The sequence below is a fragment of the Myxococcota bacterium genome (genome assembly GCA_040387835.1).
Classification (GTDB): Bacteria; Myxococcota; UBA727; order UBA727; family JABDBI01; genus JAZKCZ01.
Window position 1 is genome coordinate 115,344 of record JAZKCZ010000001.1, and the last position, 57,671, is coordinate 173,014.

General features: G+C 48.1%; 51 protein-coding genes, 3 tRNA genes and 1 other RNA gene (1 of these 55 only partly in view). 38 read left to right on the forward strand and 17 right to left on the reverse strand.

Annotated elements, in window-relative coordinates; genetic code table 11:
• The 4 genes from V4534_00565 to V4534_00580 form a co-directional block, all read left to right on the forward strand.
• Positions 1-165 carry the 3' portion of a hypothetical protein gene (locus V4534_00565; GenBank protein MES2503352.1) on the forward strand. 396 nt of this gene lie to the left of the window's left edge, so 165 of the gene's 561 nt are visible here — the last part of the coding sequence; its start codon lies beyond the left edge, outside the window; it ends in the stop codon at positions 163-165.
• Between the two features lie 11 nt (positions 166-176).
• Positions 177-2,492, forward strand: a complete 2,316-nt coding sequence (locus tag V4534_00570; GenBank protein MES2503353.1) for a DNA polymerase I — start codon at positions 177-179, stop codon at positions 2,490-2,492.
• Between the two features lie 74 nt (positions 2,493-2,566).
• Complete coding sequence (locus tag V4534_00575; GenBank protein ID MES2503354.1) at positions 2,567-2,821, forward strand: hypothetical protein; 255 nt, start codon at positions 2,567-2,569, stop codon at positions 2,819-2,821.
• Positions 2,822-2,935: 114 nt separating this feature from the next.
• Positions 2,936-3,163 (forward strand): hypothetical protein, encoded by a 228-nt coding sequence (locus tag V4534_00580; GenBank protein MES2503355.1) that lies wholly within the window; start codon positions 2,936-2,938, stop codon positions 3,161-3,163.
• A 48-nt stretch (positions 3,164-3,211) separates the two neighbouring features.
• On the opposite strand, the gene V4534_00585 is transcribed toward V4534_00580, so the two are convergent.
• From V4534_00585 to V4534_00595, 3 genes are read right to left on the reverse strand one after another with little or no spacing between them, the layout of a single operon-like run.
• Positions 3,212-4,015 carry a hypothetical protein gene (locus V4534_00585; GenBank protein ID MES2503356.1) on the reverse strand — a complete coding sequence of 268 codons (804 nt, stop codon included), beginning with the start codon at positions 4,013-4,015 and terminating at the stop codon, positions 3,212-3,214.
• Positions 4,008-4,460 (reverse strand): NADH-quinone oxidoreductase subunit C, encoded by a 453-nt coding sequence (locus V4534_00590; GenBank protein ID MES2503357.1) that lies wholly within the window; start codon positions 4,458-4,460, stop codon positions 4,008-4,010. The genes V4534_00585 and V4534_00590 overlap by 8 nt, the downstream gene beginning before the upstream one ends.
• A complete protein-coding gene (locus tag V4534_00595; GenBank protein MES2503358.1) occupies positions 4,420-4,569 on the reverse strand; it encodes a hypothetical protein in 150 nt (49 codons plus the stop codon). Before V4534_00595 ends, V4534_00590 begins: the two co-directional genes overlap by 41 nt.
• 255 nt (positions 4,570-4,824) lie before the next feature.
• Between V4534_00595 and V4534_00600 the strand changes: the two genes are divergently transcribed.
• The 4 genes from V4534_00600 (at position 4,825) to V4534_00615 (ending at position 12,978) form a co-directional block, all read left to right on the forward strand.
• A complete protein-coding gene (locus V4534_00600; GenBank protein MES2503359.1) occupies positions 4,825-6,615 on the forward strand; it encodes a diguanylate cyclase in 1,791 nt (596 codons plus the stop codon).
• A gap of 3,196 nt (positions 6,616-9,811) precedes the next feature.
• The gene (locus V4534_00605; GenBank protein ID MES2503360.1) at positions 9,812-11,566 is read left to right on the forward strand and encodes a hypothetical protein; all 1,755 of its coding nucleotides are present in this window, start codon (positions 9,812-9,814) and stop codon (positions 11,564-11,566) included.
• 435 nt (positions 11,567-12,001) lie between these two features.
• On the forward strand, positions 12,002-12,715 hold the full coding sequence (locus V4534_00610) for a hypothetical protein (protein ID MES2503361.1): 714 nt from the start codon (positions 12,002-12,004) through the stop codon (positions 12,713-12,715).
• A gap of 86 nt (positions 12,716-12,801) precedes the next feature.
• On the forward strand, positions 12,802-12,978 hold the full coding sequence (locus V4534_00615; protein ID MES2503362.1) for a hypothetical protein: 177 nt from the start codon (positions 12,802-12,804) through the stop codon (positions 12,976-12,978).
• An 18-nt stretch (positions 12,979-12,996) separates the two neighbouring features.
• On the opposite strand, the gene V4534_00620 is transcribed toward V4534_00615, so the two are convergent.
• Complete coding sequence (locus V4534_00620) at positions 12,997-13,959, reverse strand: cysteine synthase family protein (GenBank protein ID MES2503363.1); 963 nt, start codon at positions 13,957-13,959, stop codon at positions 12,997-12,999.
• A gap of 33 nt (positions 13,960-13,992) precedes the next feature.
• On the opposite strand from V4534_00620, the gene V4534_00625 reads away from it, so the two are divergent.
• Genes V4534_00625 through V4534_00640 form a run of 4 tightly spaced genes read left to right on the forward strand, consistent with a single transcriptional unit; the run spans position 13,993 to position 18,283 of the window.
• A complete protein-coding gene (locus V4534_00625) occupies positions 13,993-14,895 on the forward strand; it encodes a DNA-processing protein DprA (GenBank protein MES2503364.1) in 903 nt (300 codons plus the stop codon).
• On the forward strand, positions 14,871-17,132 hold the full coding sequence (topA, locus tag V4534_00630) for a type I DNA topoisomerase (protein ID MES2503365.1): 2,262 nt from the start codon (positions 14,871-14,873) through the stop codon (positions 17,130-17,132). Before V4534_00625 ends, topA begins: the two co-directional genes overlap by 25 nt.
• Positions 17,104-17,502: a GNAT family N-acetyltransferase gene (locus V4534_00635; GenBank protein MES2503366.1), complete on the forward strand. Its 399-nt coding sequence runs from the start codon at positions 17,104-17,106 to the stop codon at positions 17,500-17,502. Before topA ends, V4534_00635 begins: the two co-directional genes overlap by 29 nt.
• On the forward strand, positions 17,495-18,283 hold the full coding sequence (locus V4534_00640; GenBank protein MES2503367.1) for a class I SAM-dependent methyltransferase: 789 nt from the start codon (positions 17,495-17,497) through the stop codon (positions 18,281-18,283). The genes V4534_00635 and V4534_00640 overlap by 8 nt, the downstream gene beginning before the upstream one ends.
• A 65-nt stretch (positions 18,284-18,348) precedes the next feature.
• Here the strand turns inward: V4534_00640 and rpsT are convergent, their stop codons facing one another.
• From rpsT to V4534_00655, 3 genes are read right to left on the reverse strand one after another with little or no spacing between them, the layout of a single operon-like run.
• The gene (rpsT, locus tag V4534_00645; protein MES2503368.1) at positions 18,349-18,585 is read right to left on the reverse strand and encodes a 30S ribosomal protein S20; all 237 of its coding nucleotides are present in this window, start codon (positions 18,583-18,585) and stop codon (positions 18,349-18,351) included.
• Between the two features lie 33 nt (positions 18,586-18,618).
• Positions 18,619-19,104, reverse strand: a complete 486-nt coding sequence (coaD, locus tag V4534_00650) for a pantetheine-phosphate adenylyltransferase (protein ID MES2503369.1) — start codon at positions 19,102-19,104, stop codon at positions 18,619-18,621.
• Positions 19,104-19,490 carry an SET domain-containing protein gene (locus tag V4534_00655; GenBank protein MES2503370.1) on the reverse strand — a complete coding sequence of 129 codons (387 nt, stop codon included), beginning with the start codon at positions 19,488-19,490 and terminating at the stop codon, positions 19,104-19,106. The genes coaD and V4534_00655 overlap by 1 nt, the downstream gene beginning before the upstream one ends.
• A 37-nt stretch (positions 19,491-19,527) precedes the next feature.
• Here V4534_00655 and V4534_00660 point away from each other — a divergent pair, with 37 nt between their 5' ends.
• Genes V4534_00660 through V4534_00680 form a run of 5 tightly spaced genes read left to right on the forward strand, consistent with a single transcriptional unit; the run spans position 19,528 to position 22,791 of the window.
• On the forward strand, positions 19,528-20,331 hold the full coding sequence (locus V4534_00660; protein ID MES2503371.1) for a lysophospholipid acyltransferase family protein: 804 nt from the start codon (positions 19,528-19,530) through the stop codon (positions 20,329-20,331).
• Positions 20,332-20,378: 47 nt separating this feature from the next.
• Positions 20,379-20,645 (forward strand): hypothetical protein, encoded by a 267-nt coding sequence (locus V4534_00665; GenBank protein ID MES2503372.1) that lies wholly within the window; start codon positions 20,379-20,381, stop codon positions 20,643-20,645.
• 60 nt (positions 20,646-20,705) lie between these two features.
• Positions 20,706-21,239, forward strand: a complete 534-nt coding sequence (locus V4534_00670; protein MES2503373.1) for a hypothetical protein — start codon at positions 20,706-20,708, stop codon at positions 21,237-21,239.
• Positions 21,240-21,257: 18 nt separating this feature from the next.
• Positions 21,258-22,433 (forward strand): folylpolyglutamate synthase/dihydrofolate synthase family protein, encoded by a 1,176-nt coding sequence (locus V4534_00675; GenBank protein MES2503374.1) that lies wholly within the window; start codon positions 21,258-21,260, stop codon positions 22,431-22,433.
• Between the two features lie 55 nt (positions 22,434-22,488).
• Complete coding sequence (locus tag V4534_00680; protein ID MES2503375.1) at positions 22,489-22,791, forward strand: hypothetical protein; 303 nt, start codon at positions 22,489-22,491, stop codon at positions 22,789-22,791.
• 5 nt (positions 22,792-22,796) lie between these two features.
• On the opposite strand, the gene V4534_00685 is transcribed toward V4534_00680, so the two are convergent.
• Entirely contained in the window at positions 22,797-23,627 is an 831-nt protein-coding gene (locus V4534_00685; GenBank protein ID MES2503376.1) for a hypothetical protein, read from the reverse strand.
• A gap of 98 nt (positions 23,628-23,725) precedes the next feature.
• Here V4534_00685 and V4534_00690 point away from each other — a divergent pair, with 98 nt between their 5' ends.
• Positions 23,726-24,931 carry a hypothetical protein gene (locus tag V4534_00690; GenBank protein MES2503377.1) on the forward strand — a complete coding sequence of 402 codons (1,206 nt, stop codon included), beginning with the start codon at positions 23,726-23,728 and terminating at the stop codon, positions 24,929-24,931.
• Complete coding sequence (locus V4534_00695; GenBank protein MES2503378.1) at positions 24,928-25,227, forward strand: Dabb family protein; 300 nt, start codon at positions 24,928-24,930, stop codon at positions 25,225-25,227. Before V4534_00690 ends, V4534_00695 begins: the two co-directional genes overlap by 4 nt.
• A 17-nt stretch (positions 25,228-25,244) precedes the next feature.
• On the opposite strand, the gene V4534_00700 is transcribed toward V4534_00695, so the two are convergent.
• Together V4534_00700 and V4534_00705 are read right to left on the reverse strand one after the other, a co-directional pair.
• Positions 25,245-25,508, reverse strand: a complete 264-nt coding sequence (locus tag V4534_00700) for a GIY-YIG nuclease family protein (GenBank protein ID MES2503379.1) — start codon at positions 25,506-25,508, stop codon at positions 25,245-25,247.
• Between the two features lie 173 nt (positions 25,509-25,681).
• A tRNA-Phe gene (locus V4534_00705) sits at positions 25,682-25,757 on the reverse strand.
• Between the two features lie 95 nt (positions 25,758-25,852).
• On the opposite strand from V4534_00705, the gene V4534_00710 reads away from it, so the two are divergent.
• From V4534_00710 to dnaX, 4 genes are all read left to right on the forward strand, one after another.
• Positions 25,853-25,942, forward strand: a tRNA-Ser gene (locus tag V4534_00710).
• 6 nt (positions 25,943-25,948) lie between these two features.
• A tRNA-Ser gene (locus V4534_00715) sits at positions 25,949-26,039 on the forward strand.
• An RNA gene (gene ffs, locus V4534_00720) (signal recognition particle sRNA small type) lies at positions 26,037-26,133 on the forward strand. Before V4534_00715 ends, ffs begins: the two co-directional genes overlap by 3 nt.
• An 11-nt stretch (positions 26,134-26,144) precedes the next feature.
• The gene (dnaX, locus tag V4534_00725; GenBank protein ID MES2503380.1) at positions 26,145-27,740 is read left to right on the forward strand and encodes a DNA polymerase III subunit gamma/tau; all 1,596 of its coding nucleotides are present in this window, start codon (positions 26,145-26,147) and stop codon (positions 27,738-27,740) included.
• Here dnaX and V4534_00730 read toward each other — a convergent pair.
• Entirely contained in the window at positions 27,737-28,348 is a 612-nt protein-coding gene (locus V4534_00730; protein ID MES2503381.1) for a DUF3788 family protein, read from the reverse strand. The two genes, dnaX and V4534_00730, sit on opposite strands and share 4 nt — an antisense overlap.
• 78 nt (positions 28,349-28,426) lie before the next feature.
• Between V4534_00730 and V4534_00735 the strand changes: the two genes are divergently transcribed.
• Entirely contained in the window at positions 28,427-29,182 is a 756-nt protein-coding gene (locus V4534_00735; GenBank protein MES2503382.1) for an FKBP-type peptidyl-prolyl cis-trans isomerase, read from the forward strand.
• Positions 29,183-29,319: 137 nt separating this feature from the next.
• Here the strand turns inward: V4534_00735 and V4534_00740 are convergent, their stop codons facing one another.
• The gene (locus V4534_00740) at positions 29,320-30,267 is read right to left on the reverse strand and encodes an NAD-dependent epimerase/dehydratase family protein (GenBank protein MES2503383.1); all 948 of its coding nucleotides are present in this window, start codon (positions 30,265-30,267) and stop codon (positions 29,320-29,322) included.
• A 75-nt stretch (positions 30,268-30,342) separates the two neighbouring features.
• Positions 30,343-32,388, reverse strand: coding sequence for a DUF4215 domain-containing protein (locus tag V4534_00745; GenBank protein MES2503384.1), 2,046 nt, complete (start codon positions 32,386-32,388; stop codon positions 30,343-30,345).
• A gap of 35 nt (positions 32,389-32,423) precedes the next feature.
• Between V4534_00745 and V4534_00750 the strand changes: the two genes are divergently transcribed.
• The 7 genes from V4534_00750 (at position 32,424) to V4534_00780 (ending at position 39,720) form a co-directional block, all read left to right on the forward strand.
• Positions 32,424-33,056 (forward strand): LysE family transporter, encoded by a 633-nt coding sequence (locus V4534_00750; GenBank protein ID MES2503385.1) that lies wholly within the window; start codon positions 32,424-32,426, stop codon positions 33,054-33,056.
• On the forward strand, positions 33,053-35,107 hold the full coding sequence (gene scpA / locus V4534_00755) for a methylmalonyl-CoA mutase (GenBank protein ID MES2503386.1): 2,055 nt from the start codon (positions 33,053-33,055) through the stop codon (positions 35,105-35,107). Before V4534_00750 ends, scpA begins: the two co-directional genes overlap by 4 nt.
• Positions 35,064-35,408: a ribosome silencing factor gene (rsfS, locus tag V4534_00760; GenBank protein ID MES2503387.1), complete on the forward strand. Its 345-nt coding sequence runs from the start codon at positions 35,064-35,066 to the stop codon at positions 35,406-35,408. Before scpA ends, rsfS begins: the two co-directional genes overlap by 44 nt.
• A gap of 166 nt (positions 35,409-35,574) precedes the next feature.
• Positions 35,575-36,354 (forward strand): protein kinase family protein, encoded by a 780-nt coding sequence (locus V4534_00765; protein ID MES2503388.1) that lies wholly within the window; start codon positions 35,575-35,577, stop codon positions 36,352-36,354.
• Between the two features lie 45 nt (positions 36,355-36,399).
• A complete protein-coding gene (locus V4534_00770; GenBank protein ID MES2503389.1) occupies positions 36,400-36,879 on the forward strand; it encodes a hypothetical protein in 480 nt (159 codons plus the stop codon).
• 32 nt (positions 36,880-36,911) lie between these two features.
• On the forward strand, positions 36,912-38,498 hold the full coding sequence (locus V4534_00775; protein ID MES2503390.1) for a dual specificity protein phosphatase family protein: 1,587 nt from the start codon (positions 36,912-36,914) through the stop codon (positions 38,496-38,498).
• Positions 38,491-39,720: an HAD family hydrolase gene (locus V4534_00780; GenBank protein ID MES2503391.1), complete on the forward strand. Its 1,230-nt coding sequence runs from the start codon at positions 38,491-38,493 to the stop codon at positions 39,718-39,720. Before V4534_00775 ends, V4534_00780 begins: the two co-directional genes overlap by 8 nt.
• Here V4534_00780 and V4534_00785 read toward each other — a convergent pair.
• From V4534_00785 to V4534_00795, 3 genes are all read right to left on the reverse strand, one after another.
• Positions 39,671-40,936 carry a 7-dehydrocholesterol reductase gene (locus tag V4534_00785; GenBank protein MES2503392.1) on the reverse strand — a complete coding sequence of 422 codons (1,266 nt, stop codon included), beginning with the start codon at positions 40,934-40,936 and terminating at the stop codon, positions 39,671-39,673. The genes V4534_00780 and V4534_00785 overlap by 50 nt on opposite strands.
• Before the next feature lie 323 nt (positions 40,937-41,259).
• Complete coding sequence (locus tag V4534_00790) at positions 41,260-43,311, reverse strand: urocanate hydratase (protein ID MES2503393.1); 2,052 nt, start codon at positions 43,309-43,311, stop codon at positions 41,260-41,262.
• 38 nt (positions 43,312-43,349) lie between these two features.
• Positions 43,350-44,819 carry a hypothetical protein gene (locus tag V4534_00795; GenBank protein ID MES2503394.1) on the reverse strand — a complete coding sequence of 490 codons (1,470 nt, stop codon included), beginning with the start codon at positions 44,817-44,819 and terminating at the stop codon, positions 43,350-43,352.
• Positions 44,820-44,924: 105 nt separating this feature from the next.
• Here V4534_00795 and V4534_00800 point away from each other — a divergent pair, with 105 nt between their 5' ends.
• Both V4534_00800 and V4534_00805 read left to right on the forward strand, forming a co-directional pair.
• Positions 44,925-46,001, forward strand: a complete 1,077-nt coding sequence (locus V4534_00800; GenBank protein ID MES2503395.1) for a hypothetical protein — start codon at positions 44,925-44,927, stop codon at positions 45,999-46,001.
• Positions 46,002-46,047: 46 nt separating this feature from the next.
• Complete coding sequence (locus tag V4534_00805) at positions 46,048-48,681, forward strand: ankyrin repeat domain-containing protein (protein MES2503396.1); 2,634 nt, start codon at positions 46,048-46,050, stop codon at positions 48,679-48,681.
• On the opposite strand, the gene V4534_00810 is transcribed toward V4534_00805, so the two are convergent.
• Positions 48,678-49,475, reverse strand: a complete 798-nt coding sequence (locus V4534_00810) for a hypothetical protein (GenBank protein ID MES2503397.1) — start codon at positions 49,473-49,475, stop codon at positions 48,678-48,680. The two genes, V4534_00805 and V4534_00810, sit on opposite strands and share 4 nt — an antisense overlap.
• A gap of 94 nt (positions 49,476-49,569) precedes the next feature.
• On the opposite strand from V4534_00810, the gene V4534_00815 reads away from it, so the two are divergent.
• The 5 genes from V4534_00815 (at position 49,570) to V4534_00835 (ending at position 55,409) form a co-directional block, all read left to right on the forward strand.
• The gene (locus V4534_00815) at positions 49,570-50,352 is read left to right on the forward strand and encodes a hypothetical protein (GenBank protein MES2503398.1); all 783 of its coding nucleotides are present in this window, start codon (positions 49,570-49,572) and stop codon (positions 50,350-50,352) included.
• A gap of 40 nt (positions 50,353-50,392) precedes the next feature.
• A complete protein-coding gene (locus V4534_00820; protein MES2503399.1) occupies positions 50,393-52,072 on the forward strand; it encodes a bifunctional UDP-sugar hydrolase/5'-nucleotidase in 1,680 nt (559 codons plus the stop codon).
• 89 nt (positions 52,073-52,161) lie between these two features.
• Entirely contained in the window at positions 52,162-53,031 is an 870-nt protein-coding gene (locus V4534_00825) for a hypothetical protein (GenBank protein ID MES2503400.1), read from the forward strand.
• An 81-nt stretch (positions 53,032-53,112) separates the two neighbouring features.
• Positions 53,113-54,951: a hypothetical protein gene (locus V4534_00830; GenBank protein MES2503401.1), complete on the forward strand. Its 1,839-nt coding sequence runs from the start codon at positions 53,113-53,115 to the stop codon at positions 54,949-54,951.
• A 41-nt stretch (positions 54,952-54,992) separates the two neighbouring features.
• Positions 54,993-55,409, forward strand: coding sequence for a 23S rRNA (pseudouridine(1915)-N(3))-methyltransferase RlmH (locus V4534_00835; GenBank protein ID MES2503402.1), 417 nt, complete (start codon positions 54,993-54,995; stop codon positions 55,407-55,409).
• Positions 55,410-57,671 lie beyond the last annotated feature (2,262 nt).

The following is a 57,671-nucleotide window of genomic DNA, read 5'->3' on the forward strand; positions in this document are numbered from 1 at the left end:
GAACGGGGCTCAACCGCATCTCGAGACAAAGCCGTTGTATTTGGAAACAGCATTGCTAACATAGCGCTGCACAGTTTACCCTATCTGGCTATATTAGGTGCTGGTGCACACGCATTGGTTTCTAAAAGCCTGGCCTCCCTTTCCCTAAGACGGCAGGCGTACTAGGTTTTTGGCTTATGAAAGAACCTGTGTATATCATTGACGGCTCTGGGTATGTTTTTAGAGCTTACTATGCCATCCGATCTTTGAGTACCAGCAAGGGCGTGCCGACGAATGCCGTTTATGGTTTTTGCACCATGTTGCAAAAGCTCATTAAAGATCATCAGCCTAAGTATTTAGCGATCGCCTTCGATACCGGTCGCAAGACTTTTCGAAGCGACATGTACCCTGAATACAAGGCGCATAGGCCGCCACCACCGCCTGATTTACCGCCTCAATTTGATCTGATTAAGCGGCTCGTGGACTGCTTTGAAATCGCTCAGTTTGCTGAAATTGGCTTTGAAGCGGATGACGTGATTGGAACACTCACCCGCCTCGCGCGTGAAGCTGGTCATCCTGTGGTAATCGTCACGGGCGATAAAGACATGATGCAGCTGGTATCTCCAGAAGTATCCCTTCTAGATGAGCTCAGGGCTGCAAAAACAGGCACAGAACTCATGGTCACGCCTGCTGAAGTCAAAGCCAAATTCGGCGTTATGCCCGATAAGGTCATCGATGTATTGGCCCTCATGGGAGATGCGTCCGATAACGTGCCCGGCGTGAAAGGCATCGGCGAAAAAACCGCCATTGAACTTATCCAAGAATACGGCTCACTCGAATCGGTGCTCAATTGCGCCCCGATGATGAAACAAAAATCAAGGCGCGAGAAAATCCTTCAAGACAGCGATTTAGCGAGGCTGAGTAAACAGCTTGTGAGCATTGACTGCCATGTGGATATCGAATTCGATTTGGCCAATTTGGAAAACAATGGCCCTAATCTACTCAAACTCAAAGCATTCTACGAAGAACTGGAGTTTAGCCGCTTATTAACCGATTTGAATAAGCCAGTAGCGATAGCTGCCCAAGTTTTAGATCCAGTCGGCTTAAACGGTGTTGCCCATGACGCCAAGCGATATCTTAAACCTGGCGAAATCACTGGCGATCCGATGCTCGCCAGCTATATGCTAAACCCCGATGCCAAGCACGATTTAAGCGCTTTAGCTGAGCAGTACGGCATTGACAACGTAAACGAGCTTACCCAGCTCCTAGAAGACAAAGTTCGCGAACAAGGCTTTTGGGAGCTGTACAAGAATCTCGAAATCCCCGTCGAAAATATCCTAGCCGGCATGGAGCAAACGGGCGTTTTAATCGACACCAATTTGCTTGCGCAAATGAGCGAAGAATTTGGAACGCGGCTCAAAGAGTTAGAGGGTCAAGCCTATGATATGGCTGGTGTAGAATTTAATCTGGCGAGTCCAAAGCAAGTCGGTGAGGTTTTGTTTGGCCGTCTCGGCCTAGTGAGCGCCAAAAACTCCAAAACTAGCCAGTCAACCGGCGCTGATATTTTGGAAGATTTAGCCAAAGTACATCCACTGCCTAAATTGCTCCTAGAACACCGCATGTTGTCCAAGTTGAAGGGTACTTATGTGGATGCCCTCCCCAAGCTGGTAAAGCCAGCCACGGGCCGGGTGCACACCAGCTTTAACCAAGCGGTGGCAGCGACTGGCCGTCTATCTTCCAGCGATCCGAACTTGCAAAACATCCCGATCAAAACCGAAGCGGGAAGGCGCATTCGTCAGGCTTTTATCGCAGATCCGGGCTGTGTTTTAATAGCACTTGATTATTCGCAAATTGAGCTGCGGATTTTAGCGCACGTTACCAATGATCCGCTCATGCGCGATTCTTTCGTTCACGAGCAAGATGTTCACCAAAGGACAGCCAGCGAGATTTTTGGAGTCCCATTTGAAAGCGTGAGTGCAGCGCAAAGGCGCGTGGCCAAAACCATCAACTTTGGCCTTCTATATGGTATGGGCGTCTACAAGCTTAGCGAAACCCTCGGTATCTCCAGAAGCGAAGCGAATGTCTATCTGTCCCGCTATCATGAAAGATACGCCGGCATTTTCAAATGGCGCGATGATTTGATGAACAGCGCGCGCGAGTTGGGTGAAGTTCGAACGCTGCTAGGACGCAGGCGCTTTTTGCACGATATTAAATCCCATAATCGAATGCTGGTAGCACGCGCTGAACGCATTGCGACCAACACGCCCATCCAAGGCACAGCCGCCGACATGGTAAAGAAAGCCATGATCGATGTCGATGCCTTTTTAAAAGTGAATTACCCAGCGGTAAAAATCTTACTTCAAGTGCACGACGAACTGGTTTTAGAAGCCCCCGAAGGGATCGCCGAAGCGGTAGCGCTTAAAGTTCAGCAAGTGATGGAGAATGCTTACGCGCTGAATGTACCGGTCAAGGTTCAGTTCGGGATCGGAAAAAATTGGGCATTGGCGCACTGACGATTTGAATACTGGAAAAGGCCTGTGGTACTAAATTGATGATCGTCACTTTAAAGGCGATTTAAGGAGATACCATGCGTCAATTATCAGTAATCGGCTTAATGCTAACTTTTGCTCTTTCAAGCTTTGCTTTCGAAGGTGAAAAACATGAGTCCGAAAGAACTCAAGTCAAAATCAAAAGAGATCGTCGCGGTAATGAAGTTCGCCGTGAAGAAAGCAAAGAATTCCACAAAGAAGGACGTCCAGCTCCAAGAGACGTCAGAGAAGATGCACGTATGAACGACGATGCTCGTTTGAACGATGCACCACGTACAGACATGAACCGATAGTCTCGGTTTTATTTTTCCCTCTTTTCGCAAGAGGGAAAAATTGGTTGAATTATTGAAATCCGATGTGCTAGTACCTCGAGTGTCGTCGTTAATGGCGATTCTAGGAGATATCACATGCGTCAATTATCAATCGTTGGTTTGCTTTTAACTTTTGCTCTTTCAAGCTTTGCAAACGAAGCTGCTAAGCCAACTGCAGACATGCCTAAAGTAGAAGAAATGCAAAAACCAGCTGCAGGTCATCCCAAGAAAAAGAACTCAAAGAAAGAAGAAGCAGCTCCAGGTGCTCAAGCTCCAAGAGCAGAAGCAGCTAAGCCAGAACTCAAAATGCCAGCTAGCAACTAGTCTTACGGCTAAAACTTCATGGCGATGGCATCCGTCGCCATGATTGGGCTACCGGTCGATCTCTGTGCCAACCAGCCCCAAACTCAGCAGAATTAAAGTTAAATCGTCTAGGTCAGCATTTTTCAAAAAAACCGGCAATGCGGATGCATGTGCAAACGCTGGTGTCTTGATTCTCACCCTGCCGGGCAAATTTGAAAAGATGAGATCACCTTCCGGAGCGCAATCAACGGGTGGATCTCTGGTTTCTTCAAGTTTCACCACCAGCCTGGACCAAATATCTCCAGTGTATGGGGCGTAGCATGCTTTGAGGCTTGGACCGGTCAAACCGTAGGATAGCGCTTCGGCCAAACTGATCGCCCCGATGCCTGAGAGCTTTGTTTTGAGGCGTTTGGACCTCAAAAAGCTGGTTCTAAAATGCTCAAGATTGGTGTTTAGGAGCACTAACAGATAGTCCTCTCTGAGAAATTTCAATATCTGCCTAATGAAGTGAAGATGGTAAGCGATTTTTTCGGCTTTTAAGGTATCGGCTTCGACCGGATCGAGCCCTGCGGAAATTCTAAAAAAATGCTCGATAATATTGGGGCAGATGGGGTTAATACGCCTAACGATCTCAATGCTTTCGGTGGCGCTTGAGTCTTCTAGCAGCTTCTCGATGCCTTGGTGCAGCCAGCCAATTTCTACGTGGGTTTTAAGAATCTTTCTCTCGCTAAGAGTGAAGCGAAAAAAAATGGGGAAGGGTAGGCTTTCGTTAATCGGCCCCAGAGGGTAATCGATTTGCCCAGGCAAAAGGCCTCTAAAATGCGATTTGGCTAAGTCTTCTTCGGTCGGCGATAGAATAAACTCTTCATGCATAAATAGGAATCAGTGGTTGAGCTTTATCGATGGGGTAATGTTTTCTTAAGGGATGCCCAGCAAACTCTGGGTATAAAAGAAGCCTTTTCAACCGCGGATGGCTTTCAAAATGCACGCCAAACATGTCGTAGCATTCTCTTTCCAGCCAGTCAGCGCTGGTGTAAATTCTAGCCAAACTTGGTGCATATAGGGGCTCTCCCGGTTTAACGATCAGCCGTAGCGTATGTCCCAGCTGGCTACTTTTGAAAAAGTAGAAAAGCTGGATGCCATTTTCATCTTCATAGGCGAATAAATCGAGCAACTGATCCAGTTGTCCTTCAAGATCATCGCGCAGCATCACAGCCATAGCCGGCAAATGTGCGGGCGTTTCCATGCCGTAGAACGAGCCCTCCATGGCTGTAATTTTAAACCGGTCGGTGAACCGCTTTTGGGTCAAAAGTTGCATATCCTGCCGTCTTGTGAGGAATATTAATGTTTTTGGGTAGCTGATCTTTCACCCACAAAAAAGGCGCGAGCTTATGAGAAACGAGATAGACTTCTTTGCTTTTTTTCATAAAACTCCACGGCGATAGGCCCACCAAACAGTAGGCACTGCAATGATGAAAAAGGGGAAGACTAAAAAGCTGAACCCAAGGGCCAGGCTTAAAAAAGCAAGTAGACAAATCCGTTCAAAATGCTTTATCGAATATCTGGGGTCGCCAGATTGTTTTGAATAAGCTGCCAGTTGATGAAGAGTAGATGAGGCCATGGTCTTTAGAATTGAATAACATAAATCTTTCCCGTAATGTATTGTTAGGACTTGAACACTGATGTTTAAAGGGAATTTGTCTGTTTCAAAGCAGATTAGCTATAGGATTGTCTTTTTTGGGCTGGCGATTTCTGCTTTTGCCTTCTCATTTCTAATTCCCATTCAAGTACGCATCGATCGAAAGCACGCCATTGAACATGCGTACCTTTTAGCAGATGCCATCTCGTCCGTTTATCATGCGGTGGATCGCAGAGAAGAAGTCGAAGCCGCTAGTCAGACATTGCTTGGCATCGCTGGCTCGGCTGAAGTTGCCTTTGTCCGGATCGTAGGTTCTAAAAATAAGATTCTTTACAGCACTGATCCAGACAAGATGACGCGCAGCGAGTCTTACGAACAGGGCGAAAAGCAAGTTGGTAATTTGTTATATGTGACCCGCAAGGTCAGTCTGCCAGACTCACCCATCCGCGCGGTTGAAGTGGTCATGGACCTACGCACGCTGCAAAACGAAGCGAAGTTTTTTTTAGCGAAGATGGCCTTCGCTTTTTTAGTGGTGATTTTCGTTTTGGCTCTGCTCATTGGGTGGATGACTCACGGCATCGTTGGCATCAGATTAGAGCGTTTAATTAAAGCCATGGGAAATGCACAAAAAGGCTCGTTTTTGGTTCGCGCACAAGTTGATTATCTGGATGAAGTCGGTGTTTTAGCCAAAGCTTTTAATAGCTTGTTAGCCGCGCTTACCCGAATGCAGGTTAAAGAAATTGAATTTGAGCAAGATCTCGAACAGGCTCACAAGCAGCTGTCGGTGAAGGACCAGCTGGAGCTTGCTAATATTAGTCTGAACAGGCGCATACAGGCCCAGAATCTTTTGATGGAAGCAGCGCACGTGTTGGGCGGGGTGTTGAGCAAAAAGGTGCTGGTAACTCGTTTGGTCGCTTTGTTAAGGGATAAGCTGGGCTGGCCGGATTTCGGTGTGTTTCTGGTCTCACCAGACTCTAGGTTGGTTATGCAAGTGGCGTCAGGTTTCTTGGAAACTCCTTTTTTTGAAAATCTCAACTTTGCTTTTGGCGAAGGGGTTACCGGTACCGCCGCAAGCACTGCTAGGTCAATATTGGTATCGGACATTAATTTGGATGAGCGCGTGAGATTTAGGGACCATCCGGACATGCCGAGGGGATCTGCCTTGTCAGTTCCGATGATGTATCAAGACAGAGTCATCGGCGTGATGACCTTCTTTCATTATAAAACCAATGCTTTTGATCAGCAAGATATTAGCATGTTGGATACATTGGGCGCGCTGGTATCGATTGCGCTTAAAAATGCCGAACTCTACGAGGAAACACTAGAGCTTGCTACGACCGATCCGTTAACGGGCGTCATGAACCGCCGTGCTATGGAGCGGATGCTCGAGAACGAAATCATTCGGGCGCAGCGCTTTTCTTCACCACTTGCCATTTTGTTGATCGATGTGGATCATTTTAAGCTCTATAACGATCGCATGGGCCATTTGCTCGGGGATATTGCCCTGAAAGAGATAGCCAGTTGTTTGCTAAACTCTGTTCGGAAAGTGGATGGTGTCGCTAGGTTCGGTGGCGAGGAATTCTGCGTGGTTCTACCGCAAACTAGTGAAGAGGCGGCGATAGAAGTTGCTCAGAAACTGGTTGAAGCGGTCCGGCAACTGGATGTGAAAGGCGCGAGTGAACAACCCCTAGGATACCTGTCAGTCTCCATAGGTATTTCTTGGTTTCCTAATATTTCAGAAAAGGACTTAGTAGATACAGCCGACAGAGCGTTATATGCTGCCAAGCACCAAGGCCGCGACCGGGCGCTGCTATTCCAGGTGATAACCTTGTAAAATTTCGTTAAAGCTAAGGAAACATACGACAGATTCAAGCAAGCAGAAGCCAGGGAGTAAGAGTTGCAGAAGCGTAGAGATGATCTGACAAGTGAAGTAAGAGCTGCAATTCTTAAGTTTTCTGAAGCAGCTTTTGATTCGAATGCGCTGACGCAGTCGCTAAATCAATATCGAGTTCTATAGAGAATATCAAAACTTTAGGACGAGCGCTTCTGGTTAAGCGAGATCAAATTAAAACGCAGTTAAGCAATTTACAGTCTACTATGTCAACCGCCAAATCGGCTTTTGTCCACCAGCCCGATTGCTAAGAAGTGGCGACCAAGTTGATGGCATCTATACAAGACGACATTAGAACCAGTCTCAAAAACATAAAATTAAAATATAGCACTTCAGCTTGCAAGCCGGGAGACTTGCTTCTTACAGTCTCAATAATATGATTTCGCTCATAAATCGGATTTGTTGTTTGGCTCTCCTGTTAGCTAGTGTGTCTTGCAGCAAGTCGGTGACGTCCCCAGGCGGCGCAGGGAATGGTGGAGGCCCTTCAACCCCCTGCAATCAGCAGTCAGATTGTTCTTCTGAGGAAGTGTGCGATTTTCACTTTCCACCTACGAATACTCAAAAAGCAGGAACCTGTTTCCCTAAATGTAGCGATAGTAATAGCTGCGCTGACAACAGAATTTGCAACCCAATTTCCGGCGCATGTGAGCCGAACTGCCTGAGTAGTTCTGATGTATGCAATCTAATGCCTACCGGTAGCAGTGGTGCGACTGCAGTATGTACTACGGGTGGTTATTGCGCCATGGTCCTGCTCGAAGGCTCTGGTCAATGCCCTACTAATTTCAGCGCATCTGGAGGCTTTTGTAAGTTCCCAGCTACGATCAATTTGCCTTGTGCTGGAATATATAATGGCCAACCACTGCAACCAGATCCGATTACAAATACTTGCGCAGTTGAGTGCTCTACCAACGTCAGTAACTGCCCTAACGTTACTTATACGCCAACTTCTACCGGACAACCTGTTACCGCTGCATTTGCATGTAGCCCAGTTTCCTCTACTTGTGTTTCTCTGTGCACACTAGGAAGTTCAAGCTCAGGATGTACAGACCCCATACGCGACCAATGCTATGCCCTGGGTTATATAAATGGGCCGGGAACCTGTGAGAAAAAATGCACATCAACCAATGATTGTAACAGTAATTCCTTAATATGTGCCGAAGGCGTATGTCAGTTACCCTGCAGCAAAGACGCAGATTGTCCGACGGCTGGTCGCACCAGATGTGATCGTATTAATAATGCATGTGGAATTCCCTGCGATCCTTCCATACCTTGCGCTAACGGGCTTGCTTGTAGCCCTACAAGTGCCACTTGTGTAGCAAGCTGCTCCTCCACTAACTCGTGCCCGAGCCAGGATTCGATTCGAAATGGATGCTTAAATTATGTTGGCGTTGAGGGTTTTTCGAGTTTCAGCTGCGAAATTCCCTGTAACGGTTACGCCATAGGAGATTCGCCGCCAAAATCCGGCGGGTGTCCCACCTCTTCGGGACCATACTATTGTGCTTACAATCCCAACAAAATCCCCGGATTTATTGCCGGCTTCTGTGGTTTGCAATGTATGGGACCGGAAACAGCATATAACCCGCAAGGGACTAATACTTGTTCGGTTCAGACCAAGCAACAATGTATTTCTTCCAGCGTATGTGGCTTTAATTGAGGAGATGGTATGATTTATCCGGTTTTATTGCTTGTCGTGTACTTGTTCGGTGCCTGCTCGAGTGAGAATGGTTCAGCTTCTTTGAAACACCTACAGAGACAAACCCAATCCGGCATTTCTTTGGGGGGCGCGTGCCTAACACCGGGCGCTGTAGGCAATTGCGAAAGTGGTCTAATTTGCAGCCCCATAACTTCGCTCTGCGAATACACATGCAATTCACCTAGCGAATGCAACACTCGCTATAATACCGCAAGCAACATCTGCACTCAGGCACATTATTGCCAACAGAGTTGTCAGAGTCAAACAGACTGCAACAACTCTAACCCGACTTGTGTTCAGGAAATTTGTTATACGGCTTGCAAAACTTCTTCACAGTGCCCTGAAGGTCAACAATGTCTAGGTGGTTATTGCCAATATCAAACTTGCAAGTCTGTCGGCGCCTGTAACCCAGGCTATCAAAATTGCTATAATAATAGTTATTGTACGCCTGTTGAATGCGGTGGAACAGTATGCGGATTAAACGAAAGTTGCAGCAATGAAAACTGCCAGTGTGGTAGTGGACCTGCTTGTAGCGCTAACTTAAACTGTTCAGCATTGGGCCCTGCAGGCGTCTGTCAATGCGGAAGCACCAACAAAGGATGTAACCCCGGTGAAACTTGTCAGGGAAGCGGGACTGCAGCAGTGTGTCAGTGCGGTAGCAACCCATCCTGTGGAGATAACGGAATCTGCAGCAACGGTAATTGCACTTGTAACGGGCAACGATGTGCCGCTGGCCAGTCCTGTCTCCAGGGAAAATGCGCTACACCCATTCAATGCGGTGGAGCTCCTTGCGTAGGCGCCTGTATCGACAATCAATGCGTCCCTGGTTTCAGCGATAACACTTGTGGCCCCGGCGGGTGCCTAGAAGGGCAAGCTTGCTTTAGTGGACACTGCTTGACGCCATGCGGAAGCACCGGAAATTACTGTTTAGCCAGTGAAACATGTGGCGCTGATGGTCAGTGCCATTGCGGCTCATCGGCAGGAGCAGTATGCTCGTCTGGAACAATTTGTGCCAATACTCAATGCATTACCAAACAGTGTGGTGATGGATATCTGACAACCGGTGAAGTATGCGATGAAGGAGACAGCAGTAAATATCTTTCTGCTGCTTCGGGATGCCCATCGGATTGGTCCGCATCGCCACAAGGTAACTGCCAGCCCAACAAGGATGGCGCGGGCAATGGAAATAACGGCCATTGTGCCAAAGACTGCTCTACGCAATGCGTTTTGTTAACCTCAACCGGATCAAAATATTGGCCACCTTCGCAGCTAGCTACGGCACTCAATAACCTCACAACCACAGCTTGTGACTCCGGAAACTCCTGCGCCTCGTGTTCTTCATCCCAGCTATGCCCCGTTGGTCAAAGTTGCAACAACGGAACATGTCAAATCGCGAGTTGGCCTACAGCGTCATCTCCGGTAACGCAACAGCAGTGTCCAAACGGTTTGGGTATTTGGGTTAAGAATAGTTCAGCTGGAACGACGCAACTTAGTTCTCCGCTCTTGGTTAACACCTCGGTGGCAATCTATGGTGGTTTTGCTGGTACTGAAAACACAGTTTATGATCGAACAGATCCTGCGCTTGCAACCCCTTTGCCTGCTCAGGCAAATCCTGCTCCTTTAGGAAGGCATGGTTTTAGCGGAACGATTCTAGATAGTAACGGGCAATCTCCAATTTTGTATCTGGGAGATGGGAGTTCCGGCAAAAATTTTAGTCTCGTCATAGATGGGTTTCAGTTAAAGGATGGCAGTTCTACCACTCTCAACCCGGCCTGTACAAAGTCTAGCGCAACACCTGCCTCTCAAGCAGCAGGTGGGGTTACAGTTTGCAGCAACATTAATGCCACGCTGCAAAATTTGCGCATTGTTGAAAATAGTACGACTGCCGATGGAGGCGGCATTAAGAATTTAGGCGGGATAACGCTCAGAGATTCGATAGTCTCTCTCAACACCGCGCAAACAAGCGGCGGTGCAATCAGCCATAATTCTTCTTCGACCTTTGCAAGCACGATTGAAAGGGTAACTATTTACGGCAACGGTTTCTACGCTGTTTCAACTTTGTCGCCTTTATGCACGATTGCAGGCAATCAAGGCGTATGCCCAACGGGCAGTTGCACGGGTGGTTCATGTCCGAACGCTGTATATCAGGGTAGCGGTGGGGGCGTAGCCGCTGCTGGTACTGCACCGTTACAAGTATATGCGTCTAAGTTTAACCTAAATCAGGCTTATTATAATGGTGGCGGCATCTATTCTACTTCACCGTTAACTGTCGCCAGCTCCGTGTTTACAGGAAATTGGGCGAGTTTCGCGGGTGGAGGGTTATATTTGGGCGGTGCTGTAAGCGCCAACTTATCCAATTTAACTGTTATTGAGAACGCAGCTTACAATGCCGGCGGTGGAGGTATTTATGATGTTACTACTGGAGCTTCTGCATCGCAGATAGTGAACAGCTTATTCCGAAACAATAAGGGACTACGTCCCTTTAATGATACGAGTTTTCTAGAGTGGGCTGGAAATAGAAATCTTTCTGTCAAATCTCAATTTTGGCCTACTCAGATTAATTCGATTTTGAGCAATTTAGGCTTTCCTCAGCCTAATATTGTGAATAGTTCTAATCTGATAGAGGCTTCATATGTCGATATGTGCCCGGCTATCGCATACAATTATGGCAACGGGCAATGTGACGGCACGTCACTTTGTGGCACCTTACCTGCAATGAATGATGCCAATCACAAAATTACTTTTAATACATATACATCTGCGACAAATGTGTGTGATGCCACCGAATTTTCGGACTGTATTGCACCCACGTATCGCAATTGCTCTCCTGTCCTTTCAGGAAAAACCATTCCAGCAAGCAGCCAATCGATAGTCTATTCTAAAGATTATTTTGGAAATCCCAATACAGGTGCTTACGGAGGAGCGTACCAATCCGAATGTGAAAGGCCTAGGGATTGTCCACCTCAGCTTAATTTATGTATAAATGGAAGCTGTGGTCAGTGCAGCAGCGATGCTGATTGCTCAGGACGCACGCCGTTCTGTGTAAAATTAAGCTGTGTTGAATGTCGAGATTCTAACGCCTGCAGTAATGGAGCGACGTGTACACAAGGCGCTTGTCCGAATACTTGCGGTCCCAACTTCGGAGTCTGCCCTCCCGGTCAGGCGTGTCTGTTCAATGTTGGCAGCTACAGCTGCGTGTGACTCATTAAAAAACAAAACTCCCACAAGATTGCGGCTCGTTTGCTATGATACATTAATCTTATGCGTATTCTTTTGGTTGCCCTCTCAGTGTTGGTGATAAGTACCTGCGGCAGAGAAAAAAGTCTCGGCTCTGGTGATTTAGCGAATTGTAACGGAAATACAGCTGATGATAAGGGGCATATTTGTCTAAACGGCCAATGGAGGATTACAGAAGACGGAGAGTGTGGTGTCCTAGCTGATGGTACTAAGGTTTCCGGGTGCCCTTCGAACTATACCTGCCAAGCTAACGTATGTATCCCGTCTCCCACTAACCCCCTAATTTGGTTCGCTACCGATCCCATCCAGCCTGGGACTGCGACTTCTGGACTGGGCTCTAATCAGGACTACATTTATAATATTATGGCCAAAGGTTATTCGTCATTAGATGACTGGTGTATGAGTCAGGCCCAGCAATCGAAGTTGCCGACAATACGAAATATTACTTCATGGAAAGCGTTGATTATCGCTCAACCGGACAATAATCCAAATCAACTAGGGACGGATGGAGCGGCACGCTTTAGTTTGTTAAACTTTTCGTTGGTTGGCGGTTTGCCTCAAATTCCATACAATATGCCTGACGGCACCCAAAGCCTCAGTGGGAATTCTCTAAAAATGGAAGATAAGCATGGTGATGTATATTTAAATTCAAAGAGTACGGGGTTTTGGACAGGCTTGGGTGCTTCGGGTGGTCCGCCTAGTATATGGCAGTGTAATACGAATCCCTATGTGGGGTTCACAAAGCATACTTGGATACTCCCCAAAAATTTTGTTGTACCAGTCGCAAGCTCTTCCACTTGTGGTTATAACAATAACGTTTGGAGTAATAACCAATCGAATGTTGGTGGTTCCATGGTAATAATTCCTTATCCCCAGGATTGTGTAAGCAGTCCCAACGCCATTGCTTTCTTAGAAACCGGTGATGCGGGCCTAAATGGGAATGGTGTAAGTTGCCAGGAAAGCACATGGGGTTGTACTGTTACAGCGTGCCCTTATTCCTACACAGTAGATACAACACCGTCTTTAGGAGATATTGGTAGTTGTAGCTCGGACAATCCTTTATCCGCGAATTGCAGCGGATTCAAACCAATTATTTGCTTATCCAATGGTTAGTTAGCTTCCAATAAGGAAAGCATTTGATTTTTTGGTTGAGTTAGCTCTCAAGTTGCCTTGGAAAGACGTGCATAGTTCCAAAGCTAATGACGAGCCTAGCAGATCTCTCTATGGCGCTTCAAAGAAGAATCTCTGGAATGCGTAATCTTGTCGGGACTTTCAATGTTTACTCTGTTAATTCTTTGTTTTCAGTTGAGCTTACTTTGGCTCGGCTGAACTTTGTCGGAGATTTGTTGCACTGCGACAAGAGCATGCAGATTTAAAAATCCAGATTACCTCTCTTAGGCTTCCGATAGGAATTTGCTTAGATATCTGTTGGATGCATCCGGCAGTACGACCAGTATATTAGGCTTTGCCCGCTTAAACGCTGGCATCCTTTCCTTGATATATTTAATCGCCCCCACAACCGCAGAACCGGACGATCCGCCGCACAAAAGGCCTTCTTCTTTAATCAGTCTGCGAGCCATCGCAAATGATTCTTCGTCGCCCACCTGGATAACATCGTTCATGCAGGCGATATTCATCGTTGACGGCATGAAATCTTCTCCAATTCCCTCAATGCGATAGGACTTAATCGGTCCAGGCTTTCCGTGATGAAACAGGTCAAAATAAATACTGCCTACCGGATCAACACCGACGATTTGGACTTCCGCATTTTTTTCTTTCAAAAACCTGGACGTGCCAACGACCGTGCCGCCGGTGCCAATGCCCGTGATAAAGACATCCAGCTCGTGCCCCATTTGCTTCCAGATTTCAGGGCCAGTGCTGTGGTAATGAGCGTCCGGGTTGTCCTGATTGTGATATTGATTAGCGTAAAAGCAATTAGGCGTTTCTTTGGCGATGCGCATGGCTACTTGATAATAGCTCCGCGGATCCTCGGCCTCCACATCTGTTGGACAAATAACGACTTCGGCACCGACCGCTCGTAATAACCGTCTTTTATCTTCGCTTTGCTTGTCCGGCATCACAAAAATGCATTTGTAACCTTGGCGAGCTCCAGCCAACGCGAGGCCTAGGCCGGTATTGCCGCTGGTTGCTTCAACAATGGTGCCACCGGGTTTCAGCAATCCTTCTTTTTCAGCTTGTCGGACCAGGTATAGACCAATGCGATCTTTAATAGAGCCGCCTGGATTTAGAAACTCGCATTTAACCAAAAGATTGACGTTTAAATCCGCGCCAATACGCGCCAACTTCACGATGGGGGTATTGCCGATACTTTCCAAAATCGAGTCGAGTACTTGCATTTAAAACTCCTTTGGAACACTACACGAGTCTCGATGTCGAATGTAAATTATTTTTTAAAAAGCGGCGGAAAAGTTTTAGGTGAGAACGGGCCTTTTGAACTGGGCCGGCTGGTGCGCTCACCCAGTGTGCCAAAGCGCGCCTACTTGCGCGGCAACGCTGCCTTGCTGCACGCCAAGCCTACAGTAGGTATTGTTGGCACCCGGAAGCCTTCTGCGCTCGGTTTAAAGCGAGCGTTTGATTACGCAGCCACGCTGACCAACGCTGGCTGCCTAATTGTCTCTGGCGGCGCGCTGGGCATCGATTATGCAGCGCATCGAGGGGCTTTGTCGGTGGGTGGCGAGACGTTGTCGGTCCTCGGCGATCCGGTTTTTGAAAATAGAGATGAGCGGCCCAGGCGTATTTTGGATTTGGCGCCTTCTGAGCTTGTCACCACGGTCACCACTTATGGTCCCGGGACCAAGCTGGGCAAGACACTTTTCGTCGCTCGCAACCAATACATAGCGGCTTTGTCTGATGCCATTGTAATTATCGAAGGCATGCTTAACTCGGGAACTTTGCATACAGCTAGATATGCTGCCAAGATTGGTGTTCCGGTGTGGGCGATTCCCGGGGATCCAGACAACCCGCTGGCAGAAGCAGCAAATTTCTTGTTAGCGAGCTCGGATGCTCGGCCACTTTTAAACACCAACGCTTTAATCGAAAGTTTAGGTTTAAATATTGCTGAGCCAACTCCAGAACCAGCTGTTGCGGAAGGCGAAGGTGAGATTTGGGAGGCTTTTAAATCTAACAATGGACGCGTGACGCTTGACTTATTGTGTGAGATGCTTAAAGTGCCGATTTTTCAAATCCAGTCAGACTTGCTTGAGCTTGAATTGATGGGTACGATTCAAAGAGAAGGCGCAGAATTTGTATGGCAAAATCGCTCGTTATCGTAGAATCACCGGCTAAGGCTAAGACTATCCGCAAATATTTAGGGGATGGTTATGATGTTAAAGCGTCGGTGGGACATATTATAGATTTACCCCCAAGTCGCATGGGCGTTAATCTAGACAACGGGGAATTTACCCCTGAATACGTTCACATTGAAGGTAAAAGCAAAGTCATTGCTGAAATTCAAAAAGCCGCCAAGGGCGTAGACATGGTCTACCTGGCGCCGGATCCGGATCGCGAAGGCGAAGCTATTGCTTTCCACTTGGCAGATTTAATTCACGAAAAGCATCCTAAGGTGCCAGTCTCGCGCGTTCGCTTTCATGAAATTACCAAAAAAGCGGTGCAAGCGTCTTTCTTACATCCCGCTGCGCTTGATCAAAAACTATACGATGCTCAACAAGCGCGTCGTATCTTAGACAGAATCGTAGGCTATCAAATCAGCCCTGTGCTATGGAAAAAGGTACGCAGAGGCCTGAGTGCTGGCCGTGTGCAATCTGTGGCTGTGCGATTGGTTGTCGATCGTGAACGCGCTATTCAAGCGTTCGTGACGGACGAGTACTGGAGTGTAGAAGCGCTCAGTGACGCCGGTAAAAAGCCTCTGTTTACTGCTAAACTGCTTAAAACCGACGGCAAAAAAGCAGAACTCACTACTGGCGATCAGGCCTCTAGTGTTAAGAGTGAGCTTGAACAAGCAAACCCTGTTGTCAGTGAAGTGAACAAGTCTCGACGACAACGTAAGTCCGGCCCACCGTTCATTACCTCTAAATTGCAGCAAGATGCAGCCAGAGCATTTAGATTTACGACCAAAAAAACCATGATGTTGGCTCAATCCCTTTATGAAGGGGTTGATTTGGGCGAAGAAGGCTCCGTGGGTTTGATCACCTACATGCGTACCGACTCGACCAGCATCAGCGCGGACGCCATGTCATCTGTGCGTGATTACATCGCTCAGACTTTTGGCAGCGATTTTCTACCTGAAAAACCTAACTATTATAAGAATAAAAAGAGTGCCCAGGAAGCGCATGAGGCCATCAGGCCGACGTCTTTGGCCTACTCGCCTGAGTTCGTTCGCGCTTATTTAAAGCCCGACCAGTTTAAGCTCTACAAGCTCATTTGGGAGCGCTTCGTGGCATCTCAAATGTCACCGGCTCAATACGATCAAACTCAAATCGATATTACCGCTGGCAGACATATTTTAAGAGCAACTGGCTCTATCTTGGTGTTTGAAGGATTCTTGAAAGTCTATCGCGAGCAGCTCGATGAAGATGATGCGGCTGCAAAGGACGAAGAAGACGAAACCAAGACTCAGTTGCCTCAAGTTGAAAAAGGCGATGCGATTGCTTTCAAAAAAATCGACGCGCTGCAACACTTTACCCAGCCGCCCCCAAGATTCACCGAAGCGAGCTTGGTTAAAGAACTAGAAGACAAAGGCATCGGTAGACCGTCAACCTACGCCAGCATTTTGTCGGTTATTCAGGACAAAGAATACGTCGAAAAGAAGGAAGGGCGCTTTTACCCTTCTGAACTCGGCATGATTGTGACCGACCTGCTGATCGAGTCTTTCCCTAAAGTCATGGACGTTGCGTTCACGGCTGGCATGGAAGAAAATCTCGATAAAATCGAAGAAGGCGATGCCACCCTAAAAAAAGTCCTGAACGATTTCTACGATCCATTCAAAGAATCCCTGAGCGACGCCAAAGAGTCCATGCGTAATGTGAAACGCATGGAAGAGCCTACTGATATTGTATGTTCAAAGTGCAACGAACATAAAATGGTCGTCAAATGGGGAAAAACCGGGAGTTTCCTTGGATGCTCGGGCTACCCCGACTGCAAAAACACCGTCGGTTTCAAACGCGATGACACTGGCAAGATTGTCGTTGATGCGGTGCAAACCACAGACAAAGTCTGCAAAATTTGCGGCGCGCCCATGACCGTTAAACGCGGCAAATTTGGGTCGTTCTTAGGTTGCAGCAGGTACCCTGACTGCTCAGGCACCATGCCAATGCCAACCGGCATCAAGTGCCCGAAGTGTACCAACGAAGTGGCGATCAAGCGAAGCCAGCGTGGCAAGGTTTTCTACGGCTGCTCAACCTACCCAACCTGCGATTTCGTATCCTGGGACAAGCCCATCAATACACCTTGCCCTGTGTGCGAGAGCATTTATTTGGTGGAGAAAGTTTCCAAAGCCGGGGCTCAGATTAAGTGTCCATCTTGTGATTATAAGAAAGCTACAGCTGAGTGATTTACACGCCTTAAGCGCGCTGGATAAAGTAAGTTTTGACAAAGCTTGGTCTCCTCAGGCATTGTCGGAAGAGCTCGCTCATCCAGATGCACTGAACTTGGGTGTGTTCGCACCTGAACTACGCTCTGCTTTACTGACGCGTATGGTTGCGGGTGAGCGCTGGATTTTTCGAATCATGACGCATCCTGAGTTCAGACGGCAGCAGTTGGCCGAGCAATTATTGGCGCTATTGCCCAAGGAGCCACTTTGGCTTGAAGTGAATGTCCTAAATACCAGCGCTATTTCTTTCTACGAAAAGATGGGCTTTGAGATTGTGGCTACGCGCCCTGGCTACTATCCAGAAGATGCGCTAGTGATGAAACATGCTTGATTATGAATTAATTGATTACGGTAAAGGTCTTAAATTTGAACGCTTTGGATCTAAAAAACTGATTAGACCGGAAGGCAGCGTTCAAAAGCAGCCCAAAAATCCTATTTTCAGCTGGAAAGAAGATAGCGCTTGCCGTAGCCAAGGAACCAGGCACTTCGAATGGGATCCACCGCTAGAGCCATGGGTGATTGAATATGATGGCTTGAAATTGGAGCTACGGGTTACCAACTCCAAAAACATCGGTGTGTTTCCAGAGCAGGAAGCCAACTGGCAATGGCTTGCCAAGAAAGTGCAGCCCGGCATGAAGATTTTAAACTTGTTTGCCTACACAGGCGCTGCCACCATGATTTGCGCGCGTGCAGGGGCTGAGGTCTGCCATGTGGATGCATCAAAAGGCGCTGTACGTTGGGCGTCTGACAATGCCAAGCTGAGCGGCCTGGGCGAGATGCCAATTCGCTGGATTGTGGAAGATGCCATGGCTTTTTTAAGACGGGAAGCGACCCGCGGAAGAACTTATGACGGCGTAATTTTGGATCCACCACCTTTCGGGAAGGCGGATGCGGATAACTTCTTATTCAAGCGGGATATCGGGGAGCTGTTAGGTGCTTGTAAGCGCGTACTGCCTGAGCATCCTAAGCTGTTTTTGCTGAACAGCTATGCCATGAATTTAGAGCCAGAAGATCTAAGGGATCTGGTGGCTCGACATTTTAAGGGAGAAAAAATTGAAACCGGCGAGCTCAAAGTCGGCGATTTAGCCTTAAGCACTTACGCCCGGTTTTAAAAACCCTCTCTAGCGAAGCTGGAGAGGGAGTTTTTAGCTTGCTAAAAACGGGAGAGGCCCGCTTCTTAAGCCTTCAAAGCCTTCATCAATCGAGAAATTCTACGAGCTGCCGTCTTCCAGTGAAGCACGCCTTTACGGGCAGCAATCGCCAACGATTGTTGTCCCAAACGAACGTTTTCAGGGTTCACGTCAAGACGTGTTTTCTTAAGTTGGGTGTGCAATGCACTTTTAACGCTGCGATTTCTCAAACGGCGTTTTTCAGACTGAATGTGTCTTTTGGCTGCAGAAACATGGTTGGCCATAATGTGATGATCTCCGAATGGTGGATTTAAGCCCTATTTAATCTCGTTTGTCAAATGGGCCAGGGCGTGTGAAACCGCTTTTGGTACCAGAGCGCTAATATCCCCACCGAGCTGAGAAACTTCACGGACCAGCTTAGAAGACACATAGAAATGAGTCTGGCCAGTCATCATAAATACCGTCTCAATATCATCTGCCAGCTGGCGGTTCATATTGGCCATCATGAATTCATACTCAAAGTCACTGACGGCTCTAAGTCCCCTGAGCACCGTTTTGATGCCACGCTTCCTAGCGTACTCCACCAAAAGTCCGTCAAAGTTATCTATTTCTACGGTCTCTAAATGCTGGGTGCACTCTTTAAGCAGCGCCAGGCGCTGAGACCGGGATAAAAAGGCCGTTTTATTAGGGTTATTTGCCAGCGCAATAACCACATGGTCGAAAGTCCTACAGGCTCTTTCAATAATATCTAAATGACCGTTGGTGAGAGGGTCAAAGCTTCCAGGATAAATCACCGTGCGCATTAGCGAAAACCGACAAACTGTGCATCAAAAAGCCGGTAGTCACAAGTCATTTCTTCGCCTGGGTAGATATCACGTGCAGCTATGTCAACGCCCTCATCGCTTTCCATGGAGTCGGCGTCCAAGATGTTGGGCTCAAACGAATGATTAAAAAACCTGGCGTTGTCGAAACACAAAACATAAAGCCCCGAGCGCTTGCTCAGATAGCTATACCTAAAAAAGTTCTCTTTAGAAGGCTCAGAGAGAATCTCTAGCTCTTTGGGTGTGCATTTGAGATCAAAGCCAGAGGTGCTTTTCCAGGTGACTTTGCCTTGAGGAATAAATTCGTCAGCGAACAGACCGACGCCGTTGATGGAACTCATTCCTAGTTTGGTTTTTACGAGGAGCATGTTGCTAAAAATCCTTTATTGCTGAAAGAGTATTCCCATGGTTTCCCATAGGTTCTATTTAAAGAATGCCGCTTTTGGACAATTGCTCCAGGCGCACCAATGGTATGACCGCTTCCTATCGCTTAATTATCATTGGTTTTTTGGTGTCGATATTGTGATCGAGGGCCTGGAAAACCTCCCCAAAGATAAGAGTGTCATCATCGCAATGAATCAGCCGGCTTATTATACCGCTTGGCCATTTCAGTTTGCTCTCAGGCAGGAAAAACATCACCGCAGAGTCATTTCGTTCGTTAAAGCGAAAGACTTCGAAAACCCCATGCTAAAGCCCATTTGGAAGGCAAGCGGCGGGATTATGGTCCCGAGCAAAAGCCAGCTGATTTTGAGCGAGATAGGCAAACAATTTGGCCGAAGGGCAGATCCGGATGAATATACGGCTGTGAAACAAGCGATTGAGCAGGATTTGGCCCACCAGGTTCACCGTACCTACGAACAAATGCTTCGGCGTTGGCAGTTGCAAACGACGGATGTCTTAAGCAGCCAGCAGTGCCATATCATCGCCTTCCCCCAAAGTAGCCCCTCGAAAAGACTTCTGCCTTGCCAGCCTGATTTAATCCAGGAAGCCATCAAACAAAATGTTCCCATCGTTCCCGTGGGGGCTCAGGGCGCCGATTTGGTGTACCCGGGCAAGCTGCCATGGGCAAGAAAAGGGCGTGTGCACTACCGAATCGGCAAACCTTTGGTCTTTGCTGGTGCGAATAAGTCGTTGATGTTGACCCGAGCAATCAATGAGCTACTGGAGGCGCCATACCAACTAAAAGCCAGCACGCATTTCAAAACGTGATAACCATTCGTTTGCTATAATCCTAAAAGGGGGCAAACATTATGCGAATGCTATTAATTGATGGCAATACAAAAGAATTTCCAGCTTATTTAGAAAGTATGTCTAAACTCGGTAAACCACTTGAACTACTCTACACCGACACCATCCAGGCAGGGCTGAAACAAATTAAAAAGGGTGGTATCAGCGTGGTACTTTTGGCCAAGCCCCTATTTTCTGCGCAAGCAAAAATAAATAAATTAGATCCTGATCTCAAAGTTTTGCAAATCGATGGACCATCGGATAAAGCCTTCTTAGATCTAGAAAATATGGCCTAATCACGGGGCCGGAATCATTTGAAAAGTCCGATTGTCTTTAGGGACTGGAGGACTTTTTTTATGCTTAAAAATTCGTTTTTAGCCTTGACGATGGTTGTTTGTATTGGTTCCGCCCCTGCGCATGCCGTGGTGGATTCTCTGAGATTAGGCTTTGGCATTGCGACCATTGTTCCGACAGCACTTCATGCCATTGCTGCAGGATTTTCTTTTGAATCTAAAGACCAGATCTCGCCTATCGAGGGAGAGCCCCGCCGCGCGAATCAAGAGGGTGCAACAGCTTCCCATGGTGTCGCCGCGGTTCTTAATCTTGCCGCCATGGCTTCCTTGCCATGCGGTGGTTTTTTGAGCTACGTCGGTCTTCAAGGGGTGGCAGGCTTTTTCGCTGGCTCAGCATTGCATGGTAACAGCATTGCGTATTCCAAAGACGAAGCGCGGGACGATCATGGCTGGGTGACTTCATCGTTCGGAGTTGGTGTTGCTGCAACGTTGTCCACTTTGACCTTGTTCGTCGGGTCTATCGCTTCATTAGGCATTCATCATATGGTGTTGGCTGCGCCTCCTACAATGAACGCACCGATTGGCGATCAGAACTAAACTTGCTAGAGAAGGTAAGTGAATTCTTACCAACGCTCACTAGAGAGCTTGCTTAACTCTGGCCCCCCGATTTCTTTAGGGCTAGAGCGCATGCAGGGGATGCTCCAGCAGCTGGGGTACCCCGAACGCCAGTTTCCCATCTTTCATGTGGCTGGCACCAATGGCAAAGGCAGCACCTGTGTTTTTATTGAGTCGATTTTGCGAACGGCTGGCTTTTCGGTGGGCCAATATACGAGTCCGCACTTAACTTGCGCCAGGGAGCGCATTCAAATTAATCGTGAGCTTATTAGCGAGGATGATTTTGCTCTCCTTGAGGCATTAGTTCCACAAAAGGGCACTTTTTTCGAACGCATGACTGCCATGGCTTTTTTGCATTTCGCCAACGCAAAGGTGGATTTCGCAGTCATTGAAGTAGGGCTCGGCGGCAGGTTGGATGCCACCAATACGGTGAGACCGTTGGTGTGCGGCATATCGAAAATTGATCTCGATCATCAGCAGATATTGGGCGAATCAGTGCAACAAATTGCTTACGAAAAGGCAGGCATTATGAAGCCTTGTGTGCCCGTCATTTGGAGCGAGCAAGCGGCTGAAGTCACCGAGATATTAAATGCTCGGGCTAATGAGATTGGCGCTCTCGTTAAAAATAGGGCCCCAGTTAGCCCTGGGGATTTAGGCCTCAAAGGCGAGCACCAAATGGCCAACGCTTCACTTGCTGTAGCCATGATTAAGGCTGCTGGATTAACGTTGGAAGAGCCGGTTATTAGGCAGGGCTTAACATCTGCCAGATGGCCGTGTCGCTATGAAGTTTTGCCGAACGGGCTTATTTTGGATGGTGCGCACAACCCGTCCGGCACGCGCGCTTTGATTGCGACGCTACAGGCCGATGGCGTAGCGCCCGAGTTTCTTTCGGTGGGCCTGACTGAGGGGCACAACGGGGAAGAAATCGCCAGTCTTTGGCATCACGCATTCCCGCTTGCCAAAATATTCGCGGGTCAATCGACTTCTTTGCGGGCGGTGCCTGCGCAGCAGGTAGCAAGTTGTTTTGAGCAAGCTGGCTTCGCCAATGTGCAGGTCTCAGATCAATTTGAGTACGAAAAAGGGCATGGTGTTGTCACCGGTTCGCTCTATTGGACGGGGCTGGTGCGCTCTAAGATGTTATCGATGCCCATCGATAATATTTCAATGATGTATTGATAGTTGCATTATATGACCTGAATCGCTTAGAGTTTCGTTTGAAAGGAGTATCAAAATGACTTGTTGTGCAGGATTTTGGATGTGGGCTTTAGGTTTGGGCGTTTTGTGGTGGTTGTTTGCCTCCATGTTGGTATTTTACACCTGGAACAAAGTAATTACGGCGGTGACACCAGCGACCCGGATGCAATTTGGACATGCTTTGCTTTTGGTTTTCACTCTGATGGCATTGTGCGCCCCTTCGCATTGCAAAGATTATTTTAGAGGCGGCTGTCGCGATCGCGTTCAATTGAACATGATTGAAGAACAATCAGAGGATGTGATTGTTCCTGAAGTCATGCCAGCGCCTAGGAAAAACTAGGCTGATTAGGGCAGGCGGCTTGCATTATAGCGGCGCATGGCGCTTTCGTATTCGCATGTCTGCTCGTCCCTAAATTTTTCGTCGAAGGCTAAAAGTGGCAAGATGCCAAAGCCGATGGCGGTCAATTGTGCCACGTTAAACAAGGCATAATTCGCGCCAACCATTTCACTCTCCTTAAGGCCTTCAGAAAATGCTTCTCCCCACGTCGCGCGATGCGGGCTTTGAGGCATCTGAATGCTTTCAGCTGCATCCGGGGCGGGGTCGACTGCGCTTTGTCGCGCTTTAATCCACCCTCTTAGCGTAGAAATAATCGCTGGCATAACAATATAAACACCCAGCCATAACCCGGAAGTGTAACCAATGACAAAGCCTAAGATATCTTTATCGGCTTCTGCCACATAGCATTCTGTGGGTTTGGTGGCATCGGGAGCTTGGAAATCATCTTTATCGTGCTGGCATTCTGCCTCAGCCTGGAGGCTCGCTCGGTAGTAATAGGGCGTGACCAAAAAAGAAACAAATGACAGTACATGGGCCGCGCTGATGAGCCCGGTGGGAACTGTGTTAGCCGTGTTTAACCCGTCCACAATCCCTGAACGGCAGCATGACATCTCTTCACCTTCGATGGGTTCAAATCTCTTTTGAAGAATTTTTACGATAGGCGGCACCACCCGAAATCCAAGCACATAGACTAGAAGCGACCATGTAGTGCTAGTACCTAGATTTTGATGCTCTGCCTCCGCTCGGTAGCAGCTTTTAAACGGCTTTGTTGCATTACCCTGGCCCTGGGCTGCAAAGTGAAGGGTTAGGGTTAGCGCTAGCAGGTATCGACTTCGCATGAGACGGGAACCAAGCTGCGGCCCAAATGTATTCCGTAGATTAATTTTATATTCTATTATTTATTGAAAATATAATTTATATTATGTAAAATTTGAATATGTTACCAATAAGAAAGGATGCGCCTAGGCAGCCTGTTGTAGAAGAAGCAGCCCGAAAGGCAGCACCCTCTGACGCTTCTGCTGACAACTTCGAATCGTCAAAGCAGGGACCCGTGGCGCTTATGGATAAAAAACGCCTATGGCAGCTTCAAAAACCGATCGTTAAATTTCCTTGGTCATTGACGACAATGGCTGCCCAAGACCCCGAACTTCATAGAGTGCAAAATGGCACGACTCGGTTCATGCAAATGATTATGAGCCAAGATCCCGAACGCGCCACCATGGCGAATGCGATTGCGCAGCACGCCAGTGTAGAAGACCTAAGCAAGGAGGCTAGGATGTCTGACGAGGCTGAGATACCTGGAGGCAATGCGGTGTCGTACGCTGCAGCATCGGAAAAGCTGCGTCTAGCAAAGCAGCAACTTGATGAAGCTTCCGCAGCGCGGGAGAAATCTAGTCCGGGCGATGAGCAGCATTTGTCACTGAGGGTTGAGCAAGCCGAAGCTGACTACAATCGTGCGCGGGTAATATTGGGGGGAATCCCGGAAGAGGAGAGAGGTCAAACACCATTGGGAGCGGCTTTAGCCAGCGGCAATAAAGAGGTTGCTTCCACGATAATCCGAAAATTGCCTACCCACCTAATTAACGTACGGGATCTGTCAATTGCATTCAGATATGGACATGTAGAGGAAGCCAAAGAAATGATGGCGAAGATGAAATCGCTGGACTTCGATAAGCCTTTTAAAATGCCTCCACTTAGCGTGGAGATGGCAACAGCCATTTTTGAAAGTGGGCATAGACTTTCATCTGCCGCGGCCGATTCGATTATAACACAAACCAAATTCTTGAACCCGAGAGATGAAAGACTTGCCGAGTTAAGCGGCATCACTTATCCAAAATATCTAATGGCTCAGGCTGAATCTGGAAATCAGCCTGAGGAAAATATCGGTGATGCAATTGATGCGATTTCTAAGGGCTTGGATACCGTCGGCTTGAAAGTTCAACTCGTGCGAGGCCCTCGAAATATGGAGCGTTATCCAGAGCGCCTAAAAACTAGGCAACAGGAAGCAAACCTTCATATTGCAGCTGTTACAGGCTTGGTGGCTCGCCTGAGAAAAGTTGGCCATCCAAAACTGGCAGAATTGGAGCAAAAGCTGGTAAATATGCATGCCCAAGTTAATCGGGAAGAGGCTGAATCGAGATGATACGTCACATTGTCATAACAAATTTCGACGCAAAGCTTTGCAGTGATTGCGTTGCTTTGCTGGAAAAGACCAGACCGTTTATTAATCAAATCCCGGGTATCTTAAGCTACCAAATATTTCCCAATGCCAGCAAATATGTGCCCAAAGGGGTGATTAGTGCAGGGGTTGAGATTCATTTTAAAGATGAAGCAGCTCTGCAGGTATTTATGAGCCACCCCAAACATTACGAAGCCAATGCGACCTTCGAGGCCTATCTGGCAAACCCACCATACATGGTGTTAACGCATAAAATATGAGAAATAGGGGTATTGTTTCAGCTCTGCGCCCCTTGGGAGTTCCTAAAACGCTTTTTTGCGAAAGCCCTGCCTGAGGCGGACTTCAGGTAGAGTTCGAAATTTAGAGGAGTGATTTTATCCGGAAAAGCAAAGTAAGCTTCTATGCGCCAGGGTTTGTATTTTGACGTGTGGAGGTCCCCGGAGGAATTGTGTTTGGAGAGGCGTTGCCTGAGATCACTGGTGTAGCCTGTGTAGCTTTGATTGGGATTGGATTCTGATTGGAGTAGATAGACGTAGTGCATCTTTGGGAATAGGGAGATGCTGTAGGTTTTGGATGGGCTTTTTTAGAGGAATGAAGGCCTGCGTTTTGGTTTACGGCCCTCCTACGTTCACCTTTGGTGAACTACGGCGGGCAGCCTCGCTCTAAATTCGATCTACAGCCGGCTGCGCCAGCCGTAGCTCGAAGAGCGAAGGCTGGTGCCCAGGGGCGGAATCGAACCACCGACACGAGGATTTTCAATCCTCTGCTCTACCGACTGAGCTACCTAGGCGTCAGGACATTAATGCCCAGATCTTTACCGAAGGTCAAGGGTTGTTTTTTCAAAAAATGACCGCTAAGGAAAGGACTGCAGTTTGTTTGCAGCTAGGACAGCTGGCCGAGTGGCTGAAGGCACCTGATTCGAAATCAGACAGACCTGCAAGGGTCTCGGGGGTTCAAATCCCTCGCTGTCCGCCAGTAGTTGGAGAGATGGCCGAGCGGCTGAAGGCGCACGATTGGAAATCGTGTTTAGTGTGATCCACTAACGAGGGTTCGAATCCCTCTCTCTCCGCCAGGCCGCTTTTGCAAGGGCTGATTGTTCAAACCCCGCCAGGTCCGGAAGGAAGCAACGGTAGAACCGGATGTCCTGTGTGAAAGCGGCTTTTTTTTGGATTATCTCATGAGTTATTTAGTACTAGCTAGAAAATGGCGGCCGCAGCGCTTTGCGGATGTTGTTGGTCAGGAAATCATTGTTCAAACGCTTTCAAGGGCTTTGGAAAGTGGCCGCATTGCTCATGCATTTTTATTAACCGGTAGCCGGGGCGTGGGTAAAACCACGGTGGCTCGTTTGCTTGCCAAAGCCTTGTCTTGCGAGACAGGCATTACGGCAGATCCATGCGGTGTCTGCGCTCATTGCAAAGAGATTGCCGCGGGCGAGTCTTTGGATGTGATCGAAATCGATGGCGCCAGTAACACCGGTGTGGATGATATCCGCGAACTGCGGGAAAACGTTCGTTATCAGCCCAGCAGTGCTCGTTTTAAAGTTTTTATTATCGATGAAGTTCACATGCTTTCAACCAATGCTTTTAATGCCTTGCTGAAAACGCTGGAAGAACCACCGCCGCATGTGAAGTTTATTTTTGCGACCACTGAATCGCATAAGATTCCGATTACGATTTTGTCTCGTTGCCAGCGTTATGACTTCAGGCGCATGAGCGTGGCGGTGATTGTGGAACGCTTGCAGAATATCTTGCGTCTAGAAAACCTGAGCGTCGATGCTGAAGGCCTGGCATTGATCGCTGAAAACGCTGATGGTGGTATGAGAGATGCGTTGAGCCTGCTTGATCAAGTGCTCAGCTTCTCTGGCGAAACTGCCACCGTGCAAGAAGTAGTCTCTATCTTAGGTTTAATTGACAAAACCACGCTGGTGAAGGCCACTGATGCACTGCTTGAAGGCAACACCAAAGAGTCGATGCGCTTTATTGAAGCAGCCAGTACGGCTGGTTATGATTTCAAGCAGCTATTGGACGGCATCACTCTAGAGCTGCGCAATCTTTGTTTGGCCGCTTCGGTTGGCTCAATCGAGGGGTTGGCGGATTTAAGCCCCGAACGGGTCAAACAAACCGATGAGCGAGCCATGCGGTATGATGCCGTGGATTTGCAGCGGGTATTTGGCATGGCCATTCAAGCGACGGACCAAATGGTAGGCTCTCAGCAGCCCCGCATGGTGGTGGAGCTGGCTTTCTTGAAGATCGCTGACAGGCCGAAACTCGCGCAGATGACCGAAGTTCAGCAGGCGCTTTCACGGCTTGAGTCTTTGGCATCGCATGCACCGGTACCTGTAAAGCAGATGCCCGTGGTTGCGCCACCGCCACCTAAGCCAGTTGTCACGCCTGTACGTGCGCCTGCGCCTACTCCTGCGGGCGAAGCCGGGGTTTGGCATGATTATGTCGAGGCCGTGGCAGGTGCTCTGCCTGTTGTCGCACATCATTTGGAACACGGCCGATACAACAGTAAAGACTTAATTGAGTTTGATCAAAGGCTGCATTTCTTGCGTGTGCAAGAAGCTTGCCAGCTCGAAGAGTTTCAAGCAATTTGTAAGCAACATTTAGGCGTGGTGCCTAAAGTGACGCTGAGCGAGAGCATTCACGTGGCGAAAGAATCTGAAGAAAAGCGCCAGCAGCTTAGCATCGAAGAGCAGGCGCGTAATCATCCCACCGTCCAAAAAGCATTGGAAATTTTTGGCGGTGAGATTAAGGCTGTTAGAAAAGCTTAACCGCGACCAGCTTTCAAAATGCTTTGAATGCTGAATTGACTTGGAGGCCCAATCTGCACCGGGATCTCTTTAGGCTCATTCACTTTAACAGCTTTACGACCTGGTTTGCCAGGCTCTTTTGGTGGGCCGGGTTCACGTCTTTTAACTCTAGCGCTTGGCGGTGTGTCTTTTGGAGTAATGCCATCCACTGCCAAAGCGCGCAGCTTGCCATCAACTAATGATAGAAATGCTTCTAAATCGCCCCGAGTAGCAAGCTGCGCTTCGATCCAACGCAATGGGCCTTTTTTAGGCGTCATTTCGTAGAGACCGCGCGCTCTAGGAGTGAGCTCGTTGTCGCGGTCTAAGAAGTTGCCAACTTTATCGCCTACGCCGACCAAACCCATGAGTGGATTTTGTGCGAGATAAATTCCGCAGACTGTTACTTCGCCGATGCAAAATCTAGGTGCCCAGCCGCTGGAAGGACCATACCAATACATTTCAGGATATAGTTTGCGTTTTCCGAGTTCCACGAGGGTTTCGCCATATCGGGTCCACCTGCTTCCTAATATTTTAGAAAGCGACTCATCATCAGGTATAAAATCTTTATCTTTCAGCGGGCTTTTTGCCATTTTCGCATTCTGCCATGAAATGACTCTTTTGTAAAACCCAGAAATGTGCTTGAATAGCGTTCTTCCAAGGAGAAAAACATGATGAGACTTATCGGATTATTGATTTTAGTTGTGGGCATGTTGGCCAGCAGCAGTTGCAGTAAAAGCACTAACTCAGTTGTAAAAGCTGATGATTTAAAAAGCGAAATTGACAAAGTAAGCTATATCCTGGGATACAGTACAGGTAAAAGCTTTGGCGAACAATCTGTCGACGTAAACGTCAGCATCTTTGAAAAAGGATTCAAGCAAGGTTTGGACAAGAACTCTACTCCAGCGCTAACCGAAGAACAGATGCGTGAAACCATGACTTCTTTCAGAACCACTTTGATGGAAAAACGTAAAAAAGACATGGAAGAAGCTGGCAAGACAAACCAAAAGGAAGGCGAAGAATTTTTGGCAAAAAATAAAACTAAAGCTGGCGTTGTGACCCTTCCAAGCGGTTTGCAATACAAAGTGATCAAAGAAGGCACAGGCGAAAAAGCACGATCAGATGAAAGCGTTACCGTAGAATACACCGGCACATTGCTTGACGGCAAAACTTTCGACAGCACCAAAACTCGTGGTAAACCAGCAACTTTCTCAGTTGGAACTACCATTGCCGGTATGTCTGAAGCTTTGCAGTTGATGCCGGTTGGCTCGGAATGGGAACTATACATCCCAGCTAACCTTGCTTACGGCGCACAAGGCGCTGGTTCGGCCATTGGTCCAAACCAAGTCTTGCAGTTCAACGTGAAATTGCTTTCGATCGTTAAAGCCGACAAGAAAGCTGTTGTTCCAGTTCAACCGAAGAAATAATCAGGTTGTCCTATACCCTCTCCCATTTATGGGAGAGGGAGACTTTGCTCGCAAAGTCGGGAGAGGGCTCGCAATCAGAACCTCTCCCGATTTTGGCTAGCCAAAATCTCCCTCTCCTGTGAACAGGAGAGGGTATTTTAAATTAGACCCTCATTTTTTAACCACATTAACGTGGGCTCCAGTGTGTCTCTTGCATTTCGAAAAGAGACACCGAGCTCACGTTTTGCTTTTTCATTGTCCATCATCCAGTAGCGGGTTGCGTAGGGAATTACATTCGGGTGGATGGGGAAGGGCAGTTTGAGCGCGCTGGCTGTTTTTCCGGCTATGCGCAGCAGACCGTTCGGTATTTGCAGAATGCGTTTGTTTTGACCGAGAATATCCAACGTTAGTTTCGCGAGCTCTCTAATTGTCAGGTTATCGCCGCCTAAGATATAACGCTGGCCGATTCGGCCTTTTTCTAACGCTGCTACAATACCGCTGGCGACATCTTCTACGTGTACCACACTGGTGCCTCCGGCGCATACCATCACAGGCGCGCTTTCGGCGAAATCAACCAAATTGCCGGCGGTGATAAAGTTCCAGTCGTTTGGGCCGTAAACTTCGCCGGGGTTAACCGTCACGAAGGGGAAGTCCATTTGCTCTACCGCGCGTTTGGCTTTTGAGTAGGGCAAGTGATGTTTTTCCAAAGAGAAGGTGCTGTCTTCATTTTGCAGTTCAGGCGTTTTGCTGCCGTTGATGGCGGCAGCGCTGCTGACGAATACAGTTTTTGAGATGCCGTGGGCTTTGGCTGCTTGAAATAGATTTTTGCTACCGCTCACCACAATTTCATGCATGGCGGGGGAGGCAATATCGTTCCAGCTGGATAGGCTGGCTAGGTGCACGATGCCATCGCAGCCTGACATGCCAGTGGTTAAAGAGTCTTGATGTCTGACATCACCTAATACGGGTTCATAATCAAGGCCGCTTAAGCGCTTCGTGTCACTCGTTGGCCTGAGGAGGCATCGCACTTGATAGCCTTTTGAGAGCAATGTTTTGACAACATGGGAGCCTATAAAACCATTACCACCGGTGACGAAGATTCGCATGGGGCAACGTAGCACTTAATTGAAAAGACCACCTAGAGTGATCAGGGTGGTCTTAGGTTAGTGCAAGGACGCTTGTTACGGCTTTTGAATCACGGTGTTAGGCGCATTGTTGTCTGTAGGCACCGCTTTATGGCAGAGCTTCACAGCAACTGCGATTAAAGCTGCGACCACACCAACAAATGCTGCTGCACCGATAGCGATACCAGCGATAGCACCATGGCTTAGGTGGGTTTCAGTTTCACCTGAGCAGTCACGGTTACAACGATGTCTGTCACCATTGAACTTGCCATCATCGCAAACTTCCACACCGGCTTGGACCACGCCGTCACCGCAGAAGGCTTTTTTACAGCCTGGTCTGCAAGCGCCATTTTCGCTGAAGGTACCGGTGTCACATTCTTCTACACCTGCGTGCACATAACCATCACCGCAATAGTTGAAACGGCAGCATTCCGTGCAAAGGCCAGTGTTGTTGTTGAAGTAACCGAAGTCGCATTCTTCTCTGCCTAATAGTGGATAGCCATCGCCGCAATAGTTAAAGCGACAATCTGAGCGACACCAGTTGGTATTGTCATTTCGGTCACCTTGGTCACATTGCTCAACGCCCCATTGCTTGTAGCCGTCGCCGCAAGTTGCATTTTTGCAATTGACGCAGCTGTCCGCTTTTCTGTTGTTTCTGTCATCGCATTCTTCGAATGGTGAGAAAGTCTTGCCGTCTCCGCATTTGGCGAGCTTGCAGTTTGGTAGGCAGTAACCGTCCCAGTTATTTAAAAGCCCTAAATCGCATTCTTCGCAACCTTCAACCACACCATTACCGCAACGTGTTTCGATCTGGCAGGTGCTGCTGCAACCGTCGCCGTTCGCAAGATTGCCGTCATCGCAAGTTTCGCCAGCTACTGCATTCAAAATGCCATCGCCGCAAACGGAGGTGGTGCAGTCACGATTACAAGTGGCTGAAAAGCCCGCATCGTCACATGCTTCTACGCCTGCCCAAACTTGCCCGTCACCACAGCGGTTGAAGAGGCAATTGGTGAGGCAATATGAGCTGTTGGTGGTTGCAGCAATGTCACACTCTTCGCCGGCTAGTCTTTGCAAGATGCCATCACCACAGACTGGACGCTTACAGTTGTAGCAATCTGCTGTATCGATACCGCCAGTGTCGCATTGTTCATTGCCGCTTACTCGGCCGTCACCGCAGCACTCAGGTGCTTGTTTGCAGTGTCCCAAATAGCTGCCTCTCAGCAAGTAACTAAGCACGCGAAGCAAGGGAACGCGTTCTTCGTATGAATTCTGTGGAGCACCTTGAGGCACGATGCACATCAAGACAGTGATGTCTCTTGGGCCTTCGCCTGGACCGCCAGCAATGGTATTTTGAGGTGCACCGGTGGTTGTTGTGGTTGGGGCTTCAGTCGTTGTGGTAGTTGGCGCTTCGGTCGTTGTGGTAGGCCTTTCGGTGAAGGGCGAGTTACAAGCGCCTAGATAATCGCCATGCAACAAATGTGACAGTAGTCGGCAAGCTTTAACCGAAGTGGTTGTTCCGCCATCGATGGATGGGTTATGACAGACGTCGTAGGACGGATCTTCGCTACATTCATCCGTGGCCTTTGGTGCGCAAGGGCCAATGGTTGCCCCCACGGCTAGCGCGGCAGGAAGTGCGCTTATGTCAATTTCAAGGTTGACGCTGGCGCGACCAACAATCTTACAAAGCTTAATTTTTCCTTCACGTCGGCCGCATGATCCCAAATAAGATCCACTCTTTAAGTAGGCTTGAAGTTCAGCATTGTTGACAGTGATGGTTGACGCACCGCTGGCATTACCTGGAGGTACGAAGCAAATTTCGTTGCCGGTATGAACGCTAGAGCAAGCACCCAAGTACGAACCTGCTTGCAGGGACGCAAGTACTGAGGCAGCGCCCACTTGTACAGTCGTCTGGCTGGTAGGGTTATTTGGGTCAATATAGCAAATGGTATAGTCATCGCCTGCCGGGGGCATGGTTTGGGCGAAGGACATTGGTAAAGGCACTAACAGTGCCGACAGCATGAGACAGAGTGATTTCTTGAAAATACCCATGGTTTCTCCTTGATTTAGGTTCTGGCGCTTTAACCGGCGAGAAACCCCTTTCATTTCCAAAAAGTTGCAAGGAGACCGGCTTCTTGGTAGTGTTCGCTTCGCATATGGATTCTTATCTGTTTTTATTAAAAGCATTTGCTGTAGGTTTGGTACTGGCAGTTCCGGTTGGCCCCATGGCGCTTTTATGCATTCAACGCACTTTGCATTTTGGCTTTTTGACCGGGCTAATTACGGGCATTGGTATTGCCACAGCAGATTCGCTTTATGGCTTGGTTGGTATCTTAGGCTTATCTGTTGTTTCAGATTTCTTGCTGCAGCATCAGACTGTATTTCGCATCGGTGGCGGGCTGTTTTTAGGCTTTTTAGGCATGAAGATCTTTCATGAAGCTAAGCGTATGCGCAAAGCGGGCGGTCTGCCGGAGCATAAAGGATATATTAGAGCGCTGATTTCGTCGTTTTTCTTGACGTTGAGTAACCCGATGACAGTGCTGGCGTACGTGGCGGTGATGGCTGGTATGCAGATATCCGCGGCGGATTTTAGGCATCCTTGGGTGTTTGTGGCGCCCGTGTTTTTAGGCTCGTTTTCTTGGTGGCTTTTTTTGGCGTCGATGGCGATTCTGCTCAAAAAACGTCTGCGAGATGAGCACATGCATATGGTAGGGATGATTTCAGGTGTTTTGTTAATGCTATTTTCCGTGATCGTGATTATTAGCGCCCTATGACCAAAACTTTTTATACCTCTCAGGATGTTTTGGACATTCCCAATACCCAGCCCGGGGAGGCGCCGTATACTCGAGGTCTTCGCAGTAGTATCAGGCCGGAGCATCCATGGACCATTCGGCAATATGCGGGATTTTCGACGGCTGAGCAAACCAATCGATTTTATCATCAAGCTTTGGCGGCAGGGCAAACGGGTTTGTCGGTTGCTTTTGATTTAGCGACCCATCGAGGGTTTGATTCGGATCACCCGCGCGTGATGGGCGATGTGGGCAACGCGGGCGTGGCCATTGATTCGGTTGAAGATATGAAACGCTTGTTTGAAGGCATTCCTTTAGACAAAGTTAGCGTGTCGATGACCATGAATGGCGCTGTGCTGCCGGTATTGGCGGCTTTTATCGTCGCGGCCGAAGAGTTTGGTGTGGCTCCTGAGGCCCTAAGTGGCACCATTCAAAATGACATTCTGAAAGAGTTTATGGTGCGCAACACCTATATCTATCCGCCTGAGCCATCGATGCGCATTGTGGCGGATGTGATTGAGTATTGCGCGCGGCAGATGCCTAAATTTAATTCGATCAGCGTGAGTGGTTATCACATTCATGAGGCAGGCGCGGATTTAGCTTTGGAGCTTGGGTTAACCTTGGCGGACGGTTTGGAGTATGTGCGAACAGCGCTGCAAAGAGGCCTAGCAATTGACGAGTTTGCGCCGCGGCTAAGCTTTTTCTTTGCAACGGGCATGAACTTCTACTGCGAAGTTGCTAAGCTCCGAGCGGCGCGGCAACTTTGGGCAGAGCTGATGGCTCAGTTTGAACCTACAAAGGCGCAGTCTTCGATGCTCCGCACCCATTGCCAAACATCTGGCTGGAGTTTGACAGCGCAAGACCCCACCAACAACATTGTCCGCACGACTATAGAAGCCATGGCCAGTATTTTTGGCGGCACGCAGTCATTGCATACCAATTCTTTTGATGAAGCCTTGGCGCTGCCGAGTGAGTTTTCGGCGCATATCGCTAGAAACACGCAGCTGATTCTCATGCATGAAACAGGCATCCCAGGCATCATAGACCCTTGGGGTGGCTCGTACTTAATGGAAAGTCTAACTGCGGATTTGGTAAAGCGGGCCCGCGAGATTATTGAAAAGACAGATGATCTCGGCGGCATGACCAAGGCTGTTATCTCAGGCATCCCGAAGCTATGGATCGAGGAATGCGCGGCTGCTCGCCAGGCTCGTCTGGATTCTGGCGCGGAGGTTTTAGTCGGCGTTAATCGCTTCCAATCAGATACGCCGGAAATACCCGAAGTTTTCTCTGTGGACAACGAACAAGTCAGGATGCTGCAGATTGCGGGTCTTAAAGAACTTGAATCCAGTAGGGATTCCAAAGCGGTTATCGCCGCCTTGAGGAATTTAGAAGCAGGCGCCAGAAATAACAGCAACTTGCTGGCTTTAAGCATTGAAGCCATGCGAGCGAGGGCGACTTTAGGCGAAGTTTCCGAATGTTTAGCCAGTGTTTTTGGGCGGTTTGAAGCGACAACTCAGGTGGTATCAGGCGTGTACACACAAGGTTTAGGAATCTCAGACGAAAAAACGGCGCTGTTAGATAAAGTTGATGCATTTGAAGCGCTCGAGGGGCGCAGACCTCGCATATTAATCGCTAAGTTAGGTCAAGATGGTCATGATAGGGGGGCAAAAATCGTAGCCACGGCTTTTGCTGACTTTGGTTTTGACGTTGATTTAAGTCCACTGTTTTTAACGCCCGAAGAAGTTGCCAGGCATGCGGTTGAAAATGACGTGCATGCCATCGGCATTTCTACGCTCACGGGCGGGCATAAAACGCTTATCCCGCAGCTAATCTCTGCACTGAAAGACATGCAAGCGGAAGACATTTTGGTGTTCGCAGGCGGTGTGATACCCGCTAAAGACGCTGACATTCTCAAAGAGATAGGTGTCGCCGGCATCTTTGGGCCTGCAACCCCCTTGCTGAAATCCGCTGGGGAAGTATTAGAATGCTTAAATGAACGCATTAGAAATGGCTCAAAAAGCGGCTTTTTTCGCTAATGAGAAAAAGGCTGAAAAAATACTAATCTTGGAAGTGGCAAAGCTCACCAGTTACACAGACTATTTTGTGATTTGTGAGGCGCCCAGTGAGAGACAGGTCTCCGCCATTGCACAAAATATCTTGGATGAAATGGCCAAGCTCAAGAAAAAACCTTTGGGTGTCGAAGGCCTAGAATTCGGCAATTGGGCACTATGCGATTTCGGTGATGTGGTCGTCCACGTATTCTTGGAAGGCTTGCGCCATCATTATAATTTGGACGGTTTCTGGCACGAAGCGGCCATTATCCCCTGCGAATTCTAACCGTCTTCTTTCGTCATTGCGAGGAGCGCACTGTCATCCCGGGCTTGACCCGGGATCCAGCGTTGTGCAGGGGGCTGGACCCCGGGTCTGCGCCCGGGGTGACAGCGCTCCTCGCAATGACGAATTCAGTCAGAATAGCTGAGATTTTTCGGCGGTTGTTGTGCATATGCCGCTTTCACCACTCATCCCGTTTCCACAGCAATCAGGCAATTTTAGCTCATCTACCTTTGCAGACCCTCTGGGCAATCGTATCGATACGCCAGCGGATTTAAGTGCCAGCTTTGAGATCGACGCTGTCGAGCTGATAGGCGATGGCGGCTCGGCCCGGGTATATAAAGTTCAGACCGTGTCTAGCGGGAGCTATGCGGTCAAAGAGATGAGCGCGAGTCGAGATCCCAGAACCGAGATCAAGGCTTTGCAAAAGCTCAGCATCCACCCCCATGTGGTTCATTTCGTTGGCAGTAAAAAGAATGATGAGACCATTCGCATCACCACCGATCTGATCAACGCTGAATCTTTGCAACGGCAGACGCCCTCGGCAGCTGACTTTAAAATCATTTTCAAACAGCTTCTTCAAACCCTTGATTTTTGCCATGGCGAAGGCATTGCTCACCTAGATATTAAGCCAGCCAACTTGCTTTGGAATGCTGATAGCCGTGAACTTAAAGTCATCGACTTCGGTGAAGCTCGCTTTTTTGACCCCATATGTCCCTTCATCGAAGAAGCTCATTTGCCGATTGGCACACCGCAATACCGCGACGATTATTTAGACGCATCTTTAAACCCAGTTCGCATTGATCTGTATTCAGCAGGGGTCACACTAAAAGAGTTATTCGTCCAGCGAGCAACACCGGATCAAGCAACCACGCGCCTTATCAACCGCTGTTTAAGTGGCCACGAATCCATCGTTTCGATTTTGATGGATCCATGGTTCGACGACGCATGAAAGGTAGTTGGCAAGTGAATTGAGACAAGCTAGCTATCGCTCCACGTGAAGCGACTGTTAATAACTATTTTCGTTCTGACATCTCTTACTTTAAACGCCAACCAGCCTGAGGGTTGGGTAGACCGCAATCCAGGCACTGCCCATCTTATGATCGCAGTTGCAGCAGCAGCATTGGCGTCGGCAAGCTGCTTATATATGGCTTTGACGAGTCATCGGGATGAGCGGTACTTGAACTTTGCCGCAGCAGCCCTTGGAACGTTAAGCTTAGGCGCAGGCGTGGCAAGGCAGGCATACATACCTTTAGAGCCACAATTGATATTAAGCTCGGTCATCCTTGGGTTTCTATCAACCCTTTCGGGACTCGCCGCATCGGGTTGGGTGCTAATTGAGAATTATGAAGAACATTTAAAAATTGGCGCCGCCGTAACCATCGGTATCTACGTGCTACCCCATGTGATTTTAGCGACTAAGTTGGCACTGCGCCGCATGCGCGTGCAGCCTGAAAATGTCGAACTGATGGATTGACGGGCAAATTTATAATTTCTAAACACCGCGCCATGAACGGGTTTCTATTTCGATGCTTCCTTCTTTTGTTCTTGGTGACAAGTTTTATCAATGCCCAATCCGGCATGGCAGTATTGCAGCCTCTGGGCGACCAAGAGCCCTTCGGCAGAGAGTCGTCGATAGCGGCGTTTGATTGGCAAAAGTATCTGGTACTCGAAAAGAAACAGCAATCCGGCGAACATCTAAGCGTATCCGAAAAATGGGCTTGGGCGATTTTAATGGTTCAATATTTACGAAACTTGCTCCTGCCTTGCTTCGAAGCGCCGCCTGTTGCTGAAGGTTCAGAACAAACAGTTCTTCCTAAGCACATTTCTGTTCCTGGCATCAAACAAGCAGGCTGCGGCGCATCGACGGATGCTAAGTCTGGGGCTGCAGCGGGAGCCAGGGACAGGGATAGCACAGGCACGAACGGTAGAGCAAGAACTACCCGCGGAAATGCTAATATTCCTCAGGCATTAATTGGTGTGATGAATGATTTCAGCGACTTTCTGGATGAGCTTCATATTGATGATGTGCTGGCAGATGCCGCATATAGGAGAGTTGCTAACTCTGTATCCACAAACAGGCTAGATTTTTCGAGGTTAGAGCTCTCTCCAGAGATTTTTGAAGAAATTCTACATGGGCTTCCCATTGAAGTGAGAAATAAAATTACGATTCTAAACCTCAGCCATTGTAAGTTAGCGAATACTTTTTCCCTGCCTGCCTTCATCGAGTTGAAAGAGATTATTTTGTACGATAACTTGCTGTCTGAATTTCCTGAATCTTGGTATGTTTTTTTGTCTCAGAATTCGGACAGCGAACTGGACTTGACCCAAAACCCGATAGTATCGGGACCCATCAGTTTACTGGAGAATGGACCGCGGGTAATTATTGATAACCATCCGAATATTGTGCAACGCTTTGCTGGTGAACAGGTAAAATTCGCGGACGGTTACCCAAGTCCCATCTGGGAGCGTTTGTATCTGGGTGGGCAACGTCATTGTTGTCCCGATAATTTGAAAAGACTTGGTGTCACAGCCGTGATAAATTGTGCTCGGGAAGTCAGAGAGGTTGCGGGCCGCCTCGCCCCATCGATTGCTGTGACCCATTTGGATTTAATGGATGACGCCCAGCAGCCCATTAGTTTGCGTATAGTTGCTGACGAACTAAACGCCTTGATTAAAGGCGGGGCCGCGGTGATGGTGAACTGTGCTCAAGGTGTTTCTCGTTCTTCTACGGTAGTTATCGCCTGGTTAATGGTTCACCAGAATATGTCTCTAATCCATGCCATTGAACACGTTTGGCTAACTCGTCCATTTATCCGCCCCAATGCAGGATTTATGAGGCAGTTGGTAGATCTTGCCCTGACGCTCAAGCTAAAAGTCGAAGAAGGTGAGTTAATTGCATCTTTGACGCAACTGGGATTATCTGTTGCGATTCCAGCTGACGCCGTTCAGGCAGCTCAAGACGAATCTGCACCCTTTGATCGTTTGGGAATTACGACCATAGGCGATGGCTCATCATCGGATGGAGATATGCCAACACGCGATTGCCAAACTCGTAGACTCCCGAATGGACCAAGTGGCGATTTGGATGATTAAGCTTTTTTTAACGAGCTTCTGGTGCGCGACGCTTTTTTCTATGCAGAGCGGGTCCGGCGCTGCGGTGCTGCCGAGGACATTCGCTGACAACCAGATTCGGCAAGACAGTCAGAACCGGACGGCAGAAGAGCCGACAGCGGGGTGGTACCCCATATCCAATCAGTTCAAAAACTCAGCATTCAGGGCGATGGGTTTATTGCGCAGAGATGCTGTCCGCCGCGTCTTAATGGCTCTACAGACAGATGACCGGGTCGTCCGCGATATGCTCTCTAAAGAAGTCTTCGAAGGAGACAATTTAGAAACTTACGTCAACGATAATTATCTCCAGAACAACTTTAGCCCCAGATATGAAATTGGAGGTGGGATGCTTCCTGCGATTGCCCGTCTTTACGGAATTGAGCTTCGAATATATCAGCCTGGAGATGATGATACTGCCGTTCTTTTTCAAAACTTTCCCTGTAGCCCCTGCCGTGTCGTCAACTTACTTCATATATACAATGCTGGTTATGACCGCCTAGAAATAGCAGCGGGAGCTGCACCGACGATTGTGAAGTTAGTACCTGTTCTGCCGTCAAGCAGTCATTTACTAGAGCCGTTACACCAATCTTCGGAGCACCGCTTGACGGTCGTCTTAGATTTGGACGAGACACTGATTTCCAATCGGTGTTCTGAGCCTGCAACAGCGAGGCCTTATGGTGAGGAACTTATCGCTTACTTGCGATCTGTGCCTGGTCTTGAGTTGGTGCTTTGGACCGCATCTGTACAAGACACCGCCGAGCAGGCGTTGAGTGAAACTTTTCACCACCATGACAACCTATTTGATGAAGCGATTTATCGAGATCCAAGCTGGTTTACTGAGCCAAAGTACGCCAAGGAGCTGAATCGCTTGGGGCGAATAAATAGTTTAATTGTCGATAATACGGTTGACGTATGCAAGCCTAGTTTAGAAAGAGCTTTAATCGTAGCCGATTTTCCTCTTAAGAATAATGAGATGGATGCCACTTTAAGAAATGTGGGTTACGCAGTGCAGGCAATTTTTAAGGATTTGAACCGGGGCCTGAGCGTTGAACAAGCAATTAGTGCCAATAATAAAAAATGGTTCGGCTTAAAACTAAACATGGGAAGCGAAGCAGAGCCAATATCGGCGTTCTATGTTAGATGGCACCTGAAAGCTACCATACCTTTGGGAGCAATTTCTGAGGCACTGCCTTGCAGTATGTAGCCCAAAAATCCCCATATTTAGCTTGGCATCGCTTTTCCTGCCTATAGACTCTGTCTAGCAGCAAGATTGTTAAGAATGTGAGATAGAAGTAGGGCAGATAGTGCGTAAAAAGTGCCGGCACCGTCCATAAAAATGTCCCTGTAATTTCTGGCAAATAATGGAAATGTCTAGATACGCTCCACCACCCCGATGCAAGTAGTAAGCTGGTTTTCGTGCGAATCAGTTTAGGCGGCTTGCCCCAAACCAAACAGTTGCCGTCTGTTTTTCGAACGCGCTCTTTTTGTTTGTCAGCAGACAGCGTAATGAGCTGGACGCAAAGCCCGCCTAATAAAATGGCCGCCGACCAAAATAGGCCTAAATGGTTAGGATGGTTCACCAAAAACAACGCTGGCGAAGTGTAAACCGCCGGCACCCAAACTAGACAGCCCCAGCACAAATAATACCCAGCCCTGTCATGCATGATATCCGTGGTGCGCAAGTAGTAAGCCTCGCCCGTGAAAAATCGTACCACATAAGCAAGCTGAAGAATCGCTGAGACAAGCATCGAATCCGAAAGCCCATAAACTTCATGCTGCTTTGCTGCGAAAGAGATGACCAGCAGGCCCCATGACATCATGCCGAATCTACAGTTGGTGAACATTTTCACATCCACCCCAAATAACCGGGGGTATAACTCCGTACCCCAAAAATAATCCAACACTGGGTAGCCGCTGCTGCCGGAGTCTGCTGTCGAAGGGAAGTACAAGCCTTTCAAACAGAGAAACAGGCAAAAAACCAAGCTAAACAAATTAAGCGCACCGAGCAGCCCGCCAAAGTTGTCGTAAAGAATTGCTAATGAATAAAGGCCGCAAAGGCTCCCGGCTATAAACAACCCATAGGTACAAACAAACGCCGCCACCCCATTCGCTTTATAAACCGGAACGTGCCCAGTGGGCGTCATCGGCCCAGAGACAGTTCTCCCCGGTAATACACGCATAAAGATGATTTGCACCACAGCATAAATTCCAAGGATGCTCCAAGCCATCGAGCTGCCGAAGAAATATGGTCGCCAGATGTTCCAAATCCCAGTGATTAGCCCTTGCTCAATCAGCTGAGAGCCGAGCGCGGTAATGGCCCCGTCTAAATGCACATTGGTATACCAAATCAAAATGGCAAAAGGCGAACAGCATAGGAGCAGAAGCAGAGGAATGATGGTCGTACGAATTAATGTGCGCATCTTAACGTGCACTTGAACCTGGAAAACCCGGGAGTGTATAAATTAGCGGAGAAGCTGAGGACGAAGTTGAGATAGACACAGTCGCTACAGTGGAATTGGAGTCTGCGTCTGGTGAATATGGGAAAAGCGATTCAGCTGCCGCTGGCATCGATGGGATAGAGCTGTCAGAGCTCACGAACCCGTGAGAACTGCTCAATGATACCGCTGGCAACCCCAGCAGTGGGATCGCACCTTCGGCCACTGAATCGGCAGGGTTGGGCGGAGATGTTGTAGCTGACTCAAGCTCGGGTCCTGCTAATAATTCGCCCGCTGCAGGTGAAAAATCACCAGCCATTAGAACCGTCGGCAAGAGGCAAAGCAGAGTCGCAAAAAATTTTGTCATAGGTTTCTCCGAGTAACTTTTCGTCCACTAAATTTGCGTGAGTAACCCTAAGCAAAGGCTCGTTGGCCATCGCTCTTTCGATGGCAAAACGTGCGCCCGGGTTTCGTGCCCAGCTTCTTCTGGCGATGCCGTTATTGACATCCCAAAATAGCATCGAGCGAAGTTTGGCATCTGCTTCATCCGATCCATCCAAAACTAAACCAAAGCCTCCATTCATTACTTCCCCGAAACCTACGCCGCCCCCATTGTGAAGGGATACCCAGGTTGCCCCGCGGAAGGCATCGCCGACGAAGTTTTGCACCGCCATATCCGCGGTAAAGCTTGATCCATCTTCGATGTTGGATGTTTCGCGATACGGTGAGTCTGTGCCTGAAACATCGTGATGATCCCGCCCCAAAACGATCGGCGCGGAAAGCCTGCCGTCCTTGATCGCCTGGTTAAAAGCTTGGGCGATTTGCATTCGGCCTTCAGCATCGGCATAGAGAATACGAGCTTTTGAACCGACTACCAGTTTATTTTGCTCGGCTTGCCGAATCCAAGTGAGGTTGTCTTGTAGCTGTGCGCTGATTTCTGCCGGAGCGGTTCTTAGGATACTTTCTAGAACTTCGGCTGCGATTAAATCAGTTTGACGCAGGTCTTCATCTCGCCCGGATGTGCACACCCAGCGAAACGGTCCAAACCCAAAATCGAAACACATCGGCCCCATAATATCTTGAACATACGAAGGGTAGCAAAAGCTTCCATCTGCTAACTGGATATCTGCTCCGGATCTGGATGCTTCCAGTAAAAAGGCGTTGCCGTAGTCGAAAAAATACATGCCTTGATCCGTCATTTTCCGGATGGCATTGGCATGACGTACAAGCGAATTTCGAACTTCACGCTCAAAGTTTTCTGGATCTTCAGCCATCATTTTTTGAGCCGTTTCCAAGCTCATGTCAGCTGGGTAGTAGCCACCAGCTAATGGATTGTGCAGTGAAGTTTGATCCGAGCCAAGATCGATTTTAATCTCATGCTTGGCAAGCGCCTCCCATAAATCGATAACGTTGCCTTGAAAGCCCAAAGAGATAGGTTTTTGGTCGGCTTTGGCAATTTTTAATCTGGCCAAAAGGGCGTCTAGGTCAGAAAATATTTCATCGATCCAACCTTGTGCATGTCGCTTTTGAATGGCTTTGGGATTCACTTCGGCGATGATAGCAATGGCTCCGGCAATGACTGCTGCTTTTCCCTGCGCACCTGACATGCCGCCAAGGCCAGAGGATACGAAAACTTTAATGCCATCGCCTCCGATTTTGCGACCGGCATTTAACAGCGTCAGCATGGTGCCATGCACGATGCCTTGCGGGCCGATATACATAAACGAGCCGGCTGTCATTTGGCCGTACTGGGTAACACCAAGAGCGGTGAATCGGTCCAGGTCATCGGGCTTTGAGTAGTTGGGAACCATCAGGCCGTTGGTCACCACCACACGCGGGGCGCCGGCATGAGAGGGAAATAAGCCCATGGGGTGGCCGGAATACATGACCAAGGTCTGCTCGTCGGTCATGGTTGCCAGATATTGCATGGTCAACAGGTATTGCGCCCAGTTTTGAAACACGCCGCCGTTTCCACCGTAGGTGATTAGCTCGTGCGGGTGCTGAGCAACTTTGGGATCCAGATTGTTTTGAATCATCAACATGATGGCAGCAGCCTGGCGCGATTGATGCGGATACTCATCAAGAGGTCTTGCACACATGTCATAGCTGGGGCGGAAACGATGCATGTAGATACGCCCAAAGTCTTTTAGTTCTTGAGCGAACTCAGGCATGAGCTGCGCATGGTGTTTTGGATCGAAGTAGCGCAGCGCATTTTGAATCGCTAAACGCTTTTCTTTGACGTTCAGAATATCTTTGCGCTTAGGCGCATGATTGATCGACCTATCTACGACCAGTGGTGCCGGCAGAGATGATGGGATTCCAGCGAGTATGCTATTTTTGAAGCTTAAATCTCGGTACATGACCGTTGTTTTTCACGGCAGCTTCAAATCGTCTAGGTCTACTCTGCCGAAAGCCAAGCGGTGTCTGGCTTCCCCTGTTTCAGCGATGTGAAAAAGGCTTCCCATTTAGACGAGATATCTTCCTGTCGAAGCATTTGCTGAGCGGTGATGCCTAAGGCATAAAAATCTCTTTCAATCAGATTACTGCTGGTTGGGTGGCCATAGCCAGGTGTGCCCTTCGGCAGGTATTGTTCCGAAATAAAAGGCGACCCCAATGGTTTGAAAAAGCGGGCTTCTCCCCAGTCAATGAGAGTCGCAGTGTTCTGTATATCTAGAAAGATGTTGGTAGGCTTTATATCTTGATGAGATATCCCACTGGCATGCGCAAATTGTAGAGCCTTCAAAACCTGGGATATCACCAGCTTTAGGCGCCCCGCAGGCAATGGCGTTAAAGGTGAGAGCGGTTGTCCTTCGAGAAGATCCATGGCTATTTTTAAACAGCCAGGAGTTAATGCATAGCCCAATAATTTTGGAATATGAGGATGCCCAGAGAGAGCGTTTAATGCGCGCACTTCTACCAGTAATCTGGCCGAGTAGTGTAGGTCATCGTTTGTATTGATAGATTTTCCTAGCTGCTGATGTAACACAGGAATAGTAGGTATTTCTTTTAAGGCAAAACTTGGGCCGTTTGATGGTTTTACAACATATACTGTACCCAGCCCGCCAGAGCCAATCCAGGTTGAACGCTCACCTTCGGGAATTGGCAGTGGTTTAATGAAAGGGCCAAAGCATCCTGCTATCGGGGTCCTGGCTGGAGAAATCTGTTCCATAAGTGGAGAGCCAAGCAGCCCCTGCCACCCTAGGGAGGGAGTTGTCGTAGAACTGTCCTCGGGCGGGCGCCAATCGAGGGATGATGGCGAGCAAGAGATCGAAGGAGAGGTCGGGGGACCTATCAAGTCTAGTACTGCGGGGTTGTCGTGTAGAATCCCTACATCATCGTGTAGTGAATCCTTGGAAATCTCTGCCACCAGAATTTCTAAAGGGCTGGTTGATTCTGTGGGAACCCGCTTTATCGGGGGGTCTAAAAGCCGCCAGAGATCTATAATCTTTTGTAGAGAAAAAAATGTTTGTGCCAGCTGCATCGTTCGCCTTATGGCGCGCTTACCGCTTTCGAATTGGTCAATTTCGAAACCTTTATAGCCCAATAAGTAAATAACACTGGGCGATATGTCCACCTCAGGCAGCTCTCTGAGAACGTTATAAGGCGCAATTCGTGGGACATGGTTAATAACTGGAACAAGAACACCGGTCTCTACTGTATCCAGCATCTGAATGCCCCCTACCAGTGCCAAGGTGGGTATAAAGTCAACATGAGGCGAGCTCGCGGCTTTTTGGATGGTGAAAAGCAGGGCATGGTGAACAGCAAAATAGTTCGCCAGCTCCGTGGTACCGCCTGCTATATGAGCTGTTGGAATATAAGCTTTAGCGAAACCAGCATGGAGCGATAGAATTAAGAGAAGACGAGTCATATTAGCCACCGCAGCCGTTTACCTCGATTCACTTGCGATGCAATGCCGTGAAGATTGCAAATGACTCTTTTAGTGTAATATAATGTAAACAATAGAGGTGGTAATATGTCTGGATTTGGTGTTGAACCGGCGGGAAGAGTTCGTGAGAACGTTCGACCGGCTGAAGCTGCTACAGTACGCCGTACGTCCGATGTATCTGATCTGCCTGCTGCGGACCCCAGAGAGGGAGGCAGTTTTGATATAAGTTCTCTGCGCGATAAAGTGCTAACCAAGGCAGAGATAAAAGAAGCTATCGCTCGTTCTAAAACAAAGTGGTTCTTTCAACGCAATCCCGTAAAAAAAGCGTTGGCGGAGTCGAATAAATATTTGGACAGCGTGCTAGGAGGAAGATCGGTCGCAGGCAGTGCGCTGCCCTTGTTTTATTCGCAGGAACAATTGGTTCGAAGGAACGCTACGGACGATACCGCTGTTCATATGGCGATTAAAAATGTGCCTGATTTGGCTCGAAAATTAATTGAACTTTTGCCTGCAGAACAGCTCATCATTAGCGGTGAGAATAAAAAGACGCCCCTTATGTTGGCTATAGAACATAAAGACACCCGTATCATGGAGCAACTTGTTTCTAAAACTAGGGCCCAAGGCTTGGACGCACAGGACAGCTTATTTAGGACAGCTCATGATTTGCTTAAGTTACAAGTTCAAGCTAGTCCGACTAACAAATTTTTGGAAAAAATGGCGGCACGGCTCGAGGCCTATGCTAAGCCAGCTAATCTTAATAACAGACGCATTCTTGGCAAGAAATATGCGCCGGGCTTAATTGAGAACTTGCCTTGGCTTTTACGTGCCGATGCCGCGGTCAAAACTGAGTTGGAATATGCAAGAAATTACGTGCAGCAGATTTTTGAAGGTAAGGAGCCAGTATCAGCAATCCCATTTTTCTTCTCGAAAGAGCTGTTGACGCAGGTGAATTCCGCAGGCGAAAATATACTCGTTGTTGCTAAAAGGCTAGGTTATAAAGAGTTGGCGGCTCACATATCTTCTTTAAGGGAAAGAGATCTAACCTTAAGTGAGATTGATGCTCAGTTGGAGGCGTTAGGCAAGCTACCAATGGATGATGAACGAGCTTCTCGGGGGATTGCTGAGTTGCAACGCGCCAAAGCCCGCTTGCAATCAGCCCAGTAGGATAGGAATCTAATTTTAATGGCGAGGGTTTGCACAGGCAAGCCCTATGCGTACATCTCCGACTTCAGTTTTTTCTCCCCGGTCTTTGTCATTGCCGAATGTACCTGAAATTGAGTCGCCTGTGCGGGTGGACAGGCGGGATAGTTTTCAACGTTCGCCCTTACCTGTGCCGCGAACGGCTCCGCCTGATATTTCAAAGCTGGAAGATATAGAAAAATATTACTCGATTAAAGGCGGTCTGAAGAAGTCAGATATTGACGATATTAATAAGAGCCTAAAAGCGAAGCAGTATTTTTCCTTTTTTGATACCGACTTACAGAACGCGTTGGCCAAATCTCGCAAGTTTCTCAAGGAGATGATGGCGGGTGAAAGGGACTTAAAGAATTTTCCGACCCTATTTTCAGAAGTAGATTTAAATACTTTGGGTACACCCGCTTTGGTTGCGGCCATCAAGCGCAATTTGACAAATGGGGTTAGGAAGTTGCTGGATAAGATGTCGCCCGAGCAAATTGAGGCAGGGCGGGTTGAAGGTCGGCCTTTGCTGCTCTGGGCGTTGACGCGACCTACCAACACATTTGCGAAGCTTTTAGTGACTCGCATGAATAACTTTGATGGCACTGGCATTTTAGATCATTTGCACAGTCGAGCAGATTTTGACGTAATTAGCGAAATACTTAAAAGGCCAGCCGGGCTAAAATCGGTTTTTACTTGGAGGGATGCACGTGGAAATTCGCTGTTAATAGAAGCCGTTAAGCGGGGAAACACAGAGCTTGCGCGCTTGATCCTGAACACCCCCGGCCTGCCTGAAGATCACGCTGGGCATTTAAATGCGGCGAATGAATCCGCATTGTGTTTGGCTTTGAGATACCACTACACCGAGCTTGCTAAGCTACTCATGGCAAAAATGACTTGGAGTCAAATTGTCTCCAAAAATCGAGCTGGGGTAGGTGCTCTGGATTTTGTACGCACGGCGCAAGATTTGGAGTTCTATTGGGAGCAAATACAGCTTCGTGGCATCACAGTTGTGGCTCATAGCATGTTTGAATGCCGCGACTTGAAAGGCAACAGTTTATTAATGCTGGCCGCGAAAATGGGTCATGGCCCTTTGGCAGACACGATTTTGGCATTGCCACAGCTCACACCGGACCACCTAACGATTGTGAATGATGGTGGTCAAAACGCACTCGCGCTCGCTTTTGAAAATGGCCACCCAGATTTGGCAAAATCCTTGCTGAAAAGAATGAATATCGCACAAATACAGTGTCGCAATCCGCAAGGTCAAACACCCCTTCAGGTTGCGGTTTCTAAAAGGATGTATGACGTGGCTTTGTACCTGGCGACTTTGCCGGCTATCAAAGATGTTTTATTCATGCGGGAGAATCGGTCGAAACGTGTTTTGCCAAAAAAAGAGTTCGTGCATCGTCTATCGGAAGAGAATCTAGCCCGGATTTATGCGGACCATCCCACCCTTTCAGCCTTTGTTTCAAAGTATTGCGCTTTTTTGAGCCATCAAGAAGCCATGAATTTAGGCATCGTTTTCGGAAATGTCGAAAGGCGGGAAACTAACATCGCCGGGCTTCCTAAAGATCCACAAGAACGCAAAGTTATGTACGATGCCATGCGGACAAACTTGGAGCATGTGGCCTTAAAGCTTGCTGATAAGAGCATTCCTGTGGAAACCAAGAAATCCGCTTTGGTAGAGTTGGTCGAAAGCGCCGATAAATGCATTACCCCTCAGTTCCAAGGCGCTTCTATCGCACGGCGATTGTTGTCAGATAACATGCCGAGCACTGAACGCGATTTATTGCCAGAAAGCCAGCTCGAAGATATTTTATACCGCTTGCGTGCTGAAATCGTCGATAAAATTGTCATGGCAAGGGCAAAACTTAAAAATAACAGTGTCCATGTTTACAACGGTGTTATCGCAGCAATTGGAAAGGAAGCAGGTGTTTTGGACGCTACCGCTTCATACCAAGCCGACCCAAGCTTCAGCATGAGTCAAGCGGCATTGATCGAGGAGTTCTCAAACGAGTACACGACGCAGCGTATGATTCAAGCCGTGATTCAGGCCGTCGCTACCAAGCAAATTTCCCCTTCGACCATTTCCGAACTGATATCTAAGTATCTGTTAGCCGGCGTTGCTGAAAGTGACTTTGAGACTCTTTCGGAGCAACTGTTTGTCGGCCCTGATTATGCTTTGTCAGACATAGCCATACCTTATCTATTGCTGAGCATGGACTTGCTGGAGCCAGCGGACCCTGCCACCGACCCTTTGGTCACTGGGGGCAAGCTGGGCCTAACCAAGGCAAATCCGCCCGCACTGATGAGACACTTGGCGAGTCAAAAACAAGCCTTATTGAAAGACAAATTGGTCGAACAAGCAAACTTGGCCGAGGCGCCTTACTCGGAGCCATTGGCTCTGGCCATGAATGACCTGCAAGAGGAGATTGAAGTTTTGCTCAAATGGGCCTCAGTGCCTGAAGGCACCTTGCCCAGGGCGCGAGAACTTAACGAAGATGACATTCGCAGAGCTGGGGAAATCCTAGCCAACACGGGCCTACCCAGAGAGCACGGCGATCCACAGTTCAACACGGCCGTCCAAGCGCTCACGGCAAGCGGAAAATGGACCCTGGCGCAGTCAACCCTACTGATTGAAGAAATATTTTTTCTCAGCCCTTAATAAGCACTTGCACTTCGAACTCGCGAGACAAAAGGGCGTGCTTTTTCTTTAATGGCGTTTTTTTGGTCCAGCTCCGCTTGTTCGCGCGCTTCGATTCTCGCAATTAGCAGATCGTGCGATTGTTGTAATGCTAAAATAGGTCGTAAGTGCTTGAGTTCTGTCAAAGAGAGCAGGAAATGCTGTTCTGTTAAGTCGAACGCAGTCGCTAAATACTTAACTGGCCTGCACCATTGTCGCGCTTTTCTTTTCGCTTCAGATAGCTCAAGGTCTTTTAGTAATAGAATCGCTTCTATGGCATCTGTTTGATTTTTTTCAATTTCATCTCGAATATCTTCTTCCGAAGTTCTTACTACGTCTCCAGCTTCCAATTCGTTTAGAGTACGCCTGTTTAAGTAAGCGAGTAGCTCGTTTGCATGATTTGCCCAGAGTTCCGCGTTGACTGAATCACCCATTTGACCATAGATTTGGCCTAATCGGGCTGCGTAAATCGCGGCATTTTCGGCATCCCTATTCTGGTAGAATTTCAAGTAAGTTGCTTCTGGTCCCGTAATGAGTCTTGACCGAAGGTCGTTGTAAATTTCTGTCCAATACCCCTTGGCTAGGGCGTCTTCGCTAACTAGTCGTACCATTTGAGAAGCAATGTGGACACACCTGCACCAATCTCTGTTTTGATAGGCAACATTGAATTCATTTTGCAGCTGGGGTTGGCTAACAAAATCGGGAGGTAAGTGTTCCGCGGCAAAGCAATTCACTGCACCAAATATGGCAATTACTAAAAATAGTTTAATGGTCATGATTTATCCTAATTAATTTATTTATTTAAAGAAATATATAATACAGTTAAATTCGTTTAAGTCAAAGTCCATGCCAAGGGGCCCATTCTTTGTGTTGAGTAACGTAATTCAAGCTGTTATGGCGCCGCTGATGAGTAGATCTTCGTTGCGAGCCTTTATTTTCGCCCTGACAGCCCTTTCAACTCTTCAAGTAAAACCTGCAAATGCTGGACCCGACGAGCCGCCGCGGTGGTTTAGACATAACCCGTATAATATTGATGGTAAAATGGTTGCAGCGCTACCCCGGGCAATGCCTGAGGCAAATGCTACGGTTGCGAGTAGTTCTCAAGATACAATACCCCATGAAGTGGAGGCCTTAGCGCCCGTTACCTGGGCGGAGGTAGTACAGGAAAAGCCGGCTATTTTCAGGCTTACGGTACAGATTTCGAAACATTTGGAACCGAGGATTTACGGATATGCTGGTTTGAAATGTCCCGAAAAGGTGCTTGTTGCTTGGGACATCATCAAGGACTTCCATAAAGCTGACGGAAATTTTGTGGGAGATGTTGTAGGAGATATCGTGGGAGATGTTTCTAATTGTGTGCGAGTTGCGCATCCGAGTGACCGTATGGCTAGAAATGTTACAGATGACGAGGTTCAGCATTTTGAGAGTTTGCGCCGGCGAAAACATGCATCGGTGACCAGTTATTTTGAATCCAGTTCTGTTTACGAGCGGTGGCGAATGGTAGAAGTCCTTGTTTTCACTGGTTTTAAGACCAACACTGTTATGGTGATTTATACAGGCGAAGCTAACTATCAATTTGTTCCGAGATTGGCGTCTTATTTAGGTGCGTTTGTTCGAATGAAGAAAGTTGTTGCTCAGAGCCTCGACAGATAAAATTTCTGCCAAGTTTACAGCTTCGTGACTAACTATATCTATGAAGATATGTATGCTGGTTTTTGCCCTGGCTATTACAACGGTTGTTCGCGCACAAAACATCGAGCTTGGCCCTGATGAGAGGTTGGTCACCATTTTGGGTACCAACGATATTCATGGCGGCATCGAGCCTAACTTTCCTATGTGGGCTGGTATGGTGGATGACATCCGCCAGCGGACCAAAGACCGTTACGACCAACGGGCAGGGGTGCTGACAGTCGATGCCGGTGACCAGTTCCAAGGCACATTGATCAGCAACTATACCGAAGGCATGCTCATCTTCGCCGCGATGAAGCTCATCCAATATGACGCCATTGTCCCTGGCAACCATGACTATGACTTCGGCCCCATTGGATGGCTCGTTGACCAAAGTGCCGACACCAGCAGACGTAGAGAAGCGCTGGAGAAGGCAGCTTTCCAAACAGGCGTGCCGCTTTTGTCCGCCAACACTTTCTATAAAGACTCGCTCATGGATACTGCAGGTGCGCCTGTAGCAGTGTCCAACACAGGATGTCTGCCTAAGGGCCCTGCTTCCCAAATAGATTGGTCGAGAGCCCGGCAGCCATCGTTTCTAAAGCCTTACCTGATTAAACACGTTGCCGGGCTGCGCGTGGCGCTGATTGGTATAGACAACGTGAACACGAATATCTTAACCACCGCAGACAACGTCGCAGACCTATGTTTCGGAGACGAAGAAGAGCATTACAAGCGCATCCGTAAACAATTAGAAGGCAAAGCGGATATTTTCATCATGGTCGTTCATGATGGCGATGTAGCCGTCATTGAAAAGCTGACTTCGCCCGAAAGATTGGTGGATGCGGTCATCTCCGGGCATACGCACCAAGTCTATAGCCGACGTATAAATGGCGTTCCTTACGTTCAAACCGGATCGGGGGGCCATTTTTATGACCGAGTCGACTTGGTGTGGGATAGCAGTGCCCGAAAAATAGTAGACGCGCGCACCCAAAGCTCCGCCGGCAACCCCATCACAGGCCCTCATTTCAACGGCGCCGTCCAAAATCTGTTGGAGCAAGCCCGCAGAGACATCGCGCCTTTTTCTGGCAGGCCCGTCGGTAAAGCCGCTGCGCCTATCACCCGTGACTATATTAACGAAAACGCCTTAGCAAATCTGCTGACCGACGAATTCAGGCGCATAAGCGGCACCGAAATAGCCTTCCTAAACGGTGGCGGTATCAGGGCGAATCTGCCGGCATCAGATCTAAGCTATGAAGACTTTTTCAAAATCTCCCCGTTTTCCAACAGAGCTTTAATTTTAGATCCTATGCCCATCGAAAATCTAATCGCTTTGCTCAAACAGTCCATCGTCACTTGTGGAGCCTATGGCGCGCTCTTTCAAAGCGGCCTCACAGTGAGTTATCGCAGGCACTGCACTGGAGATGCTAAGTTAGACTTAGCAGCCAAATTACTTCGAGTTGAACAAATTGGCGGGCCGATATTATACACCGAACAAAGCGGCATTAATCCACAAGCACCTAAACATTTCCGTATCGCAACCATCGATTTTCTAGCGACTGGCGGGGACAGATTCGATGGCTTTAAACAGATTCCGATTGTGAAAGATTTGGGGATATTGAGAGAGCTGTTGGTGGAGGATTTTGTTCGAACGCGACCAAATTTTATTGGAAAAATCGATGGTCGATGGAGAAATGAAGATATTTAATGTTGCTTTAATTGATTTTTTTAATAAAATCAATTATTATTGAATATCCAGTTGACAATGAGCGCTGATTTGTCCACATAACTTCGCGCATGAAATACTTTTTAATTTTAATACTATCCGTCAATTTTGCTAGCGCTGGAAAGCGATCAAAACCACCTGCGCCGCCCGTTCAGCAAGATGACGGCGCTGCATCAGATTCTGAATATACTATTAAGTTGGAAGATTTATTGGATGGTTCAAAAACAATTAAGGATATGTGCGAAAACGACTTAAATTTGGATACGCTGATCGAGGATTTCGAACGCCGCAAGGGCAAAACTCAACTTAAAGCGCGGCGAAGTGACATCGAGGCGTTGCGCCAACAGGAAAGAGATTTCGTTGCGCAAAAACGGCAGCAAGCGAGCGAGCGCCGTCAAATGGCTCATATGGGTCAGCGTGGTCCCGTGGCAGCGACACTTTCTACGAGATTGGTGGCCCCAGAAAACGCGACTCAGCTCCAAATGGCTCAGTGGGATCAGATCCTTGCTGCTATTGAGGCATCCGACCATGAATATGCCGGAACTGCTCTGAGAGAATTACGTTTTGCCCGAGCGTTTCATGCTCAAAATGCGGTTTTAGTTGAACATATTCTCGGAAATAGACTGACTGGCGACGCTCAACGTGGATATGTTGCTGCGATGCTTGGTACGTCTGTGATGAACATTCATGCGGTTCACATCGATGAAGGTGAACACCTTGCTGAAAGATTACCTAATTTGCTGGGTATGATTATACATGCACTTGAAAGTGGTGTTCCAATCGACTTAATAATTACCTGGATTGGATCCGGCTCCGGTTGTTTAGAGCAGAGAATCCGGGCTTTTGGCAATTATTTCGCACGCTGGCTGTCAGCCCCACAGCCCTCGTCGGGACCCGCCCCTGCCGGGATGGGGCACCGCACTCACAAGGCAGCTAAATAGGGATAAATCGTCACCCTGTTGACTGTTATATTTAATACAATTATTATTCCATTCAATATTTAAATTGATGGATTGTATTGTATGAATAAAATTTCTGCCTTAATAATTGCTTCTTGTTTTTTTAATCTATTTTTCGAGCCTAGCTTAGAGGCTGGGCGGAAAAAAGGCCCTGCTATCCCCCTGCCTTCTCCTATTGAAAGTGATGAAGAGGACGCTGACGATAGCATTACGTTGGAACGACTTCTTCGTGGTCAAGTGACCATGCTCGATGTCGTTGAAGCAAGTAACATGGCGTTTTTGATAGCCGATTACGAAAGAAGAAGGGGAAGACTCAGTCCAGAACATACAAAGGGCTTGCAGCACCTGTTTGGCATTGAGAATGAGATTTTGAATGAAAGGCAAGAGGCCGAAAGGTTGCGCAATCCGGTAGCGGTTAGAGAAAAGCAAAAGGTAACCAAGGCAACGAAAAAGCCTGTTAAGCCTGCTGCAGCCAACATTGCTTCTTACAATGCTTCTGAGGCAGATTTACAAGACTGGGACCAGTATATCCGTATTTTTTCTAACCATCTGCATCAGGCTAGAAGTGAATATGATATACAACAAACCATTGATTTGCTTCAATATTTCCGGGATTTCCACGCTCACAATGAAGAGCTTTCTAATCGAATTTCACAGGGTGATCTTCAAGGCGATGGTTTAAAAGAATATCTTCAATCGATTCTGCCAAACGTTAAACCTAAAGCAATCCATGCATTGCATTGGGATCAACATCAACCTTTGATTGAAAGGATGCCGGCATGGTTAAATTTATTGCGACAAGTATTCGAATTGGTTCCCGCTAAAATAACCTTGGATGACGTAGGAAATTGGATAGGTGGTGGCACAGGCTGTGTTGAAAAGAGATTTGAAAGCCTGGTTAATGGGTTTCTTCAACGCAAAGATCATGTTGCTCAAACCCCGAATGAGATAGCCGCTGCGTATTTCGAAAACCGCCCATATTTAGTCGACTTTTTGGTTCAAGCTTATGATGTTGCTTTGAAACTGAGAGTGCCCAACATGCCGAGCAGTGCATCTTTATTCTTGAGAAGCTATTTTACTCGATTAATGCGAGTGAATCTCGGAATCGACATTGGTTTTATGGACATGGAACATCTCTTAATGGAAGCGGCTACGGTTACGCCTATGATGGGCTATGACGCGACGCCATTTAAAGGCCTCATTAATGAGCATTCGCCCGCGACAACAACACGCGCGGACATCTCCATAGAACGCTCACCAGCGAAGGTCATGGATCGCTCTTATTCACGTGGCACTCCGTTGACACCAGCGGCTACCAACTCTCCCTCAAAACAGGTTAAGAAAGCCCGACCCGTGTATGATCTACGCGGCGATTGCGCATTTGATGCGCTGACTGCCGCAGCAGCACGAGCAGGCATTGCTCTCAGACTTTCGCGCTCGATATTTATCGATGATGTTATAACAGAGTTCCAACGCATCCTTTCCATCCCGCAATTATTGGCGAACGATAACGAATTTCTCCTAAGACTGACCGCTATTTTACGAGCAAGAGGTTTTCTGCAGCCAGGCGAACAGTTAACGCAGCACCACCTTAACCAATGGTCCCAATGGTTCGGTCAACAGCAAGGTCCGGCAGCTGATAATCTTGACTTAATGTTGCTAGCTCAGCTCTATGATATAAATATTCAGATTAACGTGCTTCAAGGTCCAAACGTAGTGCCAGATGTCGGAGGCAATTTTGGACCGATAGACCTAAATCATGACCCTTTATTAAATATCGTATTGTTAAACGAAAACCACTTTGTTGCTATGGCTGATTTCCATGGCGGTATGTTAGGTCCCACTCCAGCGGGCCCTGCGCCAGCAGGGAGAGCTCTCTTTGGCCTGGATACGAGCTTCTGACGGATATTGCGATCTATACTTAAAATTGGCACTCTCACCGCATGAGAGTGCTAATTGCTACAGCGTTTGAGAATTCCAAAGACCCATTTGAAATACTGGCTCAGGATTATATCAAACGGACGCAGTTATTGTTCCGTCCCGAATTAAAGCAGGTTAAACCCAATAAGTTGTTGGCTGTAACAGAAGGTTGTTATCGGGTTTTGTTAGACGAAAATGGCGTTGAGCTTAACTCAATTGAATTTTCGAAGAAACTTCACAAGCTTATCGAACAGCCTCGGCCAGTTGCCTTCTTAATCGGGCCTCCAGATGGCCATCATGCTGAGACAAAAAAGCTTGCAGATGCTGTGTGGTCTTTGTCTCGATTAACTTTGCCGCATAAGTTAGCATTGTGCATGTTGGCAGAACAGGTCTACAGGGCTGGCGAGATAGCGCGTGGCGGACCTTATCATAGGATATAAGATATTAATATTTAGGTAAGCTTGAAATAGAGTACGGCTCTGTTCTAACTTAGCCTATATGGGATTTACCGGTTTTAAGGCTGTCAGTGCCTTGATTTTTCTTTTGAGCATCGCGTGCAGTAAAGAAGTATCGCCTCCAACGGGAGGCAATGGGCCCCAAGAACCCATTGTTCTATGCAACACTAGTGCCGAGTGTCCGTCGGGAAAGGTGTGCGACTTTACCTTCCCGTCTCGAGGGAAGGCTGGGCAATGTCTGGCGATATGCCCAGCAGATGGCAATTGCCCGGCGGGTGAAGTTTGCAGCCCCATCTCAGGAGCTTGCGAGCCGAGTTGTGCTGATAGTGGTGGTTTATGTGATAAATTAGATTTTTCAAATTCCATTAGGGCTGTGTGTATTAAACCTGACGGTTATTGCGCCATTCCCTCCAGCGGTGCGGGGTGCCCATCGAATTTTAAAGCCGCCAACAATTTCTGTAAGTTCGCTAGTGAAAATAGATGTTTAGGCACATATAAGGGCGTTCAGCTAACTTCCGATCCCATCACGCAAACCTGCGAACTTCAATGTTCTTTCAACAACGATTTGTGCGAAAGTCAGCTGAGTTCGCTTCAAATACCTGGCTCTAACCCTGTCACATACAGGTGCAGCAGGGTGACCGCGGTGTGTGCCCCGCAATGTGCTCAGTCGCCCGATTGTTCCAGTAATACGCTGCGTAAGGTGTGTGCGATTAATCAGGGTTCAGCCAATGGTGGTACATGTGAAGTTGGTTGTTCCTCGCCAGGCGCTGCGTGTTCTGACGCCCCAGGACTAACTTGTTCCAAAAGTAGCCTGCAGGATGGACCATTTTGTTTGATTAAATGTTTTGAACCTGATTACTACTGTCCACAAGGCACCGCTGGGCCCAGCTCCACAGACCGTCTAAAATGTGTTGATGGTGCCTGTAAATAGGTTTTAAAGCTGCGTTTGTTTCAAGTTGTAAGCTTGTATTTTAGGCCCGCTCAGCTTTACAGTTGTAATATGCGTGATTTTCGACCGATTTTGATATTTGGGGTTATAATTTTAGCACTTGGCTTTTCATCTGGGTGCTCTGATGCTAAAAAGGTCGAATCGAATTGGTTGATTGACTCACGTACGTACGAACAAAGCGTTGCTAACGTTGGTGCTGCTTGCAGTGCGACAACTTCTTGCCCAGCGAATTTGGTTTGTGACTATTTGTTTGCAGGGCCACAAAATGGTGAAGGAACGTGCCAAGTTCCTTGCAAAAATGCTGGCGGAGCTGGTGCGCCCTGCACAGCGGGACAAATTTGCAATCCTCTAACGGGCACGTGCCAGGCTGGATGTAATCAGCAAAATAATAATTGTTCTGACGAACTTAACGGAAATACCAATGGGGTCATACAGTGCAGCTCTTCAACAACCGCTCCTGGATATTGCGAAATGACTTGCAAGACAACGGCAGACTGCAATTCGCCTGGCTCGGATAGTTCAAAGAATGTCTTGGTTTGTGATACCTCTAGAGGTATTTGCGCGCCTAACTGTGGCGGCGGTGGTTCATGTGCCGGAGTGGCGTCGCCGGATAAACAAACTAATTTGAGCTGCAATACCAGCATTAACTTCTGCTATTTAACCGGATGCTCTACAACCTGTGCTGCGCCAAATCAGCAATGTTCGAATGGCTATTGTGAGCCAGCAGCTTGCACCTCTAGCGCAGGATGCCCGGCTAGCCAGATTTGCAATCTTCAAACATCACAGTGTGGTGCTTGCAGTGCTAATTCGGAATGCAACGCAAGAAATGCCAATTGGATTTGCAATGAGGGCGCTTGTCAGGCCCCATGTAATGCTACTTCCTGCTTAAATGGTCAGATATGTAACTTGAGCTCTGGGTTGTGTGGCGCCTGCAACTTAAACTCGCAATGCTCTGTAGGCACAACTTGTGAGAGTGGCAGCTGTTCATGTACCGGTGCAACGTGTAGCAGCGGTGAGCCGTGTGTCAATAAGACCTGTGTGGCTTGCACAGATAACAGTTTGTGCCCTTCAGGGCAGGTGTGTGATGTGTCCAATGGTACTTGTCAGGCCAAGTGCACAGTAAGTTCTTGTGGCAATAGCCAAGCTTGCAATCTAGCGACGGGCCTTTGTGGCTCTTGCAGTGCGTCTAACGCGTGTGCTTTGACCCAAACGTGCAATCGGTTTGGAATCTGCGAAGAACTGTGTACCGCTGGGAGCTGCAGGAGCGGGAGCGTTTGCGTGAATGGGGCATGTTCGGT

What these genes read in the sequence shown, in the direction of transcription:
- dnaX (MES2503380.1), top strand. Translation starts at nt 26,145, where the DNA reads ATGAGTTATTTAGTACTAGCTAGAAAATGGCGGCCGCAGCGCTTTGCG.
- rpsT (MES2503368.1), bottom strand. Translation starts at nt 18,585, where the DNA reads ATGGCCAACCATGTTTCTGCAGCCAAAAGACACATTCAGTCTGAAAAA.
- V4534_00835 (MES2503402.1), top strand. Translation starts at nt 54,993, where the DNA reads ATGAGAGTGCTAATTGCTACAGCGTTTGAGAATTCCAAAGACCCATTT.
- V4534_00825 (MES2503400.1), top strand. Translation starts at nt 52,162, where the DNA reads ATGAAATACTTTTTAATTTTAATACTATCCGTCAATTTTGCTAGCGCT.
- V4534_00810 (MES2503397.1), bottom strand. Translation starts at nt 49,475, where the DNA reads ATGACCATTAAACTATTTTTAGTAATTGCCATATTTGGTGCAGTGAAT.
- V4534_00625 (MES2503364.1), top strand. Translation starts at nt 13,993, where the DNA reads ATGTCGAATGTAAATTATTTTTTAAAAAGCGGCGGAAAAGTTTTAGGT.
- rsfS (MES2503387.1), top strand. Translation starts at nt 35,064, where the DNA reads ATGAACGCATTAGAAATGGCTCAAAAAGCGGCTTTTTTCGCTAATGAG.
- V4534_00570 (MES2503353.1), top strand. Translation starts at nt 177, where the DNA reads ATGAAAGAACCTGTGTATATCATTGACGGCTCTGGGTATGTTTTTAGA.
- V4534_00830 (MES2503401.1), top strand. Translation starts at nt 53,113, where the DNA reads ATGAATAAAATTTCTGCCTTAATAATTGCTTCTTGTTTTTTTAATCTA.
- V4534_00795 (MES2503394.1), bottom strand. Translation starts at nt 44,819, where the DNA reads ATGACTCGTCTTCTCTTAATTCTATCGCTCCATGCTGGTTTCGCTAAA.
- V4534_00695 (MES2503378.1), top strand. Translation starts at nt 24,928, where the DNA reads ATGATACGTCACATTGTCATAACAAATTTCGACGCAAAGCTTTGCAGT.
- V4534_00740 (MES2503383.1), bottom strand. Translation starts at nt 30,267, where the DNA reads ATGCGAATCTTCGTCACCGGTGGTAATGGTTTTATAGGCTCCCATGTT.
- V4534_00615 (MES2503362.1), top strand. Translation starts at nt 12,802, where the DNA reads ATGACGAGCCTAGCAGATCTCTCTATGGCGCTTCAAAGAAGAATCTCT.
- V4534_00735 (MES2503382.1), top strand. Translation starts at nt 28,427, where the DNA reads ATGATGAGACTTATCGGATTATTGATTTTAGTTGTGGGCATGTTGGCC.
- V4534_00765 (MES2503388.1), top strand. Translation starts at nt 35,575, where the DNA reads ATGCCGCTTTCACCACTCATCCCGTTTCCACAGCAATCAGGCAATTTT.
- V4534_00700 (MES2503379.1), bottom strand. Translation starts at nt 25,508, where the DNA reads ATGCACTACGTCTATCTACTCCAATCAGAATCCAATCCCAATCAAAGC.
- V4534_00685 (MES2503376.1), bottom strand. Translation starts at nt 23,627, where the DNA reads ATGCGAAGTCGATACCTGCTAGCGCTAACCCTAACCCTTCACTTTGCA.
- V4534_00620 (MES2503363.1), bottom strand. Translation starts at nt 13,959, where the DNA reads ATGCAAGTACTCGACTCGATTTTGGAAAGTATCGGCAATACCCCCATC.
- V4534_00680 (MES2503375.1), top strand. Translation starts at nt 22,489, where the DNA reads ATGACTTGTTGTGCAGGATTTTGGATGTGGGCTTTAGGTTTGGGCGTT.
- V4534_00670 (MES2503373.1), top strand. Translation starts at nt 20,706, where the DNA reads ATGCTTAAAAATTCGTTTTTAGCCTTGACGATGGTTGTTTGTATTGGT.
- V4534_00775 (MES2503390.1), top strand. Translation starts at nt 36,912, where the DNA reads ATGAACGGGTTTCTATTTCGATGCTTCCTTCTTTTGTTCTTGGTGACA.
- V4534_00780 (MES2503391.1), top strand. Translation starts at nt 38,491, where the DNA reads ATGATTAAGCTTTTTTTAACGAGCTTCTGGTGCGCGACGCTTTTTTCT.
- V4534_00585 (MES2503356.1), bottom strand. Translation starts at nt 4,015, where the DNA reads ATGCATGAAGAGTTTATTCTATCGCCGACCGAAGAAGACTTAGCCAAA.
- scpA (MES2503386.1), top strand. Translation starts at nt 33,053, where the DNA reads ATGACCAAAACTTTTTATACCTCTCAGGATGTTTTGGACATTCCCAAT.
- V4534_00800 (MES2503395.1), top strand. Translation starts at nt 44,925, where the DNA reads ATGTCTGGATTTGGTGTTGAACCGGCGGGAAGAGTTCGTGAGAACGTT.
- V4534_00600 (MES2503359.1), top strand. Translation starts at nt 4,825, where the DNA reads ATGTTTAAAGGGAATTTGTCTGTTTCAAAGCAGATTAGCTATAGGATT.
- V4534_00745 (MES2503384.1), bottom strand. Translation starts at nt 32,388, where the DNA reads ATGAAAGGGGTTTCTCGCCGGTTAAAGCGCCAGAACCTAAATCAAGGA.
- V4534_00660 (MES2503371.1), top strand. Translation starts at nt 19,528, where the DNA reads ATGGTTTCCCATAGGTTCTATTTAAAGAATGCCGCTTTTGGACAATTG.
- V4534_00665 (MES2503372.1), top strand. Translation starts at nt 20,379, where the DNA reads ATGCTATTAATTGATGGCAATACAAAAGAATTTCCAGCTTATTTAGAA.
- V4534_00690 (MES2503377.1), top strand. Translation starts at nt 23,726, where the DNA reads ATGTTACCAATAAGAAAGGATGCGCCTAGGCAGCCTGTTGTAGAAGAA.
- V4534_00580 (MES2503355.1), top strand. Translation starts at nt 2,936, where the DNA reads ATGCGTCAATTATCAATCGTTGGTTTGCTTTTAACTTTTGCTCTTTCA.
- topA (MES2503365.1), top strand. Translation starts at nt 14,871, where the DNA reads ATGGCAAAATCGCTCGTTATCGTAGAATCACCGGCTAAGGCTAAGACT.
- V4534_00590 (MES2503357.1), bottom strand. Translation starts at nt 4,460, where the DNA reads ATGCAACTTTTGACCCAAAAGCGGTTCACCGACCGGTTTAAAATTACA.
- V4534_00610 (MES2503361.1), top strand. Translation starts at nt 12,002, where the DNA reads ATGAGTCAGGCCCAGCAATCGAAGTTGCCGACAATACGAAATATTACT.
- V4534_00595 (MES2503358.1), bottom strand. Translation starts at nt 4,569, where the DNA reads ATGAAAAAAAGCAAAGAAGTCTATCTCGTTTCTCATAAGCTCGCGCCT.
- V4534_00805 (MES2503396.1), top strand. Translation starts at nt 46,048, where the DNA reads ATGCGTACATCTCCGACTTCAGTTTTTTCTCCCCGGTCTTTGTCATTG.
- V4534_00820 (MES2503399.1), top strand. Translation starts at nt 50,393, where the DNA reads ATGAAGATATGTATGCTGGTTTTTGCCCTGGCTATTACAACGGTTGTT.
- coaD (MES2503369.1), bottom strand. Translation starts at nt 19,104, where the DNA reads ATGCGCACGGTGATTTATCCTGGAAGCTTTGACCCTCTCACCAACGGT.
- V4534_00790 (MES2503393.1), bottom strand. Translation starts at nt 43,311, where the DNA reads ATGTACCGAGATTTAAGCTTCAAAAATAGCATACTCGCTGGAATCCCA.
- V4534_00730 (MES2503381.1), bottom strand. Translation starts at nt 28,348, where the DNA reads ATGGCAAAAAGCCCGCTGAAAGATAAAGATTTTATACCTGATGATGAG.
- V4534_00655 (MES2503370.1), bottom strand. Translation starts at nt 19,490, where the DNA reads ATGCTCCTCGTAAAAACCAAACTAGGAATGAGTTCCATCAACGGCGTC.
- V4534_00575 (MES2503354.1), top strand. Translation starts at nt 2,567, where the DNA reads ATGCGTCAATTATCAGTAATCGGCTTAATGCTAACTTTTGCTCTTTCA.
- V4534_00785 (MES2503392.1), bottom strand. Translation starts at nt 40,936, where the DNA reads ATGCGCACATTAATTCGTACGACCATCATTCCTCTGCTTCTGCTCCTA.
- V4534_00640 (MES2503367.1), top strand. Translation starts at nt 17,495, where the DNA reads ATGCTTGATTATGAATTAATTGATTACGGTAAAGGTCTTAAATTTGAA.